The sequence below is a fragment of the Beduini massiliensis genome, assembly GCF_000829905.1.
In the GTDB taxonomy this organism is placed as follows: Bacteria; Bacillota_I; Bacilli_A; order Erysipelotrichales; family Coprobacillaceae; genus Beduini; species Beduini massiliensis.
In genome coordinates this window covers 460,357-518,027 of sequence record NZ_CDPP01000004.1, presented here as the reverse complement: position 1 = coordinate 518,027, position 57,671 = coordinate 460,357, and the positions used below count along the sequence as shown (strand labels likewise).

Genomic DNA, 57,671 nt, shown 5'->3' with positions numbered 1-57,671 from the left:
TTCACTTAGTAGAAGCAAAAAGACAATAATCATGAATGCCTATCTTATGATAGGTGTTTTTTTATGTGCAGTTTAATATAAATATGATTTTATGAAAAAGTCATTCACCCATTATTTTGAGAAGATATCATAATTGCTGAGAATAAGTTAGATGAGGTGATTGATTTGGAGAGAGAAACTTTAGAGTATTTATTAAATCAACTCTCACTTACATTAAGCAACTATCACGATTTAGATAAGTTAAAAGAAGATCTGATAGAATATGCAGCATTTATGAGTGATGTATATGGACAGCCTGATTATTTTAGTGATTTTTATATAATAAAGCAACGCTTCTTATTATATTTAAAACAGCACCATTATCATCATCAGGATTTTACATGTTTTCAGCGACATCTGATTTTACGTTGTCTTTTAGAAAACTATTCTTTTCAAGAATTAGATCAGTTTGTAAAAAGAAAAATAGGGGATGAAGAAATGGAAGAGACTTACCGAAAATATTTTGGGATATAAAAAGGACTACTTTCGTAGTCCTAAATGAACGATTTTGACTTCTAACATCAGCAGCATCACAAGACAGATTGTCCAGGCAAAGACGCCTGTCATGTCAATGTTTAAACGTGCTAAATAAAGCTGAGCCCCAATCCCGGTACGTGTTTGAATCAGTACTTCTGCCATTACGCCGATCTTTAAACTTAAAGGCAGAATCGCATCGACCGCAGAATAAATATACGGCTTGATGAGGGGTAAATAGACCCTAAAGATTAAAAACGGCATCGGGTGCTGATATTGACGAATGATATCAATCAAACTGGCATCAATGTTTTTCATTCCCGTCAGAATATTATGATAGACGATCGGAAAGGTCATTAAAAGAATGATGATGAGAATGCACATAAACTGATCAAACCAAACAAGCAGAATAATCATATAGGAAATCTGCGGAATGGTTTGCAGAAAAGAAAGAATGGGGCTTAGGAAAGCTTCAACCTGTGAATGAAAGGAAGCAAGCAGTCCTAAGCTGATTCCCAATAGAAGCGCAATCAGAAAACTTAAATTTGCACGGAGAAGGGTTGTTGCCACCGCTCCATAAAATTTACCTGATAACAGCATTTCGTAGATTCTCGTAAAAACATGGATGGGCTGAGGAAGCAGAACTTCTCTGGCTGTCAGCATGGCTAGAAATTGCCATAGTAGGATCAATATAATGATCGATAAACATTTTTTATTCATTCAATAACATGCTGTTATCAAAATCAATATTAAATTCTTTTAAGAAAGTTGTGATATCATTTGTAACATCTTTAGCTTTCTTATACTTAATATTTTGCTTATCTAAAGATTTTAAAGTCACTTCTTTGCTAGGTAATTTTAATGTATCGACACCAATCGTGTCTAAATATCCATCCATACCATTAAAACCGCCATCGCAGTATTCCTGGATCTGTTTTGTTACTTCTTTGACCGCCTCACTGTCTTTAGCAAAAATAGCGGCTTGCGGATATCCGTATTCTGTTCCTTTAGCGTCAGCATAGGCTTGCTGAAGATCCATTAAGACCTGCAATTCAATCCCTTCACTTTTAGCTTTAGCAATGGTTGCGGTGGCTAGTGGTTCAGCGAGCAATCCCACTTTGCTTTGACCGCTTAATAACTGAGTCTGCACATAATTACCGGCATTATAGTAATTAGGGGTTAAAGCAGTGTCAATATTGGCAGTATTGTAAATCTTTTCCGGTACAGCACCCTGACCAAATAAAGCAATTTCACCTTGTTCACTCAATGCTTCCTGGCCGGTTCCGACTAAATAAAGGTTTCCCCAAGTGATGATACTGTCGAGACGATAATCAGTCTGATTCGCAGCTATCAATTTTCCACCAAGATTGATGGGGGCAATGATGAGATCATACTCACTGTCTTTTTTAGAGAGCTCAGCAATCAAAAGATCGGTGCCTTCCACAATCGTGACATTATGATCTTCGTAAATGCTAGTGAGCGCCAATGACGGCGCACCACTAGGACAAAGGATATTTAGTTTTTTACTTTCGGTTTTTGGACTGCTGCTGCATCCCCCTATAAATAAAAGTGTACAACATAATAAATATTTAATAAACTTCATACGACTTCCCCCGTTAATCCTTATCCGGATATTTTTCCCTCTTACTGTAGGTTGTGTGTAATAATTCATGAGCTAAGTGTGAATTTGGGGCTCCTAAGAAATTATCATACAATTCTTGAATCTGTTTGTTTTTATGTGATTTTCTTACTGGCAATGATTCATCTTCATCATAGAGTGCTTTAGCACGTGCTAATTTATAGTTAAACCCGCTGTTTCGTACTAAGGCATTGATATAAGATTGTCCGCCACCATTGACACATCCGCCAGGACATCCCATGATTTCAATAAAATGATAAGGCGATGTTCCTTTCTTGATATCTTCCAACAACGGACGAGCGACGCTCATTGATTGAGCAACAGCAACTTTTACTTCTAAATCCCCGATGTTGAGCGTAGCTTCTTTAAGTCCTTCGACACCACGCACTTGCTGATATTCGATTTCTTCAATGTCTTGGTTTGTTAAAACATCGGCCACTGTTCTTAATGCAGCTTCCATAACACCACCGCTGGCACCAAAAATCACCCCGGCTCCACTGTATTCTCCAAAGAAATCCTGATCGAACTGGTCATCTGCTAAGTCTTTAAAGTTGATTCCGAACATTTTGATCATCTTGCCAAGTTCACGTGTTGTAATAACCGCATCAACATCTTTCATTCCGTTATTGATCATTTGTTCACGTTCTTTTTCCCCTTTTTTAGCGACACAAGGCATAACGCTAACAACATAGATATCTTTCGGATCTAAACGCTGCTGTTTTGCGTAATAAGATTTAGCCATGGCACCAAACATCATATGCGGGGATTTACAGCTTGATAAATGATCTAATATTTCTGGATATTGAGTTTCTACATAATTGACCCATCCTGGTGAACAAGAAGTAATCATTGGCAAAACACCATCTTCTTTAACACGATGGATGAATTCATAGCCTTCTTCCATAATGGTCAAATCGGCTGCGAAGTTTGTATCATATACTCGGTCAAATCCCATCATTTTAAGAGCGGCTACCATTTTACCGGTAACACGAGTACCGATCGGCATGCCAAATTCTTCACCGAGGCTGGCACGAACCGCTGGTGCTGTTTGCACAATAACATGTTTATGTGGATCGTTGATGGCATTGATAACATCATGAATTTCTTCTTTTTCATGAAGTGCCCCAACCGGACATACATTGATACATTGTCCGCACTGCATACAGTTGACATCATTGAAACTGCGGTCATAAACCGGACCGACTTTAGTTTTAAAGCCACGATCCATGAATCCGAGAACACCTAATCCTTGAATCTTCTTGCAGGCCGCAACGCATCGTCCGCATAAAACACATTTAGACGTATCACGAACGATTCCTGGTGATACCTCATCAAAAGTAGAAGGTGTTTTATTTCCTGCATAGGCATCTTCACGCACACCTAATTCCTGACATAGACGCTGTAATTCGCAATTTGTGTTGCGAATACATGACAAACAGTCTTTAGAGTGATTCGATACAATTAATTCTACCACATTTTTTCTTGCTTCTAAAGCACGAACAGAATGTGTTTTGACAACAAGTCCTTCTCTTACCGGATAAACACAAGCTGCACATAAGGTACGTGCCCCTTCAATTTCTACCTGACAAACACGACAAGCTCCGGTTCCGGTCAAATCTTTTAAGTAGCAAAGAGTAGGGATGTGAATACCATTTTCTCTAGCAACTTCTAAAACAGTCTGACCTTCTTCGGCTTCAACTACACGATTATTGATTGTTAGTTTTATTTTTCCCATTATTCTCATCTCCTACTTTCTTTCGATTGCTTCAAAGTGACAAGCTTTGATACAGTTTCCACACTTGATACATTTTTCCATATCAATATGATATGTTTCTTTACCTACAGCACCGCTTATTGCACTTACCGGACATTGACGTGCACATAATCCACATTTTCTACATTTTTCTGCATTGACTTTATATTCTAACAAGGCTTTACAGATTCCGGCAGGACATTTTTTATCTACGACATGGGCGATATATTCGTCTTTAAAATGTTCTAAAGTAGATAAGACAGGGTTAGGGGCAGACTGTCCCAAACCACATAATGCTGTGTCTTTGATTGTATGAGACAACGTTTCCAGTTCATCTAGTAAGTCTAAAGTTCCTTCACCGTTGCAGATTTTCTCTAAAATTTCTAACAAACGTTTAGTTCCGACACGACAAGGTGTACATTTACCACATGATTCATCAACGATGAAATCCATATAGAAACGGGCAACGTCTACCATACAGTTATCTTCATCAAGGACGATCATCCCACCAGATCCCATCATAGAACCTAATTTGATCAGTTCATCAAAACCGATTGGTGTATCTAACTGTTCTTCGGTTAAGCATCCGCCACTTGGACCACCGGTCTGAACTGCTTTGAATTCTTTACGGTTAGGGCATCCGCCACCGATTTCATAAATAATTTCTCTTAATGTGGTCCCCATTGGCACTTCTACTAATCCGGTATTGGTGATTTTTCCGCCAAGCGCAAATACTTTTGTTCCCGGAGAAGTTTCTGTTCCGATGGATTTAAACCAATCCGCTCCATTTAAGATAATCTGGGTAAGGTTTGCATATGTTTCTACATTGTTAATGATGGTTGGTTTTCCCCAAACCCCACGTTCAGCCGGAAATGGCGGTTTTGGAATCGGCATCCCTCGCTCCCCTTGAATAGATTGAATCAAGGCCGTTTCTTCACCACAGACAAAAGCTCCGGCTCCCAAACGGATTTCCAAATCAAAGTCAAATCCGGTACCAAAAATATTATCTCCTAATAATCCTAATTCTTTTGCTTGTGAAATCGCTGTTTCCAAACGTTCCACAGCAATTGGATATTCTGCACGAATATAAATATATCCATGATGGGCACCGATTGCATATCCGGCAATGGCCATTGCTTCTAAAATACTATGTGGATTTCCTTCGAGAATTGAACGATCCATAAAAGCTCCCGGATCTCCTTCGTCAGCATTACAGATGACATATTTTTCATCTCCCGGCTGATTTAATGCAGCTTGCCATTTCACTCCGGTAGGGAAACCTCCACCACCGCGTCCACGTAAACCACTGGCTTTGATTTCGTCCACTACTTCTTGCGGGCTCATTTCCGTTAATGCTTTTCCTAAAGCGGCATATCCGTCTTTTCCGATATATTCTTCAATATTCTCAGGATCGATGACACCGCAGTTATGCAGCGCAATTCTTTTTTGCTTTTCGTAGAATTTAGTGTGATTGATGTCCAAGATTTCTTTGCTGACTTCATCGCTCTCATTCAGCATTAATCGTGTAACCGGACGTCCTTTATAGAAATGTTCCATGACAATTTCTTTGACATCTTCCGGCTTCACAGATTTATAAATGATATTGTCCGGATAAATGCAGATATTTGGTCCAAAACCACATAGACCTAAGCATCCTGTCTTTAAAACGGAAACTTCATTTTGTAAACCGATACTGCGGATTTCTTCTTTAAATAGTTCAATCAATTCCCCGGAATTTCCGATTGTACATCCTGTACCGGCACAAACCATGACTTGAATTCTTTCCATGTTTCATCCTCCCCTATTGCTTATACTTTCCAACGGTATATTCCGTTACTACTTGTCCTTCGATTAAATGGCGAGTTACAACTTCTGCTGCTTTTTCTGCATCCATTAATACATAGGTTGTTTTGTTTCCCTCTTTATCAAAAACTTCGACGATAGGCTCTAATGTACACATTCCGATACACCCTGTCTGAGTGACTGTTACTGGTAAATGATGCTGTGCTACTTCTTCCACTAATTTATTTAATACGGGCCTTGCTCCTGCGGCAATACCACAGGTTGCCATTCCAACGACAACACGATATTGATTTTCATCATCAGAACGCATTGCCATTTTCTTTTTGGCTTGTTCTCTCATTTTCTCTAAATCTTTTAATGACTTCATTGGCTGAGTCCCTCCTTTATATAGTCCTTAAGCCATAGTATGATTTCCGGCTCATTTATTTTAACACCATCCAAGATGGCTTTTATTTCTTTTGTATCTAAACAGAATTGATGCGTATCGCTTGTATAGGTAAAGAGATAATCAATTTGATCGTTTGCTTGAACTAATGTAGCTAAGGTTTCCGCTAGATCTCCTAATGGCGGAGTATCCCAATGATTTTTAATGTAGCATGCTTTAATCATGGTTCCTTTTCCAACAGTGGATGAAATATCGAAAGTTCCTCCTGTTGCTAAAACGCCTTCTTTAAAAAGCGGGACACCTAATCCTACTTTTCTAGTCGTACGAGTGGTAAAGAAAGGGTCCATGACATGCTGAATCGTTTCTTCATCCATACCACAGCCATCATCTTCAACAATGATCTCAATCATGTTTTCTTTTTCACTGTCATGAATGCGGATGGTAATCATTTTAGCTAGGGCACGAATCGAGTTATATACAATATCTAATAAATGCATTGCAATATCAGGCATAATTTATCTCCATAATTCTTCAAATTGAGTTTGAGTCATTGAGTGAAGCGGTTCACTGATATCAATCAGCTGATGAGCATCACTATTTCTAAAAAAAGGAATATCTTTTAGATAAGGTGTTCTTTTCTTTACAATGTCAATCTGTTCATCGCTTTTGACTTCAATTCCCTCGATTTTTAAATCGGGAGGGATAAACCCCAAATTTTCAAAAACACTGTAACGTTTATCTAAAACATGAGCTAGGACGGCAATCCCATGATGCTGATGGATGGCAGCAACTGTATCTTCAAGCGAAGTATCAAGCGACGAAAGCAGCAAGCGTTCTTCATGATCAATGATTTCATCATTTTGATTGAAGATCAGCTGATTGCCAAAAAACTCGGGCTTATTTAAAATCACTTGTAAGTGCTGATCTATCCATTCCTGCATGACAGGAAGAACTTTATCTTCTCTGAAATATCCCAGCACATGAATCTCTTCTCGAGTTTGTAATTCAACTCCATAGATGATCTGCACTTTATTACGGCTTATTTGTTTTAGATAGGTCTGTTGTTTTAATGAATTGTGGTCTGTAACAGCGATGACATCCAATTCTTTAATCATCGCCATGTTAATAATATTATTAATGGTCATGGAGTCATCTCCACATGGCGATAAAGCAGAATGGATATGCAAATCGTAAAACATCTTAAATACCTAAAGCTATTAATTTTTTTACTGCTTCATAAGCAGAAAGATGAGTTGTATATAGCGGAAGATTTAATTCTTTAGCCCTTTCTAACGTTGCATCGTCAACTTGTGTTCCTTCGACAAACAGGATGCCTGCCATATCGACAAGGGTTGCCACAGCGAGTGCATTCAAATGCGCTTGAACCGTCAGCCAAAGCTGATTCTCTTCAGCCTTGCTCATCACGATACTTAATAGATCTCCAATGTAGGCACCTTCCATTTGTTTATCTTGGTCACCGGCATGGATCATTTTTATTTCTTCAAGTTGATTTATATCTTTAATCAGCATGATCGTCTCTCCTTTTTACCCGACAATAGGAATCATCGGCTTCATTATCTACAATCTGTTCGGCAAGTGCGCGGCAGTTAGGAAAACCACAGGCACCGCAGTCAAACTGAGGCAGTGTACTCAGCACCTCACTGATCTTTTTAAAACGCTGCATCTTTTCTTTCATACTAATATGTTCTTCATCGATTAACTCATGTTCCTTAAAGTAATCTTCGTTATTAAGCAAAGCAAGATGATGGGTAGAGTGCCCGACCATTTGATCAATATTTAATCGTCCGATAAAAGGATTCGACCATAAGAAGTATCCGCCGATACAGCCTTTATAACAGGCAAATAAACCTAACAGACCAATTTCATCCATATGACCAAACTCCGCCAGTTCCAATACTTTTTTAACGTTATCAATACCACTGATACTGACAACGGGACGAGTTCCCTGTGCAAAATGATAGAAATCACTGACCACGCTTTGAATCCCTTCCTGACTAATTCGAAGTTCCGCTTCATCTTCATTTTTTAAGCGATTGATTTTCGGAAAAATGTGCGATACGCTCATCGCATGATCAATAAAGGAATCTTCATTATCATAGGGATGTTTCGCTAAAGTCATTTTTCCGACACATTCACATAAAGAATAAATCCCAACTTTACCATGCTGATCTGCAAGTCGGTCACGCACTTTTTTAGCGGCAACTTCGACAGGATAGTTGAAAGGCAGCAGATTATCCACTAAAGTCGGATAGCTTTGTTTAATTAGTCGGTTAATCGTCGGACAGAATGAGGAGATTTTTAAACTGTTCTCGTTTTCTATCTGATGCATGGACTCCATATACAAAGCGCCCTCAATATCACTGTATTGCACGACTTCATCAAAACCCAAACGTTCGATTGCTTTAAACATTTTTTTCGCTTCCCCAAAGTTCTTAAAATCTGAAAAGATACTGGTTGAAACGAGAATAACGCGATAATCATATTGTGACATGGTTTTTGTTATATGTTCATTGGTAATCTTAAGACCACGGCTATCGCAGCTTTCAATGCACATGTCACAGTCAATACATTTCTTTTGATCGATTTTGATCTCGTTGTTTTTTAATGTGATGGCCTCTGTGGGACAAGCACGTATACATTTTAAACAGTTTTTACAGGAAGGCAATGTGTAACAAATTGTCGGTTTCATGAAGAAAACCTCATTTTAAGATGTGTCCCTTGGGGTGAAGATTCAATATGGAAATCATTGGCAACACGTTTCATGTTCACTAATCCCATTCCTGCACCAAAACCAAGTTCTCTTGCTTTTGCTGAAGCGGTTGACCACCCCGGCTGCAAAGCCAAATCTAAATTAGGAATACCGGGACCAATATCATCAAAGCATAAAATCACTTCTCCTTCATCGCTCAGTTCAAAAGTAATATCGCCTCCTAAACTGTGAATAATCATATTGATCTCTGCTTCATAAGCGGCAATCGCCACATTCCTTAATGTTTTAGTATCTAATCCCAACTGTTTTAATGTTCGCTTGATGTCACTTGATACTTTTCCAGCATTTTCATAATCGTCTTTCAAGACGTCATAATGCTTAATCATTTAATCTTCCCAATCCGGCTTCATAAAGTAAACCGCATGTCTGAAACATCGTATGCTTAACACTAAGAAGAGCAATGCCTGACATTTTCGCTGTTTGAATTTGTTCCTCGTTTGGAATTTTTCCGCGCACATAAACGATAACGGATAAATCCAGCATTTCAGCGGTACGGATTGCCTGTGTGTTTGCCAAACCGGTGATCAGTAATGTAGCTTCATTATGATCTAATATCAAGGCGAGAGCATCACTCATCAAATCACTGGCAAAAGCATCGATATACTCTTTCTCCAAAATTGCTGGATCTTCAGAATAAATGACATCTGCATCAAGAATTTTAATCACATCTTTTAAAATCATGCCTGTGCCTCAGGAGTCTCTCCTTTTTTATAAGAAAGGACTAAGTATTTGAGTTCATCCAATTGTTTAGAACAACCAAAGACGACTCCATCTACACTGACTACCGGAGCTAAACCGCAGGCTCCGACACAACGGGTTGCATCGATCGAAAAAATACCATCTTCACTTGTTCCATTAACAGGGGCCCCGGTCATTTCTACTAATAAATCCAAAATTGTCTGTGAACCATTGACATAGCAGGCAGTCCCCAAGCATACCCCAATGACATGTTCACCTTTAGGTTCAGTTGTAAACTGTGCATAGAAAGTCACTACACCATAAATTTGTGATACCGGGATATCTAAAGCATCACTCATCATCTGCATTGCTTTGAATGGAATATATCCAAGTTCATGCTGTATTTCATGAAGCATTAATTTTACCGGTCCCATCTCGTCTTTATGGCGATAAATGACATCCTCGACGAAGTCTATAGCCTTCTTATTTAATTTTTCCATTTCCACACCTCTTTCTTATTTTTATCTATTCCCATTATAACAAAAAACACCATAAAATGATACCGTTTTCATTTTTCGAATAGAGTTTTGAAAACACATTATAATTCTATTATAAATTTAATAAGAAATATGTTAAAATACAAAAAAAGAGGTGACCTTATGGATATAGAAAAAAAGCGTTCTTTTATTATTAATGTACTTTATTATGGGTTAATTGCCATCATTGCTTATTTTGTTTTCAAGTACGCTATGGCATGGCTGTTTCCTTTTATATTAGCTTTTTTGATTGTGGCATTGCTGCAGATGATCATTAAGCCTTTAAAAAGAGTGATGCACGCTAAAAATGAACGAATTGCCATTATCATTTTATTATTGTTGTATATATTGATTGGAGCCGGAATCAGTTTGCTTGTCTTTAAGCTGGTGATTATTATCGGAGAAAATTTAAAAAATCTTCCAACCCTGATTGAAGTATATATTGAGCCAACCGTAACGAGATTGTTTAATGATATAGAAAGTTTAGTAGGCAGTCTTTCTCCGCAGCTGTTGGCAATGCTGAAAGACGCAGAGTCTAACTTTATGGAAATTGTGGTCGCTTTTGGAAGTGTGATTTCAAGCAGTTCAATGAAATTTATTTCGGGATTTATTGCCAGTATTCCAAATTTTCTGTTAAGTGCTTTGGTGACCATCATTTCTTCTTTCTTTATCGCCATCGATTATCATCATATCAATCGATTTATCTTAGCTCAGTGTTCACCTAAGGTAAAAGGCCTGCTTTATGAAATTAAGGATTATGCAGTCAACACATTACTGCAAATCATCTTTGCATATGCGAAACTAATGACGATTACGTTTGTGGAATTATCAGTGGGGTTTATGATTTTGGGAGTAGGCAGTCCTTTCTTAATTGCCTTGCTGATTTCAATCTTTGATGTTCTGCCTGTTTTGGGAACCGGCGGCATTATGATTCCATGGGTAGTTTACCTGTTTATCAATAATGAAATTACTTTAGCGATAGGAATGTTGATTCTTTATATTATAATCACTATCATCCGCAATATCATTGAACCAAAGATAGTCGGAAAACAAGTGGGAATCCATCCATTGCTGATGCTGATTAGTATGTTTGCCGGAGCAAAAGTATTTGGCGTATTGGGGCTGTTGATTTGCCCGATCGTGATTATTATTATCATGAATCTTAATGATACTGGTAAAATTCACTTGTATCGAAATATTAATGACGAACCTGATCCATCTTCATGATGGATCTTTTTTATTAAAAAGACGAACTCTTTAGAATCCGTCTTTCTCTTATAATATATTAAAATGTTTTAAAGCATTGACAATACCACCATCTAAATAATCACTGCTGATATATGTCGCTTCCTTTTTTAGGCTATCAATGGCGTTGCCCATCGCTATTTTATTTTTAACGGACTTAAACATACATAAATCGTTGCTGCCATCACCAAATGCAAAACTATCGGCATCTTCCATTTTTAAATGTTTTAATACGCTGGCAATTCCGTCACCTTTGTCATGTGAGATTGTTGTCGCATCCGCTGAAAAAGCACCATGATGGTCATTTAATATAACCTCCTTTTCAAAGGCATTGACAATCTGTTTAAAATGATCATCGTCTTTGTAGAAAACATCAAAGATATAGGGGGTTATTTCTTCGGGCTTCCAAACACGTTCAAAAAAATCATCTCGTTTATACTGACCGTTTAATTTTTCAAACAATGTCTCTGATACATTGCTGATATAGCCTTTTTGACTGCCGATAAACGCATAATCACAATGGACACTTTCACAGATAGAGATAAAGCGTTTTACTTCCTCGGGTGTCAACGGTTTATCCAATATTTGTTCATTATGAAAATAAGCTTGGCGACCATTGCTGGTAATATAACCATCGACTAAATCACCAAACAGCATTTTAGCGTAGCCGATTGGGCGACCGGTACAAATAAATGTATAATGTCCAAGTTTATGAAGTTGTTTTAAAGCTGTGATATTTTCTTTTGGAATATGCTGACCATGAGCAATGGTTCCATCAATATCAAAGAAAAATAATTTTGTCATAATCTCACCTCTAAGTCATTGTAACAAATTTTTATTCCTTATGTAAGCGTTTCAGTGTATAATCAAAAAAGGAGGGTGAATAACATGTATTTAGTATTTGATATTGGCGGGTCATTCGTAAAATATGCAACAATTACCCCAACGGGAGAAATCACATCTAAAGATAAAATTCCTACTGTTCTTGATCAAGGAGCAGAAGGATTCATCGATTCTTTGGAAAAGGTATATCAACAATTCAAAGGCCAAGTGGAGGGGATTGCAATATCAACTCCGGGAGCTGTCGATGTGGAAAAAGGAATCGTTTATAATGGTGGGAATCTTCCTTTTCTGCATCAAGTATGTCTAAAAGACGTTGTTTCAAAACGTTGTGATCATTTACCTGTAGCAGTAGAAAATGACGGGAAATGTGCGGGCTTAGCCGAAGTTTGGATTGGAAGTGCAAAAGATGTTCAAGATGCGATTGTGATTGCCTTTGGTACCGGTATAGCCGGAGCGGTCATTAAAAATAAACGTATTCATCGTGGAAATCGTTTAATCGCGGGAGAAGTAAGTTTCCTGCTAAATGAAATGGATCGTCATAAGGAACCGGTCATTTGGGCACATCAAAATTCAGCGTTGCTTTTAGGCGCTAAATTATCAATAAAAAAAGGAATGCCCAAAGATGCTTTTGATGGTGAAAAGTTCTTTGAAATGCTTCATGAGGGGGATCATGATGCTAAAGAAATTTTAAAAGATTTCTGTTATTCAGCGGCAGTACATTTTTATAACTGCCAGTTAATTTTTGATCCGGATATGATTTGTATCGGTGGCGGAATCAGTGAACAGCCACGCTTGATTGAAGAATTGAAAAATCAGGTAGATGTTATTTGGGAAAAAGTTCCACACATCGGAAAACCAAATGTCGTGAAATGTAAATTCAATAATGATTCTAATCTCTTAGGGGCTCTATACAATTTCATGCAGTTATATCAATTAGTATAATAAAAATGAAAATACACAGTGAGTACAAAACATTGTATCGGCTGTGTATTTTTTTATAGGAGTGTCTTATGGAATGGTGATTTCTTTATCTAAAGCAGAATGAGGAACTTCATGATTGTTCATCAAATTTTTGAAAAACTGCTGATAAACTATTCTGTTTATATTAGATTTTAAATAAATAAAGTGCATCGGTCGCGTAATTTCAAAATCGGTTACACGAAGTTCTTTTAACTGTCCTTTTTTTAATTCTTCTGCCACGACCCCTTCATAAACAAAGGTAATGCCATTCGTATGCTTGATTAATGTTTTAATCATTGATAGATTTCCGATTTCATTGCAATGATGAAAAGAATGAAGATGGTAGAGTGTCTGATTCAAATAATCTTCTAAAATGGCTCGTGTACCGGATCCTTTTTCACGGACAAACAAAGGATAAGAAAATAAGTCATTGAAGGAAATATCCCGATCGGTAAGTGGATGGATACTTCGTGCTACCGGAATAAAACGTTCTTTCTTAAATAAATGATAATCAAAAAGATCGGCATCAAAATGACCTTCGACAAAAGCACATTCCACTTTTCCATTCATCATTTCCTGAATAAGATTTTGTGTGTTTGCCACAATAATCTGATATTCTTGCTTAGAGGTGATTAACACTGGAGCAAGCAAGGTTGGAATATAGTAGTCGGCAATCGACAGTGTTGCACCGATTGTAAATGGTGCAGAGTGCATAGTAATCATTTTTTCAAAAAGTTCTTCATTATGAATCTGAATCCTTGCATAATCGTACAGCATTTCCCCTGCTTTAGTTAATCGAAAAGATTTATGCGGATGATCAATCAGCTTATGCTGATAATGCTGTTCTAGTGCTTTGATATGCTGAGTAACAGCAGGCTGTGTTAAATGAAGCAGATTCGCTGCCTGTGTATAGTTTTGACATTCAACTACTTTAACAAATGTTTTAAGTTTATCGTCGATCATAAGCTCACCTCTAAATAAATTATAATATAAACTTATGATAAATAAAATATTATAATTTTTATTTATGTTTATTCTATGTTACACTGCAAAAGATAGATGGGGGAGAAGATTATGGAAAAAATAAAAGCATATGGACCGGGGTTTATTGTTTGTCTGATCATTGGTTTAATCGCACAGCAGATTGCAAAATTAGTTCCTAGTATTGGAGCGGCACTGTTTGCAATCGGGATGGGGATGCTGGCTGGCAATACCTTTTTAAATAAAGAGATCTTTAATATGGGAACAAAGTTTTCTGAAAGCCGACTATTGGAGTATTCAATTGTCCTAACCGGATTGACATTGCAGTTAACCGATATCATGGGAATTGGAGTGCAGGGTGTAGGCTTTATTGCCTTGCAAATGACATGTACGGTCATGACTTGCTATTTCATTGGAAAAAAACTTGGCTTTGCAAAAAAGTTTTCTTTGCTGATGTGTGCCGGGAATGCGGTTTGCGGATCATCTGCTATCGGAACAGTAGCTCCGATTGTAGAGGCTGACAGTAAAGATAAAGGGATTTCAATCACCATTGTCAATGTGACAGGAACCGTTTTAATGGTAGTGTTACCACTTTTGACAGGTTGGCTGTATCATCATGAAACCTTAAAAACGTCGGCAATGATTGGCGGAACGCTACAATCAATCGGTCAAGTCATTGCTTCTGCGGTAATGGTCAATGGAGAAGTGGTAGAATTTGCGACTATTTTTAAGATTGTAAGGATTATTTTTATCGTATTTATTGCATTGTTTTATTCAAAGATGAATTTAGGAGAGGGAGAACCACTTTTTTCTAAACATACAAAAACAGCTGCCAAAGTGAAAGCAGGAATTCCTTGGTTCGTGGTTGGATTCTTTGTTCTGAGTCTTTTAAACAGCACAGGGTTAATTCCGCATGTTGTATCAGTTATGGCAAAAAGCATTAGTTCACAATTTGAAATTATTGCTTTAGCGGCAATCGGGATGCGAGTGAAGTTCAAAGACTTAGTCAAAGAAGGACCAAAAGCCATTCTTTATGGCGGATTGACCGGAACGGCACAAATTATCTTGGCGATAATCTTTATATCCATCTTATTTGCCTAATAAAAAGGATCAGTCCCAAGATGACATGATCCTTTTTAAATTCTCTAAAATTTGTATATGGTTTGTTTCATTCACTTCCAATAAACAGCTTTCGTTATTCGCAAATACTAAGGCACTTAATTCATCGGTTATTGTAGAAAGTGAGCCAATGATATGTTTATCACTATAAAGACAACGATCAAATTCTTCTAAAAAGATCAGAGCTTTATGATCGGATAGAAAAAGCGGGTCCATTTTAATAATCGTAGCAGAGGATTGAAGACTGTTCATAAGAACTTTAGCACCGAAATAGTCTAAAATATTGGGAACTGTCACAACTTGCTGATTGTTGATCTTAACTTCAATCGGTAAATCGTTGTCATAATCTTCTACCTCGACATGGCTATGGAGATAACGTCCTTTTTCCTGACCATTGATTATATAAGGTAAGATTGTAAAACCGCTGAATGCCTGACCTTTCAATAACTCGTCAATAATGTTGGTTTTCAGTTGATTATTATCTCCCAATAAAAAAATATGTTTAAACATCTTCTTCATCTCCCCAGTTTGGTATATTGGATTTGTATTTTAACTGAATATCTTGGATATTGAAAATCCAACTTTGTCTGCTAACATCACGAGGAAACAATAAGACAAGATCTTTAGGATTGTCTAAATAACCAAGATAAGCATATTCTAATACTTCTTTGTTAAGTTCAATAACTTTTTGAATAGTTATAATAGAAGCTTGTTCGATATAAAAAGGATCAATATTTTGATCATGCAAATATTCACGAAAGCTCACAACATGAAAGTTCAGGTGTTGAATTTGATCCCTTTCATCTAAATACTGATATGTAAAAGTTGTTGTGGGATAGATACGCATTATATTTCCTCCTTAAATAACTGTAACTGCAAGCAAGCCGCCATAATGCCATCTTGACCAATCGGGTGAGTTACGATCGTTGCACAGCGTTTGACGTCTTCAATGCTTTGTCCCATGACTACAGCCGTTTTGGCGTGTTGAAGCATCTTGATATCATTAGGCGAATCACCAAAAGCAATATAAGAAGTATGACCGTAGTGGCGAAGCAGATATTCAATGGAAGAGGCTTTACTGACTCCTTTTGGACTGATCTCTGCATAATTTAAGGCACAAGGAATAATATCAATGTCCTCAATATGCGAAAAATCTTGATAATCTTCTGATTTAGGGGCATATATGTTCATGGCTTCTACTTCCTGCTGATCAAAGATTCCGACTGGTGGTATTGGATTATTGAAATGCTGATGAACTGATACTGTATTTTCATCGGCAGCTTGGGAAATGAAACGCTCTTTGCATTTGACAACGACAGGATAATTTTTTTGTGATGCCATCTTTAAAAAAGCATTGACTGATTTTCTTGGGATCAAGGCTTTAAAAAGAATCTGACGATTTTGATCTAAAACCAATTGTCCGTTATTGCAAATAATGCCATCCCAATTTATGATCTCTGTTAAGTGAGTACGCAATAAAGAGTCATAGCTTCTTCCTGTTGCGATGCACAGCAAATGCCCGCTTTGCTTTAATTTAATCAGAGCTTTTTTAGTAGATTTAGTCATATGAAATTGTGAATCCAGCAATGTTCCGTCAACATCAAAAAATAAGATTTCCTGCATTTTATCACCTCATCTTTAAAATTATAGCAAAATCCTTTCATAAGTACATAAATATTATCTTTTTCTCTTCAAATTTGTAGTCAAAAAGATAAAAATATGTTAAAAAGTTAGAAGGTAATATAGAAAGGAAAGAACATGGAATTTTATCAGGAAGTAGAAAGAAGTATTATAAAAAAATATCGTAAAGAAATATGGCGACCTTTTATAAAAGCCATTAATGAATATCAGCTGATCAAAGATGGGGATCATATTGGCATTTGTATTTCCGGAGGCAAGGATTCAATGCTGATGGCAAAACTGTTTCAGGAATTAAAGCGTCATGGACAGAATAATTTTGACATTGAATTTATTGTTATGGATCCGGGATATAAAGAAGAAAATTTGCAGTTAATCAAAGACAATGCGAAAAAATTAGACATCCCGATACAGATTTTTAAGTCAGATATTTTTGAGATCGTGGATTCAGTGGATGAAAATCCATGCTATTTATGTGCCAGAATGCGACGCGGTTATTTATATCGCTTTGCTCAAAGTCTGGGATGCAATAAAATTGCGTTGGGACATCATTTTGATGATGCGATTGAAACAATATTGATGAGTATGTTTTATGGTTCAGAGATTAAAACCATGATGCCAAAACTACATAGCGACAATTTTGAGGGAATGGAATTGATACGTCCTTTATACTTAGTTAAAGAAGCGGCAATCATTCGTTGGCGTGACTATCATCAATTAAAGTTTTTATTATGTGCCTGCCGATTAACCGAAACAATCACGGATACAGGCGGGGGTTCTAAGAGAAATGAAATGAAACGTTTAATTGCTGCTTATCGTAAGATTTATCCGAATGTGGATATTAATATATTCAGAAGTATTCATAATATCAATTTAGATACAGTGATTGGGTATAAAAAAGATGGAATCGCTCATAGTTTTTTAGATGATTATGATGAAAAATAAACGCTTTTAAAGGAGGCGGACGTATGGCTGTATATTTATCGGAACCTATTCATCCGGATAGTTATGCACTTTTGAAAAGTAAAACTGAGATTGTTGAAGACTTTTCTCAGCCACAAAAGATTGAGGGGTTAATTACTCGTAATATAAAGGTGGATAAAGCCTTGATGGATCAACTGCCCAATTTAAAAATCATTGGCATTCATGGCAGTGGCTGTGATGATGTGGATATCATCGAAGCAAAAAAACGTCATATTCAAGTGTATAATGCTCCCTATCAAAACAGTGCTTCGGTGGCAGAGATGATTGTCATGTTCATGCTGGCTTTGTCAAGACACCTCATCAAAGCAGAATATGATTATTCTGCGCAGACCGTTTGTGAGTTGGCACCGTCTTCTTTAATGGGACAGGAATTAACCGGGAAAACTGTCGGGTTTATCGGTGTTGGTGCTATTGCAAAACAAGCAATCGGAATTTTAAAAGATGGATTTAAGATGAAAGTGCTGGGGTATTCTCGACATTTGAATCAAGCGGCGGCAAACGGATTAGGTATCACACGTTGTGAAACTCTTTATGATGTACTAAGTCAAAGTGACTATGTATGCTTATGTTTGCCTCTGAATGAAGAAACCGATCATTTGATTGGAAGAAAAGAATTAGAAGCAATGAAATCGACTGCTTTTTTAATCAACACGTCTCGCGGTGCCATCATTGATGAAGAAGCAATGTATGTTGCTTTAAAAGAAAAGAAGATTGCCGGTGCGGCCAGTGATGTATTAACGCATGAACCGCATTTTTCAAAATTGATGCTGTTGGAAAACATGATCGTTACTCCTCATTTAGGGGCAAATACAAATGAGGCATTGAAGCGAGTAGGGGATTTATGTGTCCGTCAAATGATTGATGCTCTTCATCGGCGCCCAATTGATTTTGAGGTAAAAGAATGAAAGAGAATGCCCAGGAAGTGGTCGAACTTTGTGTTCAGACCGGAGAGCTTCTTTTAAAAAGCGGGGCGGAAATCTTTCGTGTACAAGATACGCTGGAACGTATTGCAGACAGTTATGGTATCGAACAGTTTCATGTATATGTGATTGCCAATGGGCTTTTTGTCAGTGTCAACGATGGAGAAAAACTCTACACGACTCAGTTACGTTATGTTCCTTTGGCCCCTGTTCATTTAGGCAGAATATGTGCAGTTAATGAGCTGTCTCGTATGATCTGTGATCAACAGTTACCGCTTAAAGATGCCTATTTAAAAATTGAGGAAGCAAAACAGATTCCTTTTTCTTCTCCTCATATGCAGATTTTAGCATCCGGAGTGGGTGCCGCTACGTTTTGTTATTTATTGGGGGGCAGTGTGATGGATAGTGCAGCTTCTTTTATCTCGGGACTTGCCTTATATATTTTTTTCTTATATATATTAAAGGGAAAGACAAGCAAAATCATGCAGAATATCTTAGGGAGCAGTGTGGTTGGACTGATTGGCTGTTTATCCTATCATTTTGGCTTAGGCAATTCTTTGGATCATATTATTATGGGTTCCATTATCCCTTTAGTTCCCGGGGTACTGATTACCACTTCTGTTCGAGATATTATCAACAGTGATTATTTATCCGGTATGATACATCTTTTAGATGCCGTACTGGTTGCAGGATGTATTGCCTGTGGGGTCGGAATCAGTCTTTCCATTTATCAAATGTTAGGGGTGGTATTATGATCAGTCAGGCTTTAGTGGCATTGATCGGAACCATTTCTTTTTCTGTTTTATTTAGTGTTCCTGTCAGTGAATATCTTTACTGTGGCCTTTCGGGGATGATCGGTTGGCTGTGTTATTTAGGCGGGGTGTCTTTAGGACTGGGGTATGCGAAAGCGATCTTTATTGGAGCATTGGTATTAACGATCCTTTGCCGTTATTTAGCGGTGAAAAGGAAATTGCCATTGACCGTTTTTCTGATCTGTGGCATCTTCCCTTTAGTTCCCGGTGCCGGTATTTATTATACAGCCTATTATTTTATAACGAATCAGCATTCGCTTGCTCTTGCTAAAGGCTTGGAAACTTTTTCTACCGCAGTTATGATTGCTTTAGGCATTGTCTTTGCTTTAGCGATTCCTCATACATTTTTCAAAAGAACAAAATAAAAAAGGCGGGGTGTATCCCGTCTTTTCTTTATTCCGTTACTGTTTTAGCGACATGTTCATCAGAAGTAAACACTTCTTTTACCTGACAAACCGCCTTGATACTTCTAATTGTTAATAATGCTTTATATACGACAACAGAAATCGCAAAATCGACCATTCCGTGAATAACAGTACCGCCCCCAACTAAACCAAGCACTGCGTAAACGAATCCTTTGTTGTAATAACCGGCACCTAAATTGTTGCCAAAATAGAATGGACAAACACTGATCATTTCTAATCCCCCATGAATCAATGAAATAACAAAGAAGAAGACGATCATTTTTGGTAATGATTTCATAGTTTCCGGTTTTTTCATTAGGTAATAAGCCCCGCCAAATGCCCAAACGACCTGACTGAATGCTCTGATGACGACAACGATCGGAAATCCTGCCATTAAGAAACCTAAGGTTGTTCCTAAAGAAACAAAGATGGCTACTGTCGGTGAAACAAACATCGCGATCATGATTGCCACATGACTCGCTAAAGTAAATGAGGCTGGCTCTAACACTAACTTAACCGGTGAAAACATTGGAATAATGATGCCGATTGCACATAATAATGCAGCAATGACCATTTTATGGATTTTGTTGTTTTTCATAAATTTTCCCCCTAAATGTATATGTTTGCATATGTGTCATGACACATGACTAAATTATATGGACGACACAGCAAAATGTCAATATATTTGTGAAAAAATTTACATATTTTGAAAGGCTTTTGTCAAGAGTCGTTAAAAGTCTTTTTATCTGTATTTATTTTTAGTATAATAAACTTATATATAAAGGAGGAAAATTATGATCTATAAAAAATTAAAACCATTCCCGCAAGACTTTTTATGGGGGGCTTCTACTTCTGCTTATCAGGTAGAGGGGGCTAACTTGGAAGATGGGAAAGGACCATCTGTTCAAGATGTGAAAAAGGTACCGGAAGGAACTTCTGATTTAACTGTTTGTGCAGATCATTATCATCATTATAAAGAAGATATTGCCTTAATGGCAGAAATGGGGTTCAAAGTATATCGTTTCTCTATTTCTTGGTCAAGAATTATTCCCGAAGGCGTAGGTGCAGTCAATCCAAAAGGGATAGAATTCTATAATAATATTATTGATGAATGCATCAAACATAATATTATTCCTTTGGTAACGATGTTCCATTTTGATTTACCGGCAGCATTAGACGCTAAAGGAGGTTGGTCAAGAAGAGAATCTATTGATGAATTTGTCAACTTTGCAAAAGTGATGTATGAAAACTTTGGGGATCGTGTCAAATACTGGTTAACGATCAACGAACAAAATGTTCTGACATTAATGGGAGAAGTCATTGGTACTTCAAATATCAAATCAAGTAATCCTAAAAAAGAAGCTTACCAGCAAAACCATCATATGTTAGTGGCACAGGCAAAGGCGATGGCTCTATGCCATGAAATGATTCCCGGTGCAAAAATCGGACCCGCACCTAATATTTCATTAACGTATGCCGCCAGCTGTAAACCGGAAGATGTAATCGCCTCACAAAACTTTAATGCCATCAGAAACTGGTTATATTTAGATATGGCAGTTTACGGAAAATACAATAACATTGTATGGGCTTATTTAGAAAACTTAGATGCCACTCCGGATATTGAACCGGGAGATATGGAAATTTTAGCTTCAGGTAAACCTGATTTCATTGGATTTAACTATTATTCAACAGCGACAGTAGAGTATAGTGATGGCAGTGAAGCAAACCAAAAAGGCGGAGATCAGCAAAAAGCAATGGGAGAACCCGGAGTAGTGAAAGCGGCGGCTAATCCAAACTTGCAAAAGACTCAGTTTGGTTGGGAGATTGACCCAGTAGGATTCAGAAGTACTTTAAGAGAAATCTATTCAAGATATCGTCTGCCTTTAATTATTACTGAAAATGGATTAGGCGCTTATGATAAACTAACAGAAGATGGAAAAGTACACGATCCATATCGTATTGAATATTTAAGAAAACACATTGAACAAATTCAGCTTGCTATTACGGATGGAGTAGAAGTGATGGGATATTGTCCTTGGTCAGCGATTGATTTAATTTCTACCCACGAAGGAATGGTAAAGCGTTATGGCTTCATTTATGTTAACCGTGATGAATTTGACTTAAAAGATCTTGCTCGTTATCGTAAAGATTCTTTCTATTGGTATAAGAAAGTCATTGCTTCTAACGGTGAAGATCTAACAGACTAAGAATGCTTCGGCATTCTTTTTTTGGTAAAATTAATTAGGTACCTTGACATTTGAAAGAAATAATATAAAATATCACTAGGTACCTAATTAATTGATAAAGGAGAGATGTTATGCCGAAGATGTATTCTTCAGAAGTAAATGATAAATTAAAAGAACCAAAACCTAAAAATATAAAAGAAGTACCACGTTATCTTAAAAATGTGTTAAGAAGTACGGGTGAACGTTTGTTTTATATTGCCCGTTTAGTATGGGAAGCGAAACCATCCCTATTGTTTTTAATGGGGGTTATGACTCTGTATAATGGTATTATGCCGATTATCGGAACCTTAATTACAGCCCATTTATTGGGACAAATTGTCCTTTCGTTCACTCAGGAAGTTAATTTAATCGTGCCTTTAATGTGGCAGTTTGGCTACAGTTTTATAAACAGCTTAGTCAACAGTTTAAATAATTCCATCACTAAAATATCTGGGGAGATTGTGACGAACCATGTGAAAGTAAAGATCATGAATAAAGCAAAAACCATCGATCTGGCTTCGTTTGATATGCCTGATTTTTATGAACGCTTGGAAAATGCGAATCGTGAAGCCGGAACTCGACCTGTTAATATCATGGAATCCACCTTTAATCTCATCAGCAAGATTATTTCAATGTGCAGTTATTTTGTTGTTTTATCCACTATTCTAGTGAAATTAGGCTGGACTGCTTATCCGTTCTTTATAGGCTATGTGGCATTATCGATTCTTTCTGCTGCGGTCAGCTTTTATTTTCGCCGTCAGAATTTTTTATACATTCGTGTCCGTTCTAAAGAGCGCCGTCAGTTAACGTACTACAGTGACTTAATGGTAAATAAAGACATGGTAAAAGAAATTCGTTTGTTTGGATTATCAGATTTATTAATCGGTCGTTATCAAGATACTTTTCGCCATTATTTTAAAGGGATTAAGAAGATTATTTGGAAAGAAGGCGGATGGAATATCTTTTTAGCTTTATGCTCCGCTTTATTAAACGGAATCTTATTTTTTATGATCGCCACGAATGTATCACAGGTGGCAGATTATTCTGTCTATACCGGGGCTTTAAATTCTATTTCAGCGACACTGTCTGCATTGATTGCGACAGGAGCGACAATTTATGAAGGCTCTTTATTTATTGATAATATGATTTTATTTATGAATGAAGAAGCGCATATTCTGTGTTCATCAAAAGAAGCCTTGCTTCCTAAACGTCACTGTGGGCATACCATTGAATTAATAGATGTCTGTTTTGCGTATCCGGGTTCTCAAAAGAATGTCTTGAATCACATCAATCTTACGTTGAATGCCGGAGATACGGCAGTTTTGGTAGGACTTAATGGAGCTGGAAAAACGACCTTGATTAAACTCTTGACCCGCTTATACGATCCGACAGAAGGACAAATCTTATTGGATGGGGTAGACATTCGGCTTTATGATACACAGGCATTGTATAAGATGTATGGCATTATTTTCCAGGATTTTGGTAAGTATGCAATGAATGTTGAAGAGAATATCCGCTTTGGCGATATCAGCAAAGTCTATTCAAAAGACGAGATCGAAAAAGCGGCAGTACAAGCTAATGCCGATCCGTTTATCGGACAATTAAAAAATGGTTATGAGACCCCTTTGATGCGTTATTTTGAAAAAAACGGCACTGAACTCTCGATTGGGCAATGGCAGAAATTATCTGTTGCAAGGGCTTTCTATTCCGATTCGGATATCCTTATATTAGATGAACCAACGGCATCTCTGGACCCTTTGGCGGAGCAGGAAATTTTCAATCAGTTTGATATGCTAAGAAAAGATAAAACAACACTTTTTGTATCCCACCGCTTATCCAGTGCCACAACAGCAAATAAAATTATCGTCTTAAAAGAAGGGACCATCTCAGAAATGGGAGATCATGCCACTTTGATGGCTAAAAAGGGGGATTACTACCAACTGTTTAGTACCCAAGCAAAACGATATCAAGAAACCTAAAGTGCTCAGCACTTTTTTCTTTTTCTAAAGAAAAATGCTATAATAGGGAAACAAGGAGGGATGAAGATGCAGCTGCTTTATGCAACCCGGAATAATTCTAAAATTTATAATATGAAAAGACGGTTAAAAGGATTGCCGATTGAACTCGTTACCCCTAATGATTTGAATCTTAAATTAGAGGTTCTTGAAGACGGCCAAAGTCCAAAAGAAAATGCTTTGAAAAAAGCAACCGCATATTTCCAACATACACAAATTCCTACGATCGGTGCCGATTCGGGACTTTATATTGATCGTGTTCCTAAAGAAAAACAGCCGGGATTATGTGTTAGGCGGATTCAAGGGAAAGAGTTAACTGATGAAGAAATGATTGCTTATTATGTCAGCCTGATGGATAGTATCGGTGGGAAAAGTAGGGCACATTACTTGACGGGGCTGGCAATCGTGAATGAGTCCGGCATATACACAACGGAGATTGAAGAAGATGCCTTTATCATGACATCATTGATGGATAGTAAGCATTCACATCGAGGAAATCCATTAGATGTTTTAACGATAGACCCGTATTTAAACAAATATTATTCAGCGATGAGTGATGATGAATTTTTAAAACATAACTTTCTTTTTGAAAAGCAGTGCCTGTCTTTCATTCAAGAAACGCTTTTTGCAAAGGAGAAAATAGGATGATCATTTATAAACCTTTAACTATAGAAGAAATAAATATCGATTTGTTTACTCATTTTTATCGTCGGCAAAATGTGACTGACTGCTGGCGTAACATCGAGGGTGTCTGGCAGATTAAAGAATGCCCATTTATTGATGATTGGACAGTAGAAGATTATCAAGAGCTGATTGACTGTCTGCATCATACTATACAGACGAAAGGCTATGTTTTAGGTGCCTTTTTTGATCAACAGTTAAAAGGGTTTATTTGTGTTGAATCCAGTTTCTTTGGAAAGAATAAAGACTATCTTGATCTAAGCAGTCTCCATGTATCTCATGATATGCGACATCTTGGGATTGGCAAGACATTATTTCAATCTGCCAAGAAATGGGCGAAAAAACAGGGGGCAAAGAAACTTTATATTTCTTCGCATTCGGCAGTGGAGACACAGTCTTTTTATCAGGCAATGGGATGTGTCGATGCCATCGAAATAAATGAGATGCACGTAATGTGTGAACCCTTTGACCGTCAATTGGAGTGTTTATTATAAATATTTTATCAGAGTACAAAAGAAAGGATATGACCATTATGAATATAGAGAATCTCATCAAAACAGAATTTAGAGGCTGCATATCGGTTACTCAGGAAAACACGCCCCTTTTTTTAAAGGCATATGGCTATGCGGATCTTCCTAATAAAGTGCCAAATGATGCGGAAACCAAATTTGCAACGGCTTCTGCCGGAAAAGTATTTGTCGCAGTGGCAATTTTACAGCTTATAGAAGCTAAGAAGCTTAGTTTTAATGATAAAATCGGGGATCTTTTAGACTTTGATCTAAAGGCAATCGATCAGAATATTACGATCGAGGAATTGTTAACACATACATCGGGAATGCCGGACTATTTTGATGAAAGTATTATGAATGAATATGAAGATTTATGGATTGATTTTCCTAACTATAAGATTCGCTCTAACCAAGACTTACTGCCCTTATTTATAAATAAACCTATGATGTATGAACGTAAAAGTAAATTCCAATATAATAATGCAGGCTATGTCCTGTTAGCTTTGATTATAGAGAAAATCACCGGAGCAGCGTTTGATCAGTATTTAAAAGAAAAGATATTTATTCCCTGTGGGATGACTTGTACAGGCTATTATGAGTTGGATTGTCTTCCTCCAAAATGTGCTTATCACTATATTTTTGATACAGATCGGAACGGTTATCGAACGAATATTTTTAGTGTCGACGCTAAAGGTACCGGTGCGGGCGGCGCCTTTACAACGGTTAAAGATATTCAACTGTTTTGGCAGGGATTACTTTCGTATCAGCTGTTATCGCAGACTATGATAAAAAGCATGATGACTAATCATAGTGGTGAAGCGGACTGTTATGGTTATGGGATATGGCTGAAAAAGCAAGGGAGTCACTATCTTCCTTATTTTCAAGGAAGTGATCCCGGAGTTAGCTTTATTTCCAGCTGCGATAAAGAAAAAAAGACAGTGATTACCTTAATAAGCAACTATGGGGATAATGTCTGGAATCTGCATAAAGCGATTGTTTTAGCTTTAAAATAGAAAGTCCCAAAAATGAATATAATTAAGTTGCATATAAAATTAAAAATGCTATGATATAGATTAGTCAATGAACATGCTATTTGAAAGGGGAAGACTATGAAAAATCAAAAAATTATGGTTCTTTTTACCAATCATTGCCGTTTTGTCAGCCATCTTTGGTTGTTTTATTAAATTGAATAAATGGACACATATTAAAAAGGAAAAATAGAGTATGCAATTAAATACAAACTTAATTATAAATATATTATCAAAGCACGATCTTTTAATCTCTGCTCCACAAGTAGATATACAAGTCGAAAGTATCTCTTTTCATTCAAAGAAGTTAGGCCATAACTGTTTGTTTGTCTGTAAAGGCAATAATTTCAAAAAAGAATATTTAGAAGCAATTCTCCATTCGCTGAGTGCTTATATCAGTGAGGTGGATTATGACGTAAATCTTCCTTTGATTTTAGTAAAAGATGTATTAAAAGCTATGGCACTCTTAGCGGATGCTTTATATGATTACCCTAGCCGTGATTTGAATTTAATCGGTATTACAGGAACAAAAGGAAAAACCTCTTCACTGTATTTTCTAAAGAGTATTTTAGATGCCCATTCTAAAGAAGGGGATACCGCCTATTTAGGATCAGTGGAAATCTATAACGGCGATCATATCGTTCCCTCTTTATTGACGACACCGGAATCTCTAACTTTACAGCAGATTTTTCGTGATGTGAAAGAAAATGGGAAAAAGAATGTTATTATGGAAGTGTCTTCACAGGCATTAAAATATGATCGTGTATATGGGATTGAATATCAATATGGAATCTTTTTGAATATTTCCAATGATCATATCAGTGATGTGGAACATCCTACATTTCAAGATTACATTGAATCAAAATTAAAACTATTCAATCATTCAAAAGTCTGTATTATAAATGCGGATTTGCTTGACTATTTAAGTGAAGAACTAAAAAAACAGGTGTATACATTCTCGCTTACACAAGAGGCAACGATTAAAGCGGAAGATATTGAAATGGATACTCAAGGATCACATTTTAATATTTTGTATAAAGGGGAGACCTATCCTATTTATTTATCTGTTCCCGGATTATTCAACATAGAAAATGTGTTATCGGTAATTTTAGTCGCATTGGATATGGGAATTCCGATGAAAGATATTCAGTATGGATTAGCACATACCAGCGTTCCTGGCAGAATGAAACAGTTTAATGATGAACATCATCAGATTGCAAGTATTGTCGATTATGCTCATAATGATGCGAGTTTTACACAGATTTTTAAATATGCACGACAATTTTATCCCGATTATCATATTAAAGCAGTATTTGGCTGTCCGGGGGATAAGGCGTTTAATCGTCGCCATGAATTAGGTCAGGCGGCAAACTGTTTTGCCGATGAAATCTATTTGGTTCCGGACGATTCCGGTCATGAGGATATTGAACAGATCAACCGTCAAATTGCAGAAGTGATCACGGATAAACCGTATTACAGCTTTGAGGATCGGGAAGTCGGCATTCAAAAAGCTTTCATGGATATTGAAGGACCTACTATCGTTATGGTATTAGGAAAAGGCAATGAAACCACACAAAAAGTAAATGGTACCACGGTTCCTTACCCAGGGGATGAAGAAGTTGTAAAAGCAAGTATGAGACAATTTGCCAATAAGGAAGTCTCTTTATAAAAGAATATTAAAATCTAGTTTAGACTGCAGATAAATCATTGTTTATCGCAGTCTTTTTTCGTTTTCTTTATTTTTAGAATAATACAATAAATTTGATGATTGAATCGATTTTTCGTTATTGTTTTTTAGTATAATGACAAATAATTATTGTTTTATAAAAGGAAATAAAGTCAAAAAACCACAACATAATTGTACTTATGTTGTGGTTTTTATGCTTACGGCTATTTACGTACTCATTATAGAGGAAATCGCCCTGTTTTTCAAGGTATTATCATGTAAAAAGAAAAAAGTTATACTCGCCTAAAACGGTAGGAATTACCAAAAATAGTGATTTATTTTCCGATGCCCAGACTAAAATACTCCCTATTTCCATGACTTTTTGAAGAATACAACATAAGTACAATTATGTTGTATTGCGATAACGGAGGTATAAAAGATATTTAGAATAAAACGAAGGGAAGAGGAAAGTAAAATGACTTTTAAAAATCACAGCTTGGATTTATTCAAAAAATTATTTATTATAAGTCTTACTGTATTGATGATAGGTAATTTAGTTCATATTGAAGCCAAAGCAGATACTACGAAAAATGCGGGTGGCTTTATGGTGACCGGAGGCGTAGAAGGGGTGGACTATGAGTATGGTGATGTTGTATATCATACTCAAGGATACGGAAACGCAGAAAGCACAAGTGCGGCTCAGCCTTCTACATATGGAGGGGTAAACAATATTACGGTAAAAGCGTTAACGATTAAAACAAATACCCCCTTGACAATCTCGACGAATGGGGCAGTCGTCTCGGACTGTATCTATATTCAACCGGGGAACGATGCCGATATTACTCTGAATAATGTGAAGATTACAGGAATCTTACCAATCAATATTCCAACGAATATAGATCATCCTACCTCTGCACATATAACGATTGCTGATGGCAGTGAAAATGTGCTAACGACAAATCTTTCAGCGACACAACATTTTCCGGGAATTCGTTGTGGAGAAGGTTCAAGTTTAACGATTGATGATGCACGTCGTAACGTGGATATCAATGGTGTACCGATTCTGCCTGAAGGCGGACGTATTTCTCGAGATGCCACGTTGCAAGATGGCACTATAGTACATCAGGGGGATCGTCTTACTTTACTCGATAGTCCGAATGCCGGAACATTAAAAGTAAATGGGGGTTATAGAGCGGCGGCAATTGGTGGTGCTGCCATTGAAAATAGTGGGAATATGACATTTAATGGCGGAAAAATAATCGCAACTGCTTATGGACCGGGAGAAGGTGGAAATGGTGCCGGTACAGGAATTGGCGGAGGACATGCTGGTGGCGGGACTGTCACGACGTTTAATGGCGGAATTATTGAAGCTTATGGCTCTTATCATGGGGCCGGGATTGGCGGTGGATGTACCTATGTTGGCGGTATGTCAACGAGTACGGTAACTTATACATTAACGGATATCATTATGTGTGAAACACCCAAATCAACAATCGCCGGTGATATTAATATCAACGGTGGATTCTTAAAATCAACCGGGTATACGCATAGTAACGCGTTTGGTCAAGGTTGTGGTGGGACGAATACAGGCAAAACCATTACGATTACCGGTGGAACTTTATTGCCATCTTCACAATCAGGCTGGTATGACATTGGTGGTGCAGGCGGAGACGTCATTGTCACCGGTGGTTCCATTCGTCTGTCTGGTACCGGGAAATTTCAAAGTAAAGAGGGCGATGGCTCAGCTTGGGGCGATTTAGAAAAGACAACAAAAGTATTTATGACTAAGATTGATCTTAAGGGATATAATATTCCGATTACTTTAGTAGACGATATGAAAATGACGATTAACGGACTTGAAAGTGATTATGGAATGCCATCTTATACAGATGAACAAGGAGCGTTATATTTCTGGCTGCCAAATCGTAATACACCGACAGAAGTACGTGTTGACTTGTCCATTAAAGATTCTGGCGGTGAAGAAATCCCGATGGATTCATTCTTCGTGACCGATGCAACAAATGGGTCTATTTTGAAGCAGTATGTTTCTTTCTCGGTGGATAACACGACAATTCCTGATGAAAAACGTTTACATAAAACCTATGACGGATTAGCATTTGATGGAACTCAACAACAGGATTTCCTGAATTTGATTACAGCGGGCGGTATTCCGGTGACAATCCCAAGCGGAAAAGTTTTAGACGATGCCAGTAAAATGACCATTCAGTCTCAACTTTTAGATAATGATACGCTTGAACCATCAACTGAAGGAGAAATTATTTCCGGAATGCAGGCAAATGTAGGGAAATATCAACTGATTATCACATCTAGTCAGTATGCCTCTGATCCTACTTTCCAAAATAGTTTCTGGGGACATCGTGGTTATTATAAGTATGCCCAAATTGATCCTGCAGACAGTCAAATAGCGATTACAGCCAAAAGAGCAGATGACAAAACAGGAGCAGATAATAAAATTACGATTACAGCCAATGTATCACCGGATAATAAGGAAGCAAAGACGTGTAAAGCCCCAACCGGATTAGTACAGTTTTATATTAATGGAAAACCATATGGGGATCCTGTAGCAGTTACGGCAGCCGCAGATAAAAATTCTGATAACTATGAATATAGTCAGGCAACTATCGAGTGGACACCTAGTGATGACGGCGGTAAAAATACGATAGATGGTACTCAAACTATAACGGCAAAATATATTGGCGGAACTGGGACAAATTACAATGAAAGTACAGGAGACCCGGTTGAATTAGAAGTAACACCGGTAGACCAAGGGGATGAAACAATTGGCGGTAATCCGATTATCATTACAGATAAGACAGACGATACCGTCATTGTTCCTGGTAGTGAATTAGATAAGATCTATGGGGATCAATTCCAATTAGAATTAGAAGGCGGGGATACAGATGAAGCACCTATTTACAGTTCTTCTGATGAATCGATCGCTATTGTAGATGAATATGGAAATGTGACGATTGTTGGAGTGGGAGAAGTGACCATCACCGTCACTCGGCCAGGGAATGGAGCATATAATGATGCCACTCAAGAAATTGTAATCAATGCCGGGAAACGAAAAGTAGAACCCGAATTTATTGATATTTTAGATAAGTATTACGACGGTAAAGTGGATGCATCGGTCGACTTAGAGACGATTAGACTAAAAGGGGTATTGGATTCTGACTTAGAGAATTTCTTGAAGGAACTTAAAATTACCGCAGTTTTCCCTAATGAAAATGTTGGAAATTACAATGATGCTGAAGCAACTTTGAAATTAAGTAAGGAATTATCGAAGAAATATTATTTTGAAGATGAAGAAGGCTATCGTACATCTGAGTATACATTAAAAGATGAAGCCTCTATTTTACCGAGACCTTTCGATGATGAAAACATACAAGTGGCGATCAATGTTAACGATATTCCAGATCAGCCATATACTGGGAAACCGATTCTTCCTCCTGTAATTGTAAAAGACGGGGATAAGGTATTGGTAGAAGGTGTGGATTATACAGTTGAATATAAAAACAATATTGAAGTGGGAAGTGCTACGGCGATTATCAAGGGAAAAGGCAATTATGCTTCCAGCTTAGATACTACTTTTGAAATCACGACTGTAAATATGGATACGAATGGAGACGGAAAACCGGATGTCAACGTCGATACCAATGGAGACGGAAAACCGGATATCAACATTGATACGAATGGAGATGGTAAACCGGATATTAACATTGATACCAATGGAGACGGAAAACCGGATATCAATATCGATACAAATGGCGATGGTAAACCGGATATTAATATCGATACCAATGGAGATGGGAAACCGGATATCAATATTGATACGAATGGCGACGGAAAACCGGATATCAACATCGATACCAATGGAGACGGCAAACCGGATATTAACATTGATACCAATGGAGACGGCAAACCGGATATCAACATTGATACGAATGGAGACGGCAAACCGGATATTAACATCGATACCAATGGCGATGGAAAACCGGATATTAATATTGATACAGATGGTGACGGCAAACCTGACATTAATATCGACACTAATGGCGATGGCAAACCAGACATCAACATTGATACAAATGGTGATGGAAAAGCCGATCTTAACATTGACGTAGATGGGGATGGAATCCCTGACTATAACATCGATACGGATGGCGATGGCATTGCCGATCAAAACTTGATTGATCAGGAAGTGGTAACGATTATTGAAAAAATGGTGGATACCGGAGATCATCGTTCATTGATGACTTTGATCATGGGAATGCTCCTGTCATTAGCTGTTATTGTTGCTAGCTTAATCAAAAAGAAAACAAGAATGGAATAATAAAAAGAGGGAATGACTGAATGCACCTCTGTCAGCCGGACAGAAGGACTTAAACAGCATTCCCTTTTTGTTTATCAATTATTTTGAATAATCGTCTATACCGCCAATATGATTTTTCACTGTATAATAATGATTATCTGGAGAATAGATGACAGGATTAATTTTATTAAGATTAAAAAATTCCATTTCTTCAAGTTCTTTTGTTTTATGAAGCGGATGAGACTTAGAAAAGAATAGCTATCAAAGCAACATTGCAATGCGTTTTGAACATGCTATAATGGGGGAAAGGGGGAATACAAATGTCCGAACAACAATCTTTAAATTCTTTATGTATAACACAAGTGGCTGCTACTATTTGTGATGTTTTAGGGGTAACACCCCCTTCACAAGCCGCCGCGGCCCTGCCCATCGTCAAGACGGTAGCACAGCAGTCTTTTCATCAATCGGCAGATCGAGTTTTTATGTATAATCCGGATGCGATTGCTTTGTGGCTCTATCAAAAATACACGCCGTTGTTTCATGATGTGATGAAACATACTCAGTTGGCATTGCCGCTCTTATCGGTTATGCCATCTGTGACACCGGTATGTTTTGGTTCCATGTATACGGGAGTCATGCCAGCGGTTCATGGCATTCAAAGCTATATTAAACCGGTAATTCAACAGGAAACCGTATTTGACGTATTATTAAAAAACAAGAAGAAACCTTGTATTGTTTCAACTGCGAATGACAGCTTATCAATGATCTTTTTAGAAAGAGAAATGGATTATTTTATTTATGAAACGATTGAGGAGTGTAATCAGAAGGCATTGGCATTGATCAAGGAAGATCAGTATGACTTCATCTTACTTTATAATGGGAACTTTGATGGAACAATGCATCGCTATGGGCCGGAAAGTCCGGAAGCGTTAGCTGCCCTTGAAAATAATGTCAGTACGTTTACGAGCGTTGCAGAAGCAATAAAGATGTACTGGTCAAATCATGATACATTGTTGGGATTTGCTCCGGATCATGGATGTCATCGTATTGATGGTGATTTGGGCAGTCATGGTTTAGAGATGCCGGAAGATATGAACATTATTCATTTTTACGGCTTTATTCCACATCAATAGCCGTTTTTCGCTAATATTTCCCAGGCAATTTCCTGGGCTTTTTGTTTGACATTTTCCTATTCCTTACATAACATATAAAAAGGAGGGAAAATATGCTGTATCATCATATGGAAGATATGATCGGGCATACCCCGTTACTTGCGGCAGAACGTTATCAACAAGCTGTTTCAAGCAAGGCAGCGTTGTTTACAAAATTAGAAATGTTTAATCCTTGCGGGAGTGCCAAAGATCGCATAGCGTTAACGATGGTTGAAGAGGCACTGCAAAATGGGATGATTAATTCCGATACATTGCTAGTTGAACCAACGAGTGGAAATACCGGTATTGCATTAGCGGCTATTGCTTTAGCCAAGCAGATGAAGGTGATGATCGTGATGCCTGAAACGATGAGTGAAGAAAGAAAACAGTTGTTAAGTGCTTATGGAGCCGATCTCCGTTTAACCAAGGGAGAATTAGGTATGCAAGGGGCTATCGATGAAGCAAATCGTGTTGTTGCTTCTCATCCCAATGCTTTTTTAGTCGGACAGTTTGATAATCCCAATAATCTAAAAGCACACTATTTAACTACGGGTCCGGAAATCTATGAAGATATGAACAAAGAGATGGATATTTTTGTAGCGGGAATCGGAACCGGAGGAACAATCAGTGGGGTAGGAAAATATCTAAAGGAAAAACTGCCCCATATACAGATTGTCGGAGTAGAACCGGCAGATTCGCCATTGCTGACAAAGGGCTATAGCGGCACTCATGGTTTGCAGGGGATTGGTGCTAACTTTGTGCCTTCTGTTTTAAAGCAAGAAGTCATCGATACGATCATGACAGCAACGACGAAAGCGGCCTATGATCATTGTCGTCTATTTAGAAAGACGGAGGGGCTGTTAATCGGAATCTCTTCCGGAGCGGTTTTATCAGTTGCCGCACAATTAAGTCAAAAAGAAGAAAATAAAGGGAAAAAGATTGTCGTATTACTGCCAGACAGCGGTGAAAGATATCTGACCACATCCCTGTTTAGGAGTAAAGATGAAGAAAAATAAAGGAATTATGTATATTGTCATGTCAGCATTTTGCTTTGCCGTCATGAATGTGTTTGTTAAATTGTCGGGAGATATCCCCTCGATGCAGAAAAGTTTCTTCAGAAACTTAGTTGCATTAGTGTTTGCTTATTTTATTATTAGGAAATCAATGGAAGGTTTTCACTTTAAAAAAGAAAACCTCCCATTCCTGCTTATTCGTTCTGTTTGCGGAACGGTTGGGATTCTCTGTAATTTTTATGCAGTCGATCATTTAATGCTTTCGGATGCATCGATGTTGAGTAAGCTGTCACCGTTTTTTGCGATTATCTTTTCGTTGTTCTTCCTAAAAGAAAAAGCCAGCCTATTTCAGTGGCTAGCCATTATTATTGCGTTTTTAGGAAGTTTGTTTATTATCAAACCAAGTTTTGCGAACCCTTCATTGATTCCCTCTCTTATTGGTGTTGCCGGAGCAATGGGCGCCGGTGCCGCTTATACGACTGTGCGTTATTTAGGAACAAAAGGGGAACGTGGTCCATTGATTGTGTTCTTTTTCTCCACGTTTTCATGTTTAGCGGTAGCACCGTTTGTCTTGTTTGATTTTCATCCAATGACTTGGCTTCAGTTAACTTATCTATTGTTAGCTGGACTATCTGCCGCAGGAGGACAATTTGCGATTACGGCCGCTTATACATATGCACCGGCTAAAGAATTATCAGTTTATGATTATTCACAAATTTTGTTTTCTGCTGTCTTTGGTTTTATCTTATTTAATCAAATCCCAGATCAATATAGCTTTATTGGATATTTTATTATCTTTGGCATATCTCTTATCATGTTTATCCGCCAAAATAAAAATAAACAGTTTGCCTAGACCCAATGGGTCTTTTTTATTAGAATTCGTCATGAGAATAATGAGAAAGCGTGTTAAGAAAATCAGTCGGCGCCTGTACAAACTGGAGCTGTTCAAAAGCCTCTTTTGTCATTAATCTTTGCAGGTCAGGTAAAACACTGTTTAAGTCATTATGTCTTGCTCCGACTTGTTCGTCTGTAATAAACTTAAATCCAAAATCACAATAAAGCTTAATTGCACGATAACTTCCCGGTTGAGTATGCAGGTAAATCGGGAAATCACTTTCATGAAGTCCACCGAGGATCGCTGACAACATAGCTCTTCCCAATTTTTGATCTTCATATCCTTTTTTGATTTTCACCCAGTGAAGCGTATTGATTTGATTATAAGCCGGCCAAATAAAAGCAGTTCCGACTGGCTGATCATCAACATCACACAAAAACAGACAACGTTCATAAAATAAATCGCTTTTGTCTTGATAGACTAAATCAAAATAAGATTGCATATAAGGTTCATAAGCGAGAGCTGTCTTTTCATCATCAAACGGCATTGCCTTCCAAATAGATAGTTCTTCTTTACGGCACGGACGTAATGTAAATCCTTGTGGCAGTGCTGTTAAGGCATCTTTATTTAATTGAGTACATATCATAAACAGATTGGGGTCAGCCATTATTTCACTTCCTTTTTCATCATGATATGAGGAATGTCAGCTTCAATAAACACTTCCCCATAAGGAATAAAGCCAAGATGTTCATAGAACGCTGCTGCATGCAGCTGGGCACCTAAGCGAAATTCCCCCTTAATGAATTGGGTGACATGATTCACTAACTTTTCACCGATCCCTTGATGACGATATTCTTTTAAGACACAGATGCGTCCTAATTTAGTATAATGCTCATGCTCGATAGCGCGCATAGCGGCAACGGGCTGATCTTGGATAAGAACTAGGAAATGACGGCAAGTTTGATCAAGATCGTCAATTTCAATCTCACTTTTGACATGCTGTTCATCAACAAAAACACGTCCTCGTACTTTCATACATCTAAAAAAGTCTTTCTGATGTTTAGCTTCTTTAATGATCATTACGAAAATCCTCCAAATCAATATAAGCATAAGGGGTTCTTTGTTCAAAACGAATTTCATCGATCCATGCTTTTGCTTGTGCAGATACCTTGCTGATACGCTGATTTTTAACAAGAGGATCCACATATCTTTTTTTAACGTCGATATGGACACAATATTTCCCGGTCATTTCTTTATCACTGCCTTTGACTTCCTCTAGTTCTTGGAAACAACGATAGATAGAGTGATAAGGACTGTTTTCAATTAAAGCGATCATTTCTGCTTCCGTTAACTGATAGAAATCCTCCATTGTGACATCATGATCCTGCATCATTTTCTTCATAATATCAGCTAATAATTGTAATGCCAGCTTATCTTCATTAGATAAGTATATTTTTGCGGCACGGCAGGCATTTTGTGTAAATAATTCTGCTGTTTTGATTGTTTGAAAGCCGATTTCTGTTCGACCATGCTCATCTGTCAGCAAAGTTAAGTCCTGATAGATCGTTTTTATTTCTTCTAAAGTCAAATGATGCCCCAAAATATATCCGGTGGATAACATATACTCTAAACGATCAGCAGATAATTGGGGTTTTTCATTATCCGCAACAGGGTATTTTTTATAATCCATCACATCTTCTAAACGAATTTGATCTCGTGCGAGTAAAGCGAGCAGTTCATGCGCGTTAGAAAGAATTTCCTGATTACTCTTTTCGGTGGATTCCTGAGTCATATGATCGTTGTTTAAGAAATCAACAACATGGGAGAACACCGGTGATGAGACATCATGAAGCAATCCTGCCAAGGTCTGTTTTTTATCATGAGTAAAGTGCCAGATGATCAAAGCCACACCTAGACTGTGATCAAAACGAGAATAAAAGAAACGGCAGTTAAATAATCGAGTATAATCACAGCCGCAAAATAAGCCGATGCCTTTTAAACGCTTCATCTCCTTAATTTCTAAATAATCTTTGAGAAAATCCGGAATTTCCTCTTCAAAAATAGATAAGTAAGTTAAAATTCGGGTATCGATATTTGTCGTAAGTTGTTTCATTTTTCGCCCTCCAGTGATAAAATTATAGCATAGATTCCCTGTTCATCCCATTATTTTTACTTTGATACACCAGAGGATTGTGGTATACTTTAAGACGTATAAATCAAGGAGGAAATAATAAATATGTTGATCGAGATATTAAAATCGATTCTCTTTGGGATTGTTGAAGGAATTACAGAATGGCTTCCCATCAGTAGTACCGGACATATGATTCTATTAGATGAATTCGTTAAGCTAAATATGTCAGATGCTTTTATTGAAATGTTCTTAGTGGTGATTCAGCTAGGCGCAATATTAGCCGTAGTTTTGATTTTCTGGAAAAGAATTTGGCCTTTTTCAAAAAAAGCACCTTATTATATTAAACCCGATAAATTATCGATGTGGCTGAAAATATTTGTTGCCTGTGTGCCAGCCGCTGTAGTAGGTCTTTTGTTTGACGATTACTTAAATGCATTATTTTATAATTATCAAACCGTTGCGATCATGCTGATTGTATTCGGGGTATTATTTATCATCATTGAAAATAGAAATAAACATCGCCGTCCGCAGATTACTTCTATCGCTGAGATTACGTATTCAGCGGCGATTGCCATCGGTGTTTTTCAGTTGATAGCGGCAGTCTTCCCCGGAACTTCACGTTCAGGTGCAACGATCGTAGGGGGAATTTTAATCGGTATGTCACGAACTGTGGCGGCTGAATTTACTTTCTTTTTAGCTATACCGGTCATGGCAGGTGCTAGTTTATTAAAGATCGTAAAATTTGGGTTTGCCTTTACCGGTGTGGAAATCGCAGTGTTGTTAGTTGGGATGCTTGTTGCCTTTATCACATCCGTATTTGTTATTAAATTATTGATGGATTATATCAAGCGTCATGATTTCAAAGTATTTGGTTGGTATCGAATTGTATTGGGTATTGCCGTTCTTGTTTATTTTATGGTCTTAGCCTAGAAGTAAATTTCTAGGCTTTTAATTAAGGAGGAAAAACTATGTTCGTTATTTGGGGCTGGGGAAGAAAAAGCAAGCCAACGCTTTATTTAGGATTGAAACGTTGTGAACGCGAAGGAACCTATCAGCATTTTTATGTATATCGTTCTTATCAGCATTTTAGTTTATTTTTTATTCCGTTTATTCAATGGTCAGTGAAATATTATATCGGATGTTCTCATTGTGGCATGGGAATGGAAATAGGTAAGGATCAATTGCCTAAATGTGAAGCTTTGTCTCGTCATTTGATCGGACAGAAAAAAGTAGATGAGATGCTGAACTATTTACGAAATCAGTATCACATGATGGGGCATGATGAACATACTAAAGAGGATCTTATGGAACGTATCGCTTTAACGTATGACATTCGTGATCATGAAAAAGAAGTAGAACATATGATCGAAGCTGTTATGGAAGAAGATCGTACGCAAAAATTCACACAAATTGTTTAAATTGCACGAGTTTTAGGAGTGTTTGTTGAATCAATCGACAGGCTGAGCATTTGGTGATATGATGAAAAAAAGGTGCGATCAGAGTGGAAAAGAAAAAGTGGGAAAATCGAATAATTCAGGCAGCGATTATTTTGTTTATTGCTGTCTTTACTTTTCAAATCATCTTACATGTCAATAAGGTCCAAAAAATTACAAGCATAGCTAATGATTGTAACGAACTTGCAGTAAAGGTGCAGCGAATTGTGAAATTAGCAGTAGCACAGCAAGATGTTACAGCACTGCATGAAGATATTGACGGACTTTGGGGAAAATTGCTGAATAGTGAAGTGAGTTACGGAAGTGAGCGAATCTCCTCACCGGAATATTGGAGCGCTCTTCAGGAAACGAATCAGCATTGGCAAAAGTTAAGCAGCGATTTATCCTACTATATTTCCGGACAGTATAATTTGGATACCTTGATTGAAAGCAGTGAAGCTTTTTATAAAGATGGAGATCGTCTCAATGATACGATAAATCATTATTCTCTTGCTTTGATTGAAAAACTGAAGATTTACGAATTACTTTTAATAACATTCGTGATTGGACTGATTGCTGTCTACTTTAGACAATTGATGGCGAAGATGAGATTAACCCATCATAATGGTGAATTAAGAATTATGTCTTATTTTGATGAATCGACACAACTGCCCAACCGTCGCCGCTGCCGAGAAGTATTAGGAGAGACACTCGACTTTGAAAAGAATGAGTGCTATGCCTGTATCATGTTTGATTTAAACAATCTAAAATCGGTGAATGATACTTATGGGCATAAATTCGGAGATGTATTAATCGCCAGTTTTTCTTCGATTCTTCGTAAATATATCAATGATGAAGTGTTTATCGGTCGATACGGCGGTGATGAATTTGTAGCCATCATCACTAATCATGATGAAGAACGAGTTTTGCAGATGATTGAAAGCATCCAAAACAGTGTGGATAAATTTAATGATGAGCATCATGAAATTCCGATTCGTTTTGCTTACGGTTATGATATTGCCTATAAGGGTAAAAAGATTAAAATGGAAGAAGTAGCCGAACGTGCCGATATCAATATGTATAAATGCAAAAAACAGATGAAAGACTGCAATGAACAGTCCTCAGATCCTCTTTTATAAAGAGGATTTTTATTATATATAAAATAATCTTTATTTATGTATAAATTTTAAAAAAACTACTATCTTTTATAATACAATATTATATAATAAGATGGTATGTGAGGTGGAGGGAATGAGATTAAAAAAATATATATGCGATAAAGCATTTCTAAAAATGGTGTGTACCATTGCTGCCCCTATTATTTTACAACAGATCGTAGAAACATTAGTGGGATTAGCCGATTCCATGATGGTATCGGGATATAGTGAATTTGGGGTAAGTGCTGTACAGATCGGTTCTCAATGGGAACAAATTGCAACGCTGCTTTCTTTTGGAATCTGTTCAGGTGTGGGGATTTATACAGCACAGTTTTTTGGAAGTCAGGATTATAAAAATCTTAAAAAGTCATTTGGAACCATGATCATGTTGTCGGTGGCAATAGCGATTCCGTTTATTTTGGCCGCTGTTTTTATACCAAAAATTATTTGTGGTTTTTATATCAGTGATCCAACGATTATTCACTATGGTTCACAGTATTTGATCGTAACGGGAATCAGCTATGTTTTTGTTATGGTATCGTTTTGTTTTAACTATACCTATCGCTGTATGTCTAAAACAAAAGTGACGATGGTGATTAGTTCGATTACCGTTTTATTAAACTGCTTATTCAACTATTTATTGATTTTCGGTCATTTCGGGTTTCCTGAGCTGGGAATTGTAGGAGCGGCTTATGGTACCTTGATCTCAAGAGGCTTAGGGACATTGATGTATGTCATTTATTCGACGAAAACAAAACAGGTTTTCTTAGGAAAACTGTCTGTGATGTTTAAACCCGATCCGCAATTCTTACAGCCGGTTATTCGTCGTATTTTACCAACTGTAGCCAATGAAGGATTGTTTGGTGTAGGGCAAACATTGTTCTTTAAAGCCTTTGGAATGATTGGGGTTCATGCGGTAACATCGGTGGCGATTGCCGATCGTATTTCCAACTTATTCTTTATGGTTATTTGGGCTATTGTAAGTGCCGTACAAGCGATTATCGGAAATACATTAGGTAAAAATGATATGAAGCTTGCTAAAACCTATGCCGACTACTTTATGGGAATGGGGTTAGTTGTTTCGGTTGTGTTAGGGCTGTTAATGGTCATCACGGCTCCTTATTTAATCGGGATTTTATATGCCAATGAATCCGGTGTTGTTCAGCAGGCAGCAACCTTTATTCTTTATGCTTATGCCATTAAGATTGGACTGCGTTTATTTAATGCCGTAATCTTTGGTTTCTTGCGAGCAGGCGGAGATACTAAGGTATTGGCATTATTAGATTCGGTTATTCTTTACACCGTTGGGTTGCCGCTGGCATTCTTATGTGTAACGGTTTTCCATTTTGATATTGTTCCGACAATCATTTTAATCCAGTTAGAACAAGTCATTCGTATTATCTTAGCCTTTAAGCGTTATCGATCAGGGGCATGGATGCAAAACGTAACAGCTGATGTCAATTAGTTTGACAAAGGCTGTTATTTTTGTTATTGTCTAAAAAGAGACGGGGTGTTAGTTTGGCTATTGTTCTATAAGCATTTTTTAATGAATCAAAGACATGTTTTTAGCGTGGCTTAAAATGCTTTATAGAGGAATAGCGGCCCCTTTTTTGTTTGCCTTTTTTCTATAAAGCCATAACTAAAAAAGGAGGATTTGATCATGATAACGATCAGACAAGAAGAAAAGAAAGATTATAAAGAAGTATTTGAAGTAGTGGAAAAATCATTTGCGACAGCCTTGCATGCCGATGGAACCGAGCAGTTTTTAGTGGAGAAACTAAGAAAGAGCGAAGCTTTTATTCCGGAATTATCATTAGTAGCCATGATTGGAGATAAGATTGTCGGACATATTTTATTTACGAAAGTCAAAGTGGGGGAAACAACTCAATTAGGATTGGCACCATTAGCGGTATTGCCGGAATATCAAAATCAAGGAGTAGGCAGTGCATTAATTAAAGAAGGGCACCGCATTGCTAAAGCGATGGGATATGATTATTCGATATTAATCGGACATGAGACTTATTATCCTCGCTTTGGTTATGTACCGGCAAAGACATTTGGTATTACAGCGTCATTTGAAGTAAATGATGAGAATTTCATGGCATATAATTTAAGCGGAACGAGTAAAATGCTTAACGGAACGCTTATTTATCCAAAAGAATTTGGAATCACATCATAATCATCAGCGGATAAGAACATCTCTTATCCGTTTTTGTTTACTTTTGTAAAATAATAATTGTATAAACAATTTCAAAAAAACATAAAAAATATATTTATAAATTACCGATAAAACAAACCGAACTTGACAAATTACAAAATAAGTGATAAAATGTAGTTATAGTTATTGTATGCGTGTATACATTTTTAACAGAAAGGAGAATGAATTGTGAAAAAACGAATTACCATGCTTTTAGTTTGTGCTTTATTGCTGGTGGGGTGTAACAATAAGCAAAATAGTTCTCAGAAATTAACGGAGTATCGGGATTATGATACGCAAAACCAAGAAATAACCACATTAAACTATCTTACAACCAATACCTCTGTGGATATTAGAGTAGTCGCTAATTTTGTAGATGCATTATTGGAGTATGATGCCGATGGAAAACTAATCGGTGATTTAGCTAAAGATTACAGTCATAATGAAGAGGCAACGGAATGGACCTTTAAGTTAAGAGACGGCTTAAAATGGGTCACTCATACGGGGGAAGTCTATGGAGATGTGACAGCGGAAGATTTTGTTTCCGGGATCAAATATATTCTAACCGCTAAGAATAGTTCTCAAAATGTAAATAATGTGACTTCTTTTTTAAAGGGAGCAAGTGAATATTATGAAGCAAGCAAAGCCGGAACAGCTACGGAAGAATTATTTAAAAATGTTGGAGTTGAGGCAGTAGATGAAAAAACTGTGAAATATACTCTAGCGACACCAAAGCCATATTTTGATTCAGTCGTGACGTATATTACTTGGTTTCCGGTAAGCCAAAAATTCTTAGATGAAATCGGGCCTGAAAACTTTGGTACCGATAAAGATAAACTTTTGTATAATGGCTGCTATCGCATGACCGATTATCAAAATGGAGCTTCCAAAGAATATGTGAAGAATGAGCATTACTGGGATAAGAAAAATGTGCCGTTTGAAAAAGTAACAGTGACAATGCTGGAATCTTTGAATAAAGCTTACAGTATGTATGAAACCAATGAATTGGATCATGCTAGTTTGACGCAAGATGAGATTAAGATTCAAGCGGGGAATGAACATTTAGTAGAAACACGCGGAGGAGGACGTTCGGCTCAAATCTATTTTAACTATGAACAGGTGGGAAATGAAAACTGGAATCAGGCAGTTTCTAACGTTAATTTCAGAAAAGCTTGGTTCTATGGTGTAGATCCTACCCCTTATCATGAAAGAACAAATCCAATCAATCCGGATTCATTAATGAATAACCTTTATACTTGTGGTGTGATTGTGAAAGATTCCAAGGGAACGTATTATAAGGATTTCGAGGAATTAAAAGCATACGCCAACGGATTATATGATGAAGCGAAATTCAAAGAAGCAAAAGAAAAAGCAATGGAAGAATTAACAGCTCAGGGAGTGACTTTCCCGGTTGAAGTTACGTTACCTTACAATAGTGGTAATCAAACTGCCGAAGAAACATTTTTAATATTAAAAGATAGCATTGAAAAATGTTTAGGTAATGATTTTGTAACGGTAACCGGTATTCCTTATATTAAAAGTGCAACATCTGAAATCTATGAAAAGAGCTTACAGTCGATTGCCTTAGTAGGGTGGGCACCGGACTATAATGATCCTTATGATTTCCTGCGTCATATGACAGATACCGAAGATGGCTACATGAATAAAAATTATTCTCGTATTTCTGATCCAACCTATGATGCACTGGTGGCAGAAGCGAATGCAATCGTAGATTTGGACGAACGTTATCATGCGTTTGCCAAAGCTGAGGATTACTATTTACAGCAGGCATATTCAGTTCCATTCTATGTCGATGGGCATGAAATTCAAGTCACTCGTATCAATGATTATTCAAAGCCATACTCATTTACGAGTGTCGGCAGAAAAATCAAATTCTGGGAAACAAAGGCAGATGGCTATACGCAAGAAGAGTATGCCAAGTTTGCCGAAGCGGCTAAATAGCACAGCAAAAAGGAGTTTCTTTGATTAGGAAACTCCTTTTTAGTATTCAGAAATAAATTTCAGTTTGAGGAACAAATCCCCAATTATGAAATTTCATTTGATGTAGTTTAAAAACCATTATAATGTAACTGTCACTGATCAAAGAAATGAGTGCGTATCTTCTCATTGTAGCGACGGGCAATCAAGTTAGTAATGACTTCAATTTGAAGTGCTCCGCTGGCAAAATCCGATAAAGCATGGAAATTAATCGCTTTATCTACATAAGGAAGTTCACTTAATTTAGCGCTGGCAGTGACAAGATAGATTTTAGGTTTATCTTTTCTTAATAAACGTTGGTCACGTACAAATAAGCGTTGAAAAAATTTACCGGTCGATGATAAAACGATGATTAAAGTTTGAGAGTCCGCTTTATCAATAATTTCCCGAAGTTCAGAATACTTAACTTTAGCTTGAGCAACTTTTCCACTGGAAAAGAGATTGAGCTGAAGATTCAGGCAAACACTGTTCGCTTGCAGACTTCCGGCAATGATGACTTTAGGATAATGGTAGATATCATTTGTAATTTCTTCAATCGCGTCAAAATCTAATGAATATTTTAAATCATGGATGTATTGGCTAACCGTTTCTATGTATTGAATCATGCTGTTTTCATTATCACTGCGTGCCGTAAAATCAAATTTTGATAAATTCGGCTGATAATGATGAAGTAAGTGTTTAAGTTCGTAGAAGTCATTTAACCCCACTCGACGGGTAAAACGGCTGATAGAAGATTTGGAAACTTGGCAAGTTTGTGCCAAATCATTAGCCGTAATGTCGTTTAAGTCTTGAATATGTTCTAATAAGTAATTTGCGATCTGGCAATCAATTGAATCATTGGGTTCTGACTGAATGATTCCCAAAAGGATGATATAAAGTCGTTCCATAATATCGCCTCCTGTTGCTTATTATAACATAAAATTATAGATTTCAAGAAAAATATGTGAAGAGGAGAAAAAAGAAGATGAGTACTAAATTTCCAGATGGTTTTTTATGGGGAGGAGCAACGGCTGACTTCCAATATGAAGGTGGATTTAATGAAGGGAAAAGGGGAACTTTGACTACCGATTATGTGACGGATGGGTCTTACGAACAACCTCGTCAAATCACAATCAAATTAAGTGATGGTACATTATCCACTGTCCAAAACAGAACAAGTTTACCGGAAGGATCTGTCGCATGGTTTCATGAAGGACAATATTATCCAAGTCATCAGGCAGTAGATTTCTATCATCATTATCAAGAAGATATCGCATTAATGGCAGAAATGGGATTCAAAACATTCCGTTTTTCAATCTGCTGGACAAGAATCTTCCCAACCGGAGATGAAGAATGTGCAAATGAAGAAGGATTAAAGTTCTATGAAGATGTAGTAGATGAATGTTTGAAATACAACATTGAACCGTTAATTACAATCTGTCATGATGAAATTCCATCTTATTTGGCAGATACTTATGATGGATGGTCAAGCCGTCATACGATCGACTGTTATTTAAAGTTATGTGAGGCTTTATTCACACGTTTAAAATCAAAAGTGAAATATTGGCTGACTTTCAATGAATTGAATGCGGTACGTGGTTATTCAATGATGGGAACACATAGTGCGGATAACCAAACTCATTATCAGGCAATGCATCATGTGTTCTTAGCGAGTGCATTAGCTGTTAAAATGGGGCATGAAATGATGCCGGATGCTATGTTTGGAACAATGTATGCTTTAAGTGCTATTTATCCGGCAACTTGCAAGCCATCTGATATTCGTGCAGCTTATAATGCGCGTCGTCAGTCATTATTCTTCTCTGATGTCATGATGAGAGGCTATTATCCAAGCTATTCTGAAAAAATCTTTAAGGATAAAGGAGTAACGATCAAAAAAGAAGTGGGAGATGATGAAATCTTACGCCTGTATCCATTGGATTATTTATCATTCAGCTATTATCGTTCTACCATCGTTTCAGCAGAAACAGAGATTGATATCATGGGTGGAGATGCAAACCCTTATTTGGAAACAACTCCTTGGGGATGGCCAATCGATCCGGAAGGATTACGTTATGTTTTAAATGAAGTTTACGATCGTTATCAAAAACCACTTTTCGTTGTCGAAAACGGTTTGGGAGCTGTGGATGAAATAGGCGAAGACGGAACAATTAATGATGATTATCGTATTGATTATTTGACAGATCATATCATGGAAATGCAAAAAGCAATCTGTGAAGATAAAGTAGAATGTTTAGGATACACAATGTGGGGATGTATTGACCTTGTTTCATTAAGTACCGGAGAAATGAAGAAACGTTATGGCTTTGTTTATGTTGATATGGATGATAAAGGAAACGGAACATTGAAACGTACAAAGAAAAAATCATTTGACTGGTATAAAAAAGTGATTGCAACAAACGGAGAAGATTTAAGTAAATAATATAAAAATGCTAAGGACTTGAACGTTCTTAGCATTTTTTAATGATGATGTGCAATGAAATCCAGCAGGGTGTGTAAATAAAGATCCGGATTTGTTTTAAAACTGCGTCCGTGATCGGCACCTTCGATAATCAAAAGCTGCTTATCACTTGTGCATGCCTGAAAATTCATTTTACTCATTTTCACAGGGACTAAGCGATCCTGACTGCCATGAATGAATAACACAGGCAGTTTAGCATCTTTTAGCTGTGAAGCAATGTCCAGCTGTCGAAGATCGGTATGAGCAAAAATGCGAAAACAGAGATTTGATAAATACAGTAAGCCGGGAACATGAAAATGAAAAATCTTATGATGCAGCAGCGTTAATATGTCCCAAATAGAACTATAACCGCAATCAGCGACAGCCGCTTTTACTTGGATGGGCAGATGATGGGTACTGCACAGCAAAACACTGCTTGCACCCATTGAGGTTCCATGCAGATACAGTTGATAATCGGGGAATCGATCCGCCATATATTCAATCCAGCAAGATATATCGTCTTGTTCTTTATTGCCAAAAGTAATATAACGTCCCCCGCTTTTTTGGTGTGCACGCATATCCACTAAAAGAACATTAAAGGATTGGTCTAAAAGTGATTTGGCTAAATGTGCATATTCTTTAAAGCAATTAAAGCGATAGCCATGGAAACAAAGAATGGTCTGTTTGCTTTGACCACTTAAAAATAAATAGCCGTGAAGCATGATTTGATCTTTCGCTTTGATCTCTATTTCTTCATAGGGATAACAAAATAAATTTTCCATAATTTGATTTAGTTCATGGGTATAATTTTTGTTTTCCCGTTTTAAGACATGATCAGATTGGTGATCGATCCAAGAATAATTACGGGAAGCTGTTATCCGAAAATCAATATAGACAATACATAAAGCAAGACATAATAAAATAATGAGAATCCATAATACGACCATTAATATCACTTCCTATCTTTAGGATATCACGATTAAATTCAAAATGATATGTCTAATCTTACAGAGAATACATAATATTAAAAAGAATGGTATAAAGATGTATTTTATGGTAGAATTGAGCAAAGGAAAGGATTCTAACAGGGGGTGCGATTATTAATGTATTAAAAGAAAAGTTTACCCACTTGGATAAAAATCAAAAACTGATTTTAATTTCGGTATTATCCTTATTTCTTCCTTTTTACATGTGTATTGCCGTACTGGTGGCAGTAACGGTCTATTTATTGCTTAGAGGAAGACTGATAGAGATATATAAAACAACACCGAGAAGCTATTTAATTCATCTGTTTACAATTGTCAGTTTGCTTGCTTCTCTTTATTATAAGAACTATGTAGGCGCTTTATGCTGTATTGCTTTATGGGTGATGTTTTCGGTAATTCTTTTTTATTCTCAAAATATCACAAAGGATTTTTTTGAGAAGATTATAGATCTTATGATCTTTTTAAGTATATTTTGTGCTTTATACGGTTTATTTGAATACACACAGATTTTGTCTCATTTTACGGATGATTTTGAATTGATTATTCTAAACAGTCCGGAAAATCGCTTAAATTCGGTCTTTTTTAATGCCAATTATTATGCGATGATGATTGAATTTTTTGTGCTGATGTGCTGTTATAAAATACTGAAAGTGGATAACATTAAACGAATTATTTATTATTTTGCGGTGATTGCTTTAAATTTATTTTTACTTTATTTGACAGGATGCCGAAGTGCTTGGCCGGCATTAGGGTGTGCAATCTTAATTTTGCTGCTGGTTGAAAGACGTTATAAGATCTTTGCTTTAATCCTGATTATTGCTTTTGTTGTGTTTATCTTTTTGTTGGTCAATCCTCAGTATTTTCCTCGTACGGATAATATCATTGAATATTTTGGTGTACGTGTGGATATTTGGGAGATTGCGCTTCAGGGAATCCGAGATAATCCGTTATTTGGACAGGGACCATTGACCTATATGCATATTTATCAAAATTATGGAAATGGGATCATGTATACCCAGCATGCACACAGTATTTATTTGGATCCGATCTTGAGTTACGGTATCGTTGGAATTTTGATCATTGCTCCTTACATTCAAAAGAATGTATCTGCTTTATATCAATGCTTTAAAAGCAGGAAAGATCAGACTTTAATGGCACTGATTATTTCGGTCATTGCAGTGACTTTGATTCATGGTATTTTAGATTACACTGTGTATTTTATTCAGACCGGATTTGTCTTTATGATGCTGATCAGTTCATTTTATATGTACCGTAAAAAATAGCTATCTAGGGATACTAGATAGCTTTTATTATACTCTTTAATTGTATCGTTAATGCATCAAGATCTTCCTGATTGGGGTGAGGCAATGCCTTATCAAAATTATCTAAGAGATTTTGAAATTGTTCGTTTTGAGGATCGCTGTCATGCATCTTTTGATAGCGAACACGTACACTCATTGGCATTTTCCCTTGGCACATGTAGCGTCCTATAATCGGGCAGGTAGCATCGACATATTTTTCGACATTGTTTAAAATGCGTTCAAAATATTCGGGAGAACCGCCAAACCCGGCAGTGCCAAATAAAAATATCTTTTTGTTTTTTATGTGTTTAAAAAGTTCGATAACCGGATCACTGCATCGTCCTTTATCGGTCCAAAAGCCAACGAAGATTAAATCGGCTTCTTCTATTTTTGGATCATCCGTATTTCCGATATAAAGACATTCTTCTTTCATTTGCGAGTGAATATGGTCTGCAAGCATCTTAGTATTTCCGGTAGCACTATTATAATAGATAGCATATTTCATATTATTTAACCTCCACGATTGTTTTATCCTGCTTAATGATTTCCTGTTTGTTTTTTCCGTCCGGGACAAAGCGAAAGACAATAAAACGAACAGGCTGATCGGTTTCATTGGCAAATGTATGCAGTGATGTTTTTACACGTACCACCTCATTGGGATTAGCTGTTTTCGTAATAATCTGATCATTGATTTTATAGTGAGCCGTTAAAGTTCCTTCAATGATGACTAATGTTTCCTCAATTTTGCTGTGATAATGCCATTCTTGAAAACAGTGAGGAGGAAGCGTGTTAAGATGAATTTCATATTCGTCAAATAGAAAGTAATCCACCAGCGTATGGTTCTCTTTTTCTACATGAATAGCGTCCTTTAATGTTTTAATATCTAAATCATGGTCCATATGTATACATCTTCTTTCTTTTTAAATCCGTATCGTTCATAAAGCCTATTTCCATCAGCTGAGGAACTTAATTGAATCTGGTCACATTTACCTTGAGCATCCTCAATCAGCTGATCTAAAATATTTTTTGCGATCTGTTTTCCGCGATAATCGGGATTTACCCATATATTGGTAATATGTCCGATCCAGCCCGTTGGACAACGGTTAGACGGGATCGCTTGATAATAGTGAATAGCCCCTGTTCCCACAATCTGATCTTGATCATAGGTAAGCAGAAATGTACATTTTTCTATGGGGATATGTTCCGTAAAATATTGTTTTATTATTTTACGGTCTATCCGGCGGTCCTCAAAAAGCTGTAGAAATGTTATCCTTAAAGCGGTAATGAGTTCAACATCATGAATGGTAGCTTTTCTTGTGTGCATGGTATCCCTCCTTTGTTTTTTTATTATACGCCTTATTGTAGGGATACAAAAGACAAGTGATAAAAATCATGCTAAAATGGAGAGGGTGGTGATCCTATGCAGCAAGTCATATATACTTTACTTAACTATATCAATAATTCAATCACTCATGATACCTATTATCATATTGCGATGATGATTTTGGAACAGATCGATCAGATTGAACATTATTCTTTAGAAAAAATGGCAATGATGTGCCATGTTTCGCCGGCGACAGTCAATCGTTTTTGCAAACAGGTCGGATATCTGAATTATTCCACTTTCAGACAGGTTGTCAGTTATAAGGAAACAAAAGTCTTTGATGCACAAATATTAAATAATGATTATCTGAATTCATATTCACAAGCTATTTTTGAGTTTATTGAAACGATCAATAATCTGAATATCAATCAATTAGATCCGATCTTAGCATCTCTTTATTCGCATAAAAGAGTACTGGCGATGGGGTATGGAAGTTATCAAAACTATGCTTTGGATTTACAAAAAAACTTTTTTTCCTGTGGAAAATTCATCGAGGTATACATGGATCAGATTCGACAAATTGAAGCTCTGGCGACAATGTCAAAAGAAGATATTGTGATGGTGACGAGTTTAAGCGGACAGTATTTAAAAAATCCTAATTTAGATGTGTTGAAAAAAATTAAACAAACAGGATGTTCCTCAATATTAATTACTTTGATGGATAATCCGGCTTATCTTGATTCTTTTGACCATGTGATTTGCTGTGGTGATCTTAAAAAAGCATATGCCGGAAAATATGCGATTATTCGTTTATATGATCTGATGGCGTCTCGTTATCAACAGCTTTATTGTCCGATTATTAAAGAGTAAACTGCTCAAATTGTGAGCAGTTCTTTTTTTATTCTTCCTTTATAATAAAACCGAGGTGATAAAAATGGGATTTCCAAAAGAATTTTTATGGGGAGCTTCAACATCTGCTTTCCAAATTGAAGGGGCATATAATGAAGATGGCAAAGGACTGACAAGTATGGATGTACGTTCTTTTAAAACATCGGATACTATTGCCGATACTAAAATTGCGATGGATCATTACCATCGTTATAAGGAAGATGTTCAGTTGATGAAAGAATTAGGCATGACGTGCTATCGTATGTCCATCTCTTGGGCAAGAATTATTCCTGATGGCAATGGTGAAATCAATCAAAAAGGCATCGATTTCTATAATGACCTGATTAATGAACTTGTCGCTAATGGGATTGCACCGATCGTGACACTGTATCATTTTGACTTTCCAATGGCTTTGATCGAGCAGTATGGTGGGTTTGCCAGTCGTCAATGTATTGATGATTTTGTGCGTTACTGCCGTGTTTGTTTTGAAAACTTCGGCGACCGTGTAAAATATTGGCTGACAATTAACGAACAAATGGTGATTACCCGTATGCCATTGTTTCAAGGCATCGATGAAGAAGATCCAATCGAGAGAACGCGATTAGGTTGGCAAACTTATCATCATATGTGTATCGGTCATGCTTTGGCAATTAAAGAGTATCGTAAGATGCATTTAAAAGGACAAATCGGTCCGGTCTTGTCTTATCCAACCTATTATGCAGCCAGCGTACGTCCAGAAGATGTACTGACAGCTAAAAAAGTAGAGGATATGATGGTATATTGCTTGATGGATGTTCATTATTATGGAAAACATCCGCAGTATTTAATTCATTCACTGACAAAAGATGGCGTAATGTTTAAAATGGAACCGGAAGATGAAGCTTTGTTGTCAGACGCTAAACCGGATTTCATTGCTTTAAACTGGTACACAACAGGAATTATCGGCGCCTATTGTGATGGTGAAGAAATCAATGATGATCATGCGGCCTTCATGCCAAGGCGTGATCGCAATATTCCGGGATTGGCACAATTCTATCTTAATCCGTTTACAGAATATAATGAATGGAACTGGAATACCGATCCGGTAGGATTGCATTATGCACTGCTGCGTATGTATGAACGTTATCATTTACCTTTAATGGTTGTTGAAAACGGATTAGGACATCGTGACGTACTGAGTGAAGATGGGCATGTCCACGATGATTACCGTACAGCTTATTTAAAAGGGATGGTAGAAAACATGGGACACGCTATCGATGATGGCGTTGAAATGATTGCCTATAGTCCATGGTCATTCATTGATGTATTAAGCAGCAGCAATGGAATCGAAAAACGTTACGGTATCGTGTATATCGATCGTACCGACAGTGATCCAAAGGAATTAAAGAGAATTCCAAAGGACAGTTATTACTGGTATCAACAATGTATTAAAAATAACGGGAATATAAAAGAGTAGCGGTATGCCGCTGCTCTTTTTAACCTAAATCAGGCGTATCTTTAAGTTCAATCGATAAATCATCACAATGATGAATTTCAAAGACTTCGATTTTATTTGTTCCTTGCTTTAATAAAGGGGCCGGAATATAAAGAGAGCGTTGCGGTCCCTTTTTCCAATAACGTCCTAAATTAAAGCCGTTGATATACACATGTCCTTTTGTGAAATGGTCTAAATAAATGAAAGTATCCTGACATTCTTCGATATCAAAGGTTCCTTGGTAAAAAGCCGGTTCATTAAAACATTGTCCTTGTTTATATGAAATCGAACGGAGGTCTTTCATTGGCAATGGATAGATGTCCCATTGATGAAGTTCCTGCAAACCTAAACAAACCGCTTTTGTAATGCCTTTGCGATCATAAAGCTCCGGTCCGTAGTTCACACGTCCCATGTTTTCAACAAGAATATCCAGTTGAATCGTCTGTCCTTTTTCAACCCCAATCATGATTTTTTCATGAGGCTGGTTTCTTTCGATAACCCCCACATATTTTCCATCCAGATAAACGGTTGCTCGATCATGCAAGCCATGAATATTCAGTTCTCTTGGCTGATAAGGTCCGGTTAAATGAGTACGATATAAGATGTAGCCAAAGTTCTGTCCCAACTTTTCCATTGGCAATACATAAGGCAGAGAAACTTTTTGCGAAAGCTGATCAAGACATGCCCATAATGGAACCGCTTTATCTAAGGAAATCTTGCCATAGGCTTTTTTAGGCTGATCGATGCAATCTAATTTTGGTATTTCAAAGCCATGTTGACGGATCACATTTTGACAGGCATAATATTTCTCTGTTCGATCACCGTTTTCATTAAGTAAGCAATGGTAGTCATAGCTGGTAACTGTAGGGGCATAGTCATCATAATAATTGGCCCCATTATAAAAGTTAAAGTTCGTTCCGCCATGGAACATATAGAAATTGATATTCCCGTTTCTTTTGAGAATAGCATCAAATTCTTTTGCTGTATCATCCGCTTCACGTACATGGTGTTCTTCACCCCAATGATCAAACCAGCCATTCCAGAATTCACCGCACATCAAAGGGGCATCCGGCTGTACCTTTAACAAATTGTTGAAATTGCGTTCACTGTTAGAACCAAAGTTCACTATTTTTAATAAATGGGGTAAAGTTCCTCCGTTCAACATCGAATCATCATCCCCATCACTGGTAAATAAACAGACATTCATTTTTTCATCATGATAGATCTTTTCAATGGCACGCAGATAGGCTTTATCATTGCCATAACTGCCATATTCGTTTTCCACCTGCATCATAATGATATTTCCGCCATTTTCTAATAAGTGAGGACGCAGACGGGTCATCACTTCATGAAAATATTTTCTGACCTTTTCTTCATAGGGGGCATAATGGCAGCGAAGCTTCATATCACTGTCTTTTAACAGCCATGCCGGAAAACCACCGAATTCCCATTCTGCACAAATGTAGGGACCGGGGCGGACAATGGCGTAAAGCCCAAGATCTTCAGCAATCTTTAAGAAGCGTTCAATATCCAACATCCCACTGAAGTTATATTCATTTTCTACTTCTTCATGCAGGTTCCATGGCATATAAGTTTCGACCGTATTAAATCCACATGCTTTTAGCTTTTTTAAACGATCTTCCCAGTATTCAGGAACGACACGAAAATAATGAATAGCACCGGAAAGAATGGTTATTTTTTTGTTGTCTAAGTAAAAATTTTCTTGATCGTAAGTTAGTTTCATAATGGTTCTCCTTTTTTCATTCTCTATTGTAAAGAAAATGAAAGAAAAGAAAAATAGACTTCCATATCCTGAAAATGAACTTTAAGAAAATAAGAAATTAAGTTATAATAAAAACAATCTATTAAGGGGAGGGGATAAAATGAAATTTATTATTACCGGATCGGGAGGATGTGTTGCATTGCCTAGACCCCTATGTCAATGTGCCGTATGCAAAGAGGCAAGGGAAAAAGGATTGCCTTACGCACGTCATGGAGCCTCAATTTATTTAGAAGATATTCATCTGTTAGTCGACACACCAGAAGATATCATGGTGGCATTAAATGATCATGATATACAGGCGATCGATCACATTTTCTATAGTCATTTAGATATCGATCATACTTTTGGAATGCGTGTGATTGAGCATTTACGTTTAAACTGGCTGGATCTTTCAGTCGGAAAAGGCTGTACAAATCCGATTAATCTTTATGCGGCCCAAGGCGTCATGACGGATTTGAACGCGATTAGGACAAGATTAGGGTCGGTCTTTGATTATTATGAATCTTTAAATCTGATTAAGCGTCAAGTGGTTCAAGGCAGTATCATGATCCAAGATATTAAAATAACGTTTGTACCTGTGGATAAAAATGATCAGGTAACGATCTTTATCTTTGAAAAAGCAGGAAAGAAGCTGATCTATGCACCTTGTGATGTAAAGCCATGGCCTAATGATTCTCGTTTTTTTCAAGCCGATTATTTAATTATAGGCAATACCGTTTTAGGGGATTACTTAAAAAATGGAATAGTTTTAGCCGAAGATAATATATTAAAGAAGGAACTGTTCACATTAGAAGAAATCATGGAAATAAAGCAGCAGCATCACATTAAGCAAGTCATCATGACCCATATTGAAGAAGATTGGGGAAAGAGCTATGATGATTATTTAGAACTTGAAAAGCAATATGATAACTTGACATTTGCCTATGATGGCATGGTCATTGAACTATGAGAGTGAATAATTTTCACTCTTTTTCATTTTCTTCTTTACATTCTGTGTATTACACACTATAATGTGTGTATAGCACATATAGTGTTATGCACAGTTAGGAGAATAAATATGAAAACGAAATTATGGAATAAAGATTTTATCCTTTTGATGCAGGGAAAGTTTGTTTCAAACATCGGCGATGTGCTTTACAGTGTAGCCCTTAGTTTTTGGATCTTGCAGACAACACAGTCAAAATCTTTAATGGGAATTTTACTTGCCTGTCAGACATTGGTAAAGGTTATTTTATCCCCATTTGGCGGTGTATTATGTGACCGGCTTAACCGTAAACACATTATTGTCTACAGTGATATGGTATGTGGGGCAACAATGCTGGCAATCTCTATATTGGGGTTTATGAATTGTTTGGACGTCTGGATGATCTTTGCTGCCGGTATTATGATGGCGTTATGTTCGGCAATTTTTGAGCCAACGATGTCCTCTGTTTTTCCGGATCTGATTCCAGCGGATCAATTATCAAGAGGATTGTCATTTAAACAATCGATTGTGACAATCGTGCAGATTATCGGACAGAGCATCAGTGGGGTACTGCTAAGCGTTTTTGGGCCACTGCTTATCTTTTTAGGAAATGGAATTTCTTTCTTCATCTCTTCTTTTACAGAATCTTTTATTGCCGTACCGAAAAAAGTGGAGGTAGGAGAGAAACTGACATTTTTTGAAGATTTTAAAAGCGGATTACATTTTATGAATCATCAAAAAGGATTGAAAGCGACTATTTTGACATGCTGCTTACTTAACTTTTTTGGAAATGGACTGATGGTCTTATTGCTTCCTTATTTTATGGAAACCCCTACTTTACTTGCGGAAACAGGATACGGAATCTGTATGGCACTGTTAACAGTAGGCACTTTAATCGGTGTCATCGGTTATGGTATATTAAAGACAGATGGGGCAAAACGTTGGCGAGTATTTACGGTTTCTGTCATCATTGAATGTATAAGTTTAGCTCTGCTGCCGATCGCTAAAGGCTTCTACTTATTCATTGCGGTTGCCATGATTTTTGGATTTGGCAATGCAATATTGAATGTCGTGTTGAATGAAGTTCAGTATGAAATTATTCCCCAAGATATGCGTGGGAAAGTATTTGGTATGATCGGTACGATGACAATGGGACTCACTCCGATTGCCATGGCTTCATTTTCAATCTTAGCCGATTATTTTGGAACGGCACAGATCGTCATGCTTGCTTCATTAACCAGTGCTTTATCGATTGTTGCTTTGATTGTTCAAAAAGAAATTCGCCATATGATTAAAAATAAACCTATGCAGGAAAATCTGGAAATCAGCGCAGATTGACAAATAGAATGAGGTGTGTTACGTTCTAATCAGAGGTGATATTATGGAAAATAATATATTAGAATCATTAAAAAGCCGTCGCAGTATTCGTAAATACAAAAAAGAACCGATAAAAAAAGAAGAACTCGAAGCAATTTTAGAGGCGGGAACATATGCACCAACCGGAATGGGAAAACAAGCACCCTTGATGGTGGCGGTGACAAATCCCGATACCGTTGCATTGCTTTCAACATTGAATGCAGAAGTCATGAACGGCACACAGGACCCTTTCTATGGAGCACCTGTTGTAGTGATTGTCTTTGGTAATAGTGAAAGTAATCACTGTATTCAAGATGCCAGCTGTGTGATGAGCAATCTCCTCAATGCCGCTCACGCACTGGATATTGGGTCTTGCTGGATTAATCGTGCTAAAGAGGTATTTGAAAGTGATGAAGGAAAAGCCCTTAAAAAACAATGGGGGATTCCGGAACATTATATCGGTGTTGCTAATTGTATTTTAGGATATAGCGACGGTCCTTATCCAAAAGCAAAAGAAAGAAAAGAAGATTATATTCGTATCATAGAATAGCCTTAGCGGCTATTTTTATTTATTTCATCTTCAATATTCGTTATAATGGAAAAAAGGTGGGATAGAATGAAGAAATACGTCTTATTAGTGTTGGTACTATGCTTGCTTAGCGGATGTCAGAATAGTTCCTCAAAAGTCATAACATTCCCGTTTCCTGATGTGTGGCGCAATCAATATAAAGTCAGCGTTTTGTTAGATCCTTCACAACACACCTATCAGTCTAAGATTGAGC

Annotated in this window: 60 protein-coding genes (2 of these 60 only partly in view); 33 read left to right on the top strand and 27 right to left on the bottom strand. The window is 37.1% G+C overall.

All coding sequences use genetic code 11. The features are described 5' to 3' along the window. On the top strand, positions 1-29 hold the end of the coding sequence (locus BN1225_RS06345; RefSeq protein WP_041138936.1) for an acyl carrier protein. 196 nt of this gene lie to the left of the window's left edge; only the last 29 of its 225 coding nucleotides appear in the window; the start codon falls outside the window, past its left edge; it ends in the stop codon at positions 27-29. Positions 30-165: 136 nt separating this feature from the next. Next, positions 166-513: a hypothetical protein gene (locus tag BN1225_RS06340; RefSeq protein ID WP_041138935.1), complete on the top strand. Its 348-nt coding sequence runs from the start codon at positions 166-168 to the stop codon at positions 511-513. A gap of 6 nt (positions 514-519) precedes the next feature. On the opposite strand, the gene BN1225_RS06335 is transcribed toward BN1225_RS06340, so the two are convergent. Genes BN1225_RS06335 through BN1225_RS06280 form a run of 12 tightly spaced genes read right to left on the bottom strand, consistent with a single transcriptional unit; the run spans position 520 to position 10,062 of the window. Then, complete coding sequence (locus BN1225_RS06335; protein WP_041138934.1) at positions 520-1,233, bottom strand: ABC transporter permease; 714 nt, start codon at positions 1,231-1,233, stop codon at positions 520-522. Beyond that, positions 1,226-2,116, bottom strand: coding sequence for a hypothetical protein (locus BN1225_RS06330; protein WP_041138933.1), 891 nt, complete (start codon positions 2,114-2,116; stop codon positions 1,226-1,228). The genes BN1225_RS06335 and BN1225_RS06330 overlap by 8 nt, the downstream gene beginning before the upstream one ends. A 13-nt stretch (positions 2,117-2,129) precedes the next feature. Further along, on the bottom strand, positions 2,130-3,887 hold the full coding sequence (locus tag BN1225_RS06325; RefSeq protein ID WP_041138932.1) for an NADH-dependent [FeFe] hydrogenase, group A6: 1,758 nt from the start codon (positions 3,885-3,887) through the stop codon (positions 2,130-2,132). Positions 3,888-3,899: 12 nt separating this feature from the next. After that, complete coding sequence (locus BN1225_RS06320; protein WP_041138931.1) at positions 3,900-5,693, bottom strand: NADH-quinone oxidoreductase subunit NuoF; 1,794 nt, start codon at positions 5,691-5,693, stop codon at positions 3,900-3,902. A gap of 13 nt (positions 5,694-5,706) precedes the next feature. Beyond that, the gene (locus BN1225_RS06315; RefSeq protein ID WP_041138930.1) at positions 5,707-6,075 is read right to left on the bottom strand and encodes a (2Fe-2S) ferredoxin domain-containing protein; all 369 of its coding nucleotides are present in this window, start codon (positions 6,073-6,075) and stop codon (positions 5,707-5,709) included. Next, positions 6,072-6,605: an ATP-binding protein gene (locus tag BN1225_RS06310; protein WP_041138929.1), complete on the bottom strand. Its 534-nt coding sequence runs from the start codon at positions 6,603-6,605 to the stop codon at positions 6,072-6,074. Before BN1225_RS06310 ends, BN1225_RS06315 begins: the two co-directional genes overlap by 4 nt. 3 nt (positions 6,606-6,608) lie before the next feature. Continuing rightward, on the bottom strand, positions 6,609-7,292 hold the full coding sequence (locus BN1225_RS06305) for a PHP domain-containing protein (RefSeq protein ID WP_041138928.1): 684 nt from the start codon (positions 7,290-7,292) through the stop codon (positions 6,609-6,611). Position 7,293: 1 nt separating this feature from the next. Then, positions 7,294-7,623, bottom strand: coding sequence for a hypothetical protein (locus tag BN1225_RS06300; RefSeq protein WP_041138927.1), 330 nt, complete (start codon positions 7,621-7,623; stop codon positions 7,294-7,296). Further along, entirely contained in the window at positions 7,613-8,803 is a 1,191-nt protein-coding gene (locus BN1225_RS06295) for a [Fe-Fe] hydrogenase large subunit C-terminal domain-containing protein (protein ID WP_041138926.1), read from the bottom strand. Before BN1225_RS06295 ends, BN1225_RS06300 begins: the two co-directional genes overlap by 11 nt. After that, positions 8,800-9,210, bottom strand: coding sequence for an ATP-binding protein (locus BN1225_RS06290; RefSeq protein ID WP_041138925.1), 411 nt, complete (start codon positions 9,208-9,210; stop codon positions 8,800-8,802). The genes BN1225_RS06295 and BN1225_RS06290 overlap by 4 nt, the downstream gene beginning before the upstream one ends. After that, positions 9,203-9,565, bottom strand: coding sequence for a hypothetical protein (locus BN1225_RS06285; protein WP_041138924.1), 363 nt, complete (start codon positions 9,563-9,565; stop codon positions 9,203-9,205). Before BN1225_RS06285 ends, BN1225_RS06290 begins: the two co-directional genes overlap by 8 nt. Continuing rightward, positions 9,562-10,062: an NADH-quinone oxidoreductase subunit NuoE family protein gene (locus tag BN1225_RS06280; RefSeq protein ID WP_041138923.1), complete on the bottom strand. Its 501-nt coding sequence runs from the start codon at positions 10,060-10,062 to the stop codon at positions 9,562-9,564. Before BN1225_RS06280 ends, BN1225_RS06285 begins: the two co-directional genes overlap by 4 nt. A 159-nt stretch (positions 10,063-10,221) precedes the next feature. Between BN1225_RS06280 and ytvI the strand changes: the two genes are divergently transcribed. Further along, the gene (gene ytvI, locus BN1225_RS06275; protein WP_041138922.1) at positions 10,222-11,325 is read left to right on the top strand and encodes a sporulation integral membrane protein YtvI; all 1,104 of its coding nucleotides are present in this window, start codon (positions 10,222-10,224) and stop codon (positions 11,323-11,325) included. A 48-nt stretch (positions 11,326-11,373) separates the two neighbouring features. Here the strand turns inward: ytvI and BN1225_RS06270 are convergent, their stop codons facing one another. Further along, the gene (locus BN1225_RS06270) at positions 11,374-12,147 is read right to left on the bottom strand and encodes a Cof-type HAD-IIB family hydrolase (protein ID WP_041138921.1); all 774 of its coding nucleotides are present in this window, start codon (positions 12,145-12,147) and stop codon (positions 11,374-11,376) included. 84 nt (positions 12,148-12,231) lie between these two features. Here BN1225_RS06270 and BN1225_RS06265 point away from each other — a divergent pair, with 84 nt between their 5' ends. After that, entirely contained in the window at positions 12,232-13,128 is an 897-nt protein-coding gene (locus tag BN1225_RS06265; RefSeq protein ID WP_041138920.1) for an ROK family protein, read from the top strand. Positions 13,129-13,194: 66 nt separating this feature from the next. Here BN1225_RS06265 and BN1225_RS06260 read toward each other — a convergent pair whose 3' ends face one another. After that, positions 13,195-14,109: a LysR family transcriptional regulator gene (locus BN1225_RS06260; protein WP_052466411.1), complete on the bottom strand. Its 915-nt coding sequence runs from the start codon at positions 14,107-14,109 to the stop codon at positions 13,195-13,197. 111 nt (positions 14,110-14,220) lie between these two features. Between BN1225_RS06260 and BN1225_RS06255 the strand changes: the two genes are divergently transcribed. Further along, positions 14,221-15,228, top strand: coding sequence for a YeiH family protein (locus tag BN1225_RS06255; RefSeq protein ID WP_082029293.1), 1,008 nt, complete (start codon positions 14,221-14,223; stop codon positions 15,226-15,228). A gap of 9 nt (positions 15,229-15,237) precedes the next feature. Here BN1225_RS06255 and BN1225_RS06250 read toward each other — a convergent pair whose 3' ends face one another. Genes BN1225_RS06250 through BN1225_RS06240 form a run of 3 tightly spaced genes read right to left on the bottom strand, consistent with a single transcriptional unit; the run spans position 15,238 to position 16,869 of the window. Then, a complete protein-coding gene (locus BN1225_RS06250) occupies positions 15,238-15,756 on the bottom strand; it encodes a hypothetical protein (RefSeq protein WP_041138918.1) in 519 nt (172 codons plus the stop codon). Further along, positions 15,749-16,093: a hypothetical protein gene (locus BN1225_RS06245; RefSeq protein WP_041138917.1), complete on the bottom strand. Its 345-nt coding sequence runs from the start codon at positions 16,091-16,093 to the stop codon at positions 15,749-15,751. The genes BN1225_RS06250 and BN1225_RS06245 overlap by 8 nt, the downstream gene beginning before the upstream one ends. Then, positions 16,093-16,869 (bottom strand): Cof-type HAD-IIB family hydrolase, encoded by a 777-nt coding sequence (locus tag BN1225_RS06240; protein WP_041138916.1) that lies wholly within the window; start codon positions 16,867-16,869, stop codon positions 16,093-16,095. Before BN1225_RS06240 ends, BN1225_RS06245 begins: the two co-directional genes overlap by 1 nt. Positions 16,870-17,004: 135 nt before the next feature. On the opposite strand from BN1225_RS06240, the gene BN1225_RS06235 reads away from it, so the two are divergent. From BN1225_RS06235 to BN1225_RS06220, 4 genes are read left to right on the top strand one after another with little or no spacing between them, the layout of a single operon-like run. Beyond that, positions 17,005-17,829, top strand: coding sequence for a tRNA lysidine(34) synthetase (locus BN1225_RS06235; RefSeq protein ID WP_041138915.1), 825 nt, complete (start codon positions 17,005-17,007; stop codon positions 17,827-17,829). Positions 17,830-17,852: 23 nt separating this feature from the next. Continuing rightward, entirely contained in the window at positions 17,853-18,773 is a 921-nt protein-coding gene (locus tag BN1225_RS06230) for an NAD(P)-dependent oxidoreductase (RefSeq protein WP_052466409.1), read from the top strand. Next, the gene (locus tag BN1225_RS06225) at positions 18,770-19,543 is read left to right on the top strand and encodes a threonine/serine exporter family protein (protein WP_041138914.1); all 774 of its coding nucleotides are present in this window, start codon (positions 18,770-18,772) and stop codon (positions 19,541-19,543) included. Before BN1225_RS06230 ends, BN1225_RS06225 begins: the two co-directional genes overlap by 4 nt. Then, positions 19,540-19,965: a threonine/serine exporter family protein gene (locus BN1225_RS06220; RefSeq protein ID WP_041138913.1), complete on the top strand. Its 426-nt coding sequence runs from the start codon at positions 19,540-19,542 to the stop codon at positions 19,963-19,965. Before BN1225_RS06225 ends, BN1225_RS06220 begins: the two co-directional genes overlap by 4 nt. Positions 19,966-19,993: 28 nt before the next feature. Here the strand turns inward: BN1225_RS06220 and BN1225_RS06215 are convergent, their stop codons facing one another. Continuing rightward, on the bottom strand, positions 19,994-20,602 hold the full coding sequence (locus BN1225_RS06215; RefSeq protein WP_052466407.1) for a hypothetical protein: 609 nt from the start codon (positions 20,600-20,602) through the stop codon (positions 19,994-19,996). Between the two features lie 196 nt (positions 20,603-20,798). Here BN1225_RS06215 and BN1225_RS06210 point away from each other — a divergent pair, with 196 nt between their 5' ends. From BN1225_RS06210 to BN1225_RS06165, 10 genes are all read left to right on the top strand, one after another. Then, positions 20,799-22,211 (top strand): glycoside hydrolase family 1 protein, encoded by a 1,413-nt coding sequence (locus BN1225_RS06210; RefSeq protein WP_041138912.1) that lies wholly within the window; start codon positions 20,799-20,801, stop codon positions 22,209-22,211. A gap of 110 nt (positions 22,212-22,321) precedes the next feature. Next, entirely contained in the window at positions 22,322-24,208 is a 1,887-nt protein-coding gene (locus BN1225_RS14075) for an ABC transporter ATP-binding protein (protein WP_052466405.1), read from the top strand. A 66-nt stretch (positions 24,209-24,274) separates the two neighbouring features. After that, positions 24,275-24,892: a non-canonical purine NTP pyrophosphatase gene (locus BN1225_RS06200; RefSeq protein WP_052466403.1), complete on the top strand. Its 618-nt coding sequence runs from the start codon at positions 24,275-24,277 to the stop codon at positions 24,890-24,892. Continuing rightward, positions 24,889-25,419, top strand: coding sequence for a GNAT family N-acetyltransferase (locus tag BN1225_RS06195; RefSeq protein WP_041138911.1), 531 nt, complete (start codon positions 24,889-24,891; stop codon positions 25,417-25,419). The genes BN1225_RS06200 and BN1225_RS06195 overlap by 4 nt, the downstream gene beginning before the upstream one ends. A gap of 38 nt (positions 25,420-25,457) precedes the next feature. Next, positions 25,458-26,447 (top strand): serine hydrolase domain-containing protein, encoded by a 990-nt coding sequence (locus BN1225_RS06190; RefSeq protein WP_041138910.1) that lies wholly within the window; start codon positions 25,458-25,460, stop codon positions 26,445-26,447. Positions 26,448-26,658: 211 nt separating this feature from the next. Continuing rightward, complete coding sequence (locus BN1225_RS06185) at positions 26,659-28,131, top strand: Mur ligase family protein (protein WP_052466401.1); 1,473 nt, start codon at positions 26,659-26,661, stop codon at positions 28,129-28,131. 472 nt (positions 28,132-28,603) lie between these two features. Continuing rightward, a complete protein-coding gene (locus tag BN1225_RS14070) occupies positions 28,604-32,482 on the top strand; it encodes an Ig-like domain-containing protein (protein WP_052466399.1) in 3,879 nt (1,292 codons plus the stop codon). Positions 32,483-32,781: 299 nt separating this feature from the next. Continuing rightward, positions 32,782-33,594, top strand: coding sequence for an alkaline phosphatase family protein (locus BN1225_RS06175; RefSeq protein ID WP_041138909.1), 813 nt, complete (start codon positions 32,782-32,784; stop codon positions 33,592-33,594). 92 nt (positions 33,595-33,686) lie between these two features. Then, positions 33,687-34,628, top strand: coding sequence for a cysteine synthase A (cysK, locus tag BN1225_RS06170; protein WP_041138908.1), 942 nt, complete (start codon positions 33,687-33,689; stop codon positions 34,626-34,628). Further along, entirely contained in the window at positions 34,615-35,478 is an 864-nt protein-coding gene (locus BN1225_RS06165; protein ID WP_041138907.1) for a DMT family transporter, read from the top strand. The genes cysK and BN1225_RS06165 overlap by 14 nt, the downstream gene beginning before the upstream one ends. A 19-nt stretch (positions 35,479-35,497) precedes the next feature. On the opposite strand, the gene BN1225_RS06160 is transcribed toward BN1225_RS06165, so the two are convergent. The 3 genes from BN1225_RS06160 to BN1225_RS14855 are packed head-to-tail and all read right to left on the bottom strand — an operon-like array spanning position 35,498 to position 37,573. Further along, positions 35,498-36,127 (bottom strand): GNAT family N-acetyltransferase, encoded by a 630-nt coding sequence (locus tag BN1225_RS06160; RefSeq protein ID WP_041138906.1) that lies wholly within the window; start codon positions 36,125-36,127, stop codon positions 35,498-35,500. Next, positions 36,127-36,540, bottom strand: a complete 414-nt coding sequence (locus tag BN1225_RS06155; protein WP_041138905.1) for a GNAT family N-acetyltransferase — start codon at positions 36,538-36,540, stop codon at positions 36,127-36,129. Before BN1225_RS06155 ends, BN1225_RS06160 begins: the two co-directional genes overlap by 1 nt. Next, entirely contained in the window at positions 36,530-37,573 is a 1,044-nt protein-coding gene (locus BN1225_RS14855) for an HD domain-containing protein (RefSeq protein WP_052466398.1), read from the bottom strand. The genes BN1225_RS06155 and BN1225_RS14855 overlap by 11 nt, the downstream gene beginning before the upstream one ends. A gap of 123 nt (positions 37,574-37,696) precedes the next feature. Here BN1225_RS14855 and BN1225_RS06145 point away from each other — a divergent pair, with 123 nt between their 5' ends. The 6 genes from BN1225_RS06145 to BN1225_RS06120 all read left to right on the top strand — a co-directional run bounded on the left by BN1225_RS06145 (position 37,697) and on the right by BN1225_RS06120 (position 44,340). After that, a complete protein-coding gene (locus tag BN1225_RS06145; protein ID WP_041138904.1) occupies positions 37,697-38,521 on the top strand; it encodes an undecaprenyl-diphosphate phosphatase in 825 nt (274 codons plus the stop codon). A 38-nt stretch (positions 38,522-38,559) separates the two neighbouring features. Further along, entirely contained in the window at positions 38,560-39,009 is a 450-nt protein-coding gene (locus BN1225_RS06140) for a zinc ribbon domain-containing protein (RefSeq protein WP_041138903.1), read from the top strand. A gap of 83 nt (positions 39,010-39,092) precedes the next feature. Continuing rightward, entirely contained in the window at positions 39,093-40,163 is a 1,071-nt protein-coding gene (locus BN1225_RS06135) for a GGDEF domain-containing protein (RefSeq protein WP_041138902.1), read from the top strand. Positions 40,164-40,275: 112 nt separating this feature from the next. Further along, complete coding sequence (locus tag BN1225_RS06130; RefSeq protein ID WP_041138901.1) at positions 40,276-41,646, top strand: MATE family efflux transporter; 1,371 nt, start codon at positions 40,276-40,278, stop codon at positions 41,644-41,646. A 195-nt stretch (positions 41,647-41,841) separates the two neighbouring features. Beyond that, complete coding sequence (locus BN1225_RS06125; RefSeq protein WP_317621629.1) at positions 41,842-42,360, top strand: GNAT family N-acetyltransferase; 519 nt, start codon at positions 41,842-41,844, stop codon at positions 42,358-42,360. Between the two features lie 207 nt (positions 42,361-42,567). Next, positions 42,568-44,340 (top strand): peptide ABC transporter substrate-binding protein, encoded by a 1,773-nt coding sequence (locus tag BN1225_RS06120; protein WP_041138900.1) that lies wholly within the window; start codon positions 42,568-42,570, stop codon positions 44,338-44,340. A 131-nt stretch (positions 44,341-44,471) separates the two neighbouring features. Here the strand turns inward: BN1225_RS06120 and BN1225_RS06115 are convergent, their stop codons facing one another. Beyond that, positions 44,472-45,263, bottom strand: a complete 792-nt coding sequence (locus tag BN1225_RS06115; protein ID WP_041138899.1) for a MurR/RpiR family transcriptional regulator — start codon at positions 45,261-45,263, stop codon at positions 44,472-44,474. 77 nt (positions 45,264-45,340) lie between these two features. Here BN1225_RS06115 and BN1225_RS06110 point away from each other — a divergent pair, with 77 nt between their 5' ends. Continuing rightward, the gene (locus BN1225_RS06110; protein WP_041138898.1) at positions 45,341-46,795 is read left to right on the top strand and encodes a glycoside hydrolase family 1 protein; all 1,455 of its coding nucleotides are present in this window, start codon (positions 45,341-45,343) and stop codon (positions 46,793-46,795) included. 38 nt (positions 46,796-46,833) lie between these two features. On the opposite strand, the gene BN1225_RS06105 is transcribed toward BN1225_RS06110, so the two are convergent. Beyond that, positions 46,834-47,760 carry an alpha/beta hydrolase gene (locus tag BN1225_RS06105; protein ID WP_041138897.1) on the bottom strand — a complete coding sequence of 309 codons (927 nt, stop codon included), beginning with the start codon at positions 47,758-47,760 and terminating at the stop codon, positions 46,834-46,836. 182 nt (positions 47,761-47,942) lie between these two features. On the opposite strand from BN1225_RS06105, the gene BN1225_RS06100 reads away from it, so the two are divergent. Then, positions 47,943-49,082 (top strand): O-antigen ligase family protein, encoded by a 1,140-nt coding sequence (locus BN1225_RS06100; protein WP_197066540.1) that lies wholly within the window; start codon positions 47,943-47,945, stop codon positions 49,080-49,082. A gap of 13 nt (positions 49,083-49,095) precedes the next feature. On the opposite strand, the gene bilS is transcribed toward BN1225_RS06100, so the two are convergent. The 3 genes from bilS to BN1225_RS06085 are packed head-to-tail and all read right to left on the bottom strand — an operon-like array spanning position 49,096 to position 50,424. After that, complete coding sequence (gene bilS, locus BN1225_RS06095) at positions 49,096-49,605, bottom strand: flavodoxin family protein BilS (RefSeq protein ID WP_041138895.1); 510 nt, start codon at positions 49,603-49,605, stop codon at positions 49,096-49,098. 1 nt (position 49,606) lies between these two features. Continuing rightward, the gene (locus BN1225_RS06090) at positions 49,607-49,999 is read right to left on the bottom strand and encodes a cupin domain-containing protein (RefSeq protein WP_041138894.1); all 393 of its coding nucleotides are present in this window, start codon (positions 49,997-49,999) and stop codon (positions 49,607-49,609) included. Beyond that, positions 49,984-50,424: a GNAT family N-acetyltransferase gene (locus tag BN1225_RS06085; protein ID WP_041138893.1), complete on the bottom strand. Its 441-nt coding sequence runs from the start codon at positions 50,422-50,424 to the stop codon at positions 49,984-49,986. The genes BN1225_RS06090 and BN1225_RS06085 overlap by 16 nt, the downstream gene beginning before the upstream one ends. Positions 50,425-50,520: 96 nt before the next feature. On the opposite strand from BN1225_RS06085, the gene BN1225_RS06080 reads away from it, so the two are divergent. Both BN1225_RS06080 and BN1225_RS06075 read left to right on the top strand, forming a co-directional pair. Further along, positions 50,521-51,294, top strand: a complete 774-nt coding sequence (locus BN1225_RS06080) for a MurR/RpiR family transcriptional regulator (protein ID WP_041138892.1) — start codon at positions 50,521-50,523, stop codon at positions 51,292-51,294. 64 nt (positions 51,295-51,358) lie between these two features. Beyond that, positions 51,359-52,768 carry a glycoside hydrolase family 1 protein gene (locus tag BN1225_RS06075; RefSeq protein ID WP_052466394.1) on the top strand — a complete coding sequence of 470 codons (1,410 nt, stop codon included), beginning with the start codon at positions 51,359-51,361 and terminating at the stop codon, positions 52,766-52,768. Positions 52,769-52,787: 19 nt separating this feature from the next. On the opposite strand, the gene BN1225_RS06070 is transcribed toward BN1225_RS06075, so the two are convergent. After that, positions 52,788-54,530, bottom strand: a complete 1,743-nt coding sequence (locus BN1225_RS06070) for a glycoside hydrolase family 35 protein (RefSeq protein ID WP_041138891.1) — start codon at positions 54,528-54,530, stop codon at positions 52,788-52,790. 139 nt (positions 54,531-54,669) lie between these two features. On the opposite strand from BN1225_RS06070, the gene BN1225_RS06065 reads away from it, so the two are divergent. The 4 genes from BN1225_RS06065 to BN1225_RS06050 all read left to right on the top strand — a co-directional run. Beyond that, positions 54,670-55,518, top strand: a complete 849-nt coding sequence (locus BN1225_RS06065) for an MBL fold metallo-hydrolase (RefSeq protein WP_041138890.1) — start codon at positions 54,670-54,672, stop codon at positions 55,516-55,518. Between the two features lie 108 nt (positions 55,519-55,626). After that, positions 55,627-56,871: an MFS transporter gene (locus BN1225_RS06060; protein WP_041138889.1), complete on the top strand. Its 1,245-nt coding sequence runs from the start codon at positions 55,627-55,629 to the stop codon at positions 56,869-56,871. Between the two features lie 43 nt (positions 56,872-56,914). Further along, entirely contained in the window at positions 56,915-57,439 is a 525-nt protein-coding gene (locus tag BN1225_RS06055; RefSeq protein WP_041138888.1) for a nitroreductase family protein, read from the top strand. 66 nt (positions 57,440-57,505) lie between these two features. Then, positions 57,506-57,671, top strand: the start of a protein-coding gene (locus BN1225_RS06050; RefSeq protein ID WP_041138887.1) for a M1 family metallopeptidase. It continues 1,190 nt past the right edge of the window; 166 of the gene's 1,356 nt are visible here — the first part of the coding sequence; the start codon lies at positions 57,506-57,508; the stop codon falls past the right edge of the window.

Bases quoted from the DNA above. Each gene is read 5' to 3' on its own strand.
- BN1225_RS06125 (WP_317621629.1), top strand. From the start codon at position 41,842: ATGATAACGATCAGACAAGAAGAAAAGAAAGATTATAAAGAAGTATTT.
- BN1225_RS06220 (WP_041138913.1), top strand. From the start codon at position 19,540: ATGATCAGTCAGGCTTTAGTGGCATTGATCGGAACCATTTCTTTTTCT.
- BN1225_RS06190 (WP_041138910.1), top strand. From the start codon at position 25,458: ATGAATATAGAGAATCTCATCAAAACAGAATTTAGAGGCTGCATATCG.
- BN1225_RS06210 (WP_041138912.1), top strand. From the start codon at position 20,799: ATGATCTATAAAAAATTAAAACCATTCCCGCAAGACTTTTTATGGGGG.
- BN1225_RS06235 (WP_041138915.1), top strand. From the start codon at position 17,005: ATGGAATTTTATCAGGAAGTAGAAAGAAGTATTATAAAAAAATATCGT.
- bilS (WP_041138895.1), bottom strand. From the start codon at position 49,605: ATGAAATATGCTATCTATTATAATAGTGCTACCGGAAATACTAAGATG.
- BN1225_RS06310 (WP_041138929.1), bottom strand. From the start codon at position 6,605: ATGCCTGATATTGCAATGCATTTATTAGATATTGTATATAACTCGATT.
- BN1225_RS06065 (WP_041138890.1), top strand. From the start codon at position 54,670: ATGAAATTTATTATTACCGGATCGGGAGGATGTGTTGCATTGCCTAGA.
- BN1225_RS06175 (WP_041138909.1), top strand. From the start codon at position 32,782: ATGTCCGAACAACAATCTTTAAATTCTTTATGTATAACACAAGTGGCT.
- BN1225_RS06230 (WP_052466409.1), top strand. From the start codon at position 17,853: ATGGCTGTATATTTATCGGAACCTATTCATCCGGATAGTTATGCACTT.
- BN1225_RS06240 (WP_041138916.1), bottom strand. From the start codon at position 16,869: ATGCAGGAAATCTTATTTTTTGATGTTGACGGAACATTGCTGGATTCA.
- BN1225_RS06110 (WP_041138898.1), top strand. From the start codon at position 45,341: ATGAGTACTAAATTTCCAGATGGTTTTTTATGGGGAGGAGCAACGGCT.
- BN1225_RS06285 (WP_041138924.1), bottom strand. From the start codon at position 9,565: ATGATTTTAAAAGATGTGATTAAAATTCTTGATGCAGATGTCATTTAT.
- BN1225_RS06290 (WP_041138925.1), bottom strand. From the start codon at position 9,210: ATGATTAAGCATTATGACGTCTTGAAAGACGATTATGAAAATGCTGGA.
- BN1225_RS06295 (WP_041138926.1), bottom strand. From the start codon at position 8,803: ATGAAACCGACAATTTGTTACACATTGCCTTCCTGTAAAAACTGTTTA.
- BN1225_RS06105 (WP_041138897.1), bottom strand. From the start codon at position 47,760: ATGGTCGTATTATGGATTCTCATTATTTTATTATGTCTTGCTTTATGT.
- BN1225_RS06200 (WP_052466403.1), top strand. From the start codon at position 24,275: ATGCAGCTGCTTTATGCAACCCGGAATAATTCTAAAATTTATAATATG.
- BN1225_RS14075 (WP_052466405.1), top strand. From the start codon at position 22,322: ATGCCGAAGATGTATTCTTCAGAAGTAAATGATAAATTAAAAGAACCA.
- BN1225_RS06300 (WP_041138927.1), bottom strand. From the start codon at position 7,623: ATGCTGATTAAAGATATAAATCAACTTGAAGAAATAAAAATGATCCAT.
- BN1225_RS06325 (WP_041138932.1), bottom strand. From the start codon at position 3,887: ATGGGAAAAATAAAACTAACAATCAATAATCGTGTAGTTGAAGCCGAA.
- BN1225_RS06155 (WP_041138905.1), bottom strand. From the start codon at position 36,540: ATGATCATTAAAGAAGCTAAACATCAGAAAGACTTTTTTAGATGTATG.
- BN1225_RS06245 (WP_041138917.1), bottom strand. From the start codon at position 16,093: ATGCGTATCTATCCCACAACAACTTTTACATATCAGTATTTAGATGAA.
- BN1225_RS06315 (WP_041138930.1), bottom strand. From the start codon at position 6,075: ATGAAGTCATTAAAAGATTTAGAGAAAATGAGAGAACAAGCCAAAAAG.
- BN1225_RS06305 (WP_041138928.1), bottom strand. From the start codon at position 7,292: ATGTTTTACGATTTGCATATCCATTCTGCTTTATCGCCATGTGGAGAT.
- BN1225_RS06130 (WP_041138901.1), top strand. From the start codon at position 40,276: ATGAGATTAAAAAAATATATATGCGATAAAGCATTTCTAAAAATGGTG.
- BN1225_RS06070 (WP_041138891.1), bottom strand. From the start codon at position 54,530: ATGAAACTAACTTACGATCAAGAAAATTTTTACTTAGACAACAAAAAA.
- BN1225_RS06320 (WP_041138931.1), bottom strand. From the start codon at position 5,693: ATGGAAAGAATTCAAGTCATGGTTTGTGCCGGTACAGGATGTACAATC.
- BN1225_RS06075 (WP_052466394.1), top strand. From the start codon at position 51,359: ATGGGATTTCCAAAAGAATTTTTATGGGGAGCTTCAACATCTGCTTTC.
- BN1225_RS06090 (WP_041138894.1), bottom strand. From the start codon at position 49,999: ATGGACCATGATTTAGATATTAAAACATTAAAGGACGCTATTCATGTA.
- BN1225_RS06215 (WP_052466407.1), bottom strand. From the start codon at position 20,602: ATGAAAAACAACAAAATCCATAAAATGGTCATTGCTGCATTATTATGT.
- BN1225_RS06115 (WP_041138899.1), bottom strand. From the start codon at position 45,263: ATGGAACGACTTTATATCATCCTTTTGGGAATCATTCAGTCAGAACCC.
- BN1225_RS06195 (WP_041138911.1), top strand. From the start codon at position 24,889: ATGATCATTTATAAACCTTTAACTATAGAAGAAATAAATATCGATTTG.
- BN1225_RS06145 (WP_041138904.1), top strand. From the start codon at position 37,697: ATGTTGATCGAGATATTAAAATCGATTCTCTTTGGGATTGTTGAAGGA.
- BN1225_RS14070 (WP_052466399.1), top strand. From the start codon at position 28,604: ATGACTTTTAAAAATCACAGCTTGGATTTATTCAAAAAATTATTTATT.
- BN1225_RS06080 (WP_041138892.1), top strand. From the start codon at position 50,521: ATGCAGCAAGTCATATATACTTTACTTAACTATATCAATAATTCAATC.
- ytvI (WP_041138922.1), top strand. From the start codon at position 10,222: ATGGATATAGAAAAAAAGCGTTCTTTTATTATTAATGTACTTTATTAT.
- BN1225_RS14855 (WP_052466398.1), bottom strand. From the start codon at position 37,573: ATGAAACAACTTACGACAAATATCGATACCCGAATTTTAACTTACTTA.
- BN1225_RS06055 (WP_041138888.1), top strand. From the start codon at position 56,915: ATGGAAAATAATATATTAGAATCATTAAAAAGCCGTCGCAGTATTCGT.
- BN1225_RS06270 (WP_041138921.1), bottom strand. From the start codon at position 12,147: ATGACAAAATTATTTTTCTTTGATATTGATGGAACCATTGCTCATGGT.
- BN1225_RS06165 (WP_041138907.1), top strand. From the start codon at position 34,615: ATGAAGAAAAATAAAGGAATTATGTATATTGTCATGTCAGCATTTTGC.
- BN1225_RS06140 (WP_041138903.1), top strand. From the start codon at position 38,560: ATGTTCGTTATTTGGGGCTGGGGAAGAAAAAGCAAGCCAACGCTTTAT.
- BN1225_RS06260 (WP_052466411.1), bottom strand. From the start codon at position 14,109: ATGATCGACGATAAACTTAAAACATTTGTTAAAGTAGTTGAATGTCAA.
- BN1225_RS06255 (WP_082029293.1), top strand. From the start codon at position 14,221: ATGGAAAAAATAAAAGCATATGGACCGGGGTTTATTGTTTGTCTGATC.
- BN1225_RS06335 (WP_041138934.1), bottom strand. From the start codon at position 1,233: ATGAATAAAAAATGTTTATCGATCATTATATTGATCCTACTATGGCAA.
- BN1225_RS06060 (WP_041138889.1), top strand. From the start codon at position 55,627: ATGAAAACGAAATTATGGAATAAAGATTTTATCCTTTTGATGCAGGGA.
- cysK (WP_041138908.1), top strand. From the start codon at position 33,687: ATGCTGTATCATCATATGGAAGATATGATCGGGCATACCCCGTTACTT.
- BN1225_RS06160 (WP_041138906.1), bottom strand. From the start codon at position 36,127: ATGGCTGACCCCAATCTGTTTATGATATGTACTCAATTAAATAAAGAT.
- BN1225_RS06185 (WP_052466401.1), top strand. From the start codon at position 26,659: ATGCAATTAAATACAAACTTAATTATAAATATATTATCAAAGCACGAT.
- BN1225_RS06265 (WP_041138920.1), top strand. From the start codon at position 12,232: ATGTATTTAGTATTTGATATTGGCGGGTCATTCGTAAAATATGCAACA.
- BN1225_RS06250 (WP_041138918.1), bottom strand. From the start codon at position 15,756: ATGTTTAAACATATTTTTTTATTGGGAGATAATAATCAACTGAAAACC.
- BN1225_RS06280 (WP_041138923.1), bottom strand. From the start codon at position 10,062: ATGGAAAAATTAAATAAGAAGGCTATAGACTTCGTCGAGGATGTCATT.
- BN1225_RS06225 (WP_041138914.1), top strand. From the start codon at position 18,770: ATGAAAGAGAATGCCCAGGAAGTGGTCGAACTTTGTGTTCAGACCGGA.
- BN1225_RS06085 (WP_041138893.1), bottom strand. From the start codon at position 50,424: ATGCACACAAGAAAAGCTACCATTCATGATGTTGAACTCATTACCGCT.
- BN1225_RS06330 (WP_041138933.1), bottom strand. From the start codon at position 2,116: ATGAAGTTTATTAAATATTTATTATGTTGTACACTTTTATTTATAGGG.